Source organism: Kitasatospora sp. NPDC057738 (assembly GCF_042798815.1).
Taxonomy (GTDB): Bacteria; Actinomycetota; Actinomycetes; order Streptomycetales; family Streptomycetaceae; genus Kitasatospora; species Kitasatospora lactacystinica.
This window is the reverse complement of record NZ_JBHVJT010000071.1, coordinates 1-51,792: the sequence shown is the minus strand read 5'-3', so window position 1 is coordinate 51,792 and position 51,792 is coordinate 1. Positions and strand designations below refer to the sequence as shown.

The 51,792-nt window shown below is 76.9% G+C and carries 6 protein-coding genes and 1 pseudogene; 6 read left to right on the top strand and 1 reads right to left on the bottom strand.

Features of this window, described 5'->3' with window-relative positions; translation table 11 throughout:
* The 3 genes and pseudogenes from ACFVGO_RS30870 to ACFVGO_RS30860 form a co-directional block, all read left to right on the top strand.
* Positions 1-6,054 (top strand): SDR family NAD(P)-dependent oxidoreductase (locus ACFVGO_RS30870; protein WP_380635301.1); only part of this gene is annotated, 6,054 nt, incomplete at its 5' end.
* A gap of 42 nt (positions 6,055-6,096) precedes the next feature.
* A pseudogene (locus tag ACFVGO_RS30865) lies at positions 6,097-10,953 on the top strand (type I polyketide synthase); the annotation flags it as partial.
* A 48-nt stretch (positions 10,954-11,001) separates the two neighbouring features.
* A complete protein-coding gene (locus ACFVGO_RS30860; protein ID WP_380635299.1) occupies positions 11,002-25,635 on the top strand; it encodes a type I polyketide synthase in 14,634 nt (4,877 codons plus the stop codon).
* Positions 25,636-25,701: 66 nt separating this feature from the next.
* Here ACFVGO_RS30860 and ACFVGO_RS30855 read toward each other — a convergent pair whose 3' ends face one another.
* Complete coding sequence (locus ACFVGO_RS30855; protein WP_359905265.1) at positions 25,702-26,925, bottom strand: cytochrome P450; 1,224 nt, start codon at positions 26,923-26,925, stop codon at positions 25,702-25,704.
* Between the two features lie 280 nt (positions 26,926-27,205).
* Here ACFVGO_RS30855 and ACFVGO_RS30850 point away from each other — a divergent pair, with 280 nt between their 5' ends.
* The 3 genes from ACFVGO_RS30850 to ACFVGO_RS30840 form a co-directional block, all read left to right on the top strand.
* The gene (locus ACFVGO_RS30850) at positions 27,206-43,624 is read left to right on the top strand and encodes a type I polyketide synthase (protein WP_380635296.1); all 16,419 of its coding nucleotides are present in this window, start codon (positions 27,206-27,208) and stop codon (positions 43,622-43,624) included.
* A gap of 23 nt (positions 43,625-43,647) precedes the next feature.
* A complete protein-coding gene (locus ACFVGO_RS30845) occupies positions 43,648-48,252 on the top strand; it encodes an SDR family NAD(P)-dependent oxidoreductase (RefSeq protein WP_380635303.1) in 4,605 nt (1,534 codons plus the stop codon).
* Between the two features lie 19 nt (positions 48,253-48,271).
* Positions 48,272-51,792 (top strand): type I polyketide synthase (locus ACFVGO_RS30840; RefSeq protein ID WP_380635294.1); only part of this gene is annotated, 3,521 nt, incomplete at its 3' end.

The window sequence follows — 51,792 nt, the reverse complement described above, 5'->3', positions numbered from 1 at the left end:
CGCACGGCCTCCGGCCGGGCCGGCCAGTCGCTGGCGTGGGGCCTGTGGGAGCAGGCCAGTGAGCTGACCGGTCATCTCTCCTCGGCACGCAGCGGCTCGGGACTGCCGACCGCGCAGGCCCTGGCCCTGTTCGACCGGGCGATCACCCTGCCCGTACCGCACCTCCTGCCGGTGACCCTCGACCTCCGGGCGCCCCGGACGGGCGGGATCCCCCCGCTGTTCCGCGCCCTGGTGCGGGCCCCGAGGAGCCGCGCCGCCGAGCGCGGTGCCGGCGGCCGGGCCGCGGTGCTGGAGCAACTGCGGGGCCTGGACGCCGAGCAGCGCCGTGCCCGACTGCTGGACCTGGTGCGGGCCCATGTGGCGACCGTGCTCGGCCACGCCGGGGTGGACGCGGTCGGTGCGAAGCAGGCCTTCAAGGACCTCGGGCTGGACTCGCTGACCGCCGTGGAGCTGCGCAACGGACTGAACGCCGCGACCGGGCTGCGGCTGCCCGCGACCCTGGTCTTCGACTACCCGACCCCGGACGCGCTGGCCGACCACCTCGCAGAGGCGCTGTCCGAGCGGGTGGCGCAGGCCCCCGCCCCGACCGCGCCCGTCCTCGCCGCGAACGCCGACGAGCCGATCGCGATCGTCGGCATGAGCTGCCGCTACCCCGGGGGCGCCAACGACCCCGAGCAGCTGTGGCGGCTGCTGGCCGAGGGCTTCGACGGGGTGACCCCGTTCCCGGCGGACCGCGGCTGGCGGGTCGGGGACGCGTCCTACGCCCCGCGCGGCGGCTTCCTGGACGACGTCGCGGGCTTTGACGCCGAGCTGTTCGGGATCTCGCCGCGCGAGGCCCTGGTGATGGACCCGCAGCAGCGCATCCTGCTGGAGGCCTCCTGGGAGGCCTTCGAGGCCGCCGGCCTGGTCGCCCCGGAGCTGCGCGGCTCCCCGACCGGTGTGTTCGTCGGGGCGTACGCCTCGACCTACGGTGTGGGCGCCCAGCTCCCGCCCGGCGCGGAGGGCTACCTGCTGACCGGGACCTCGATGAGCGTGGTCTCCGGCCGGGTGGCGTACACCTTCGGCCTGGAGGGCCCGGCCGTCACGGTGGACACCGCGTGCTCCTCCTCCCTGGTGGCGATGCACCTGGCGGCGCAGGCGCTGCGGCGCGGGGAGTGCGAGCTGGCGCTGGCCGGCGGCGTGGCCGTCCTGGCCGGTCCGAACATCTTCGCCGAGTTCGACCGGCAGGGCGGACTGGCCTCCGACGGCCGGTGCAAGCCCTTCGCCTCGGCGGCGGACGGCACCACGTGGTCCGAGGGCGTCGGGGTGCTGGTGCTGGAGCGGCTCTCCGACGCGCTGCGCAACGGCCGTGAGATCCACGCGGTGATCCGCGGCAGCGCGGTCAACCAGGACGGCGCCTCCAACGGGCTCACCGCCCCCAACGGGCCGTCCCAGCAGCGGGTGATCCGGCAGGCGCTGGCCGACTCCCGGCTGCTCGCCGCCGAGGTGGACGCGGTCGAGGCGCACGGCACCGGCACCAGCCTGGGCGACCCGATCGAGGCCCAGGCGCTGCTGGCCACCTACGGCCAGGACCGGCCGGCCGACCGGCCGCTGTGGCTGGGCTCGATCAAGTCCAACATCGGCCACACCCAGGCCGCGGCCGGTGTGGCGGGCGTCATCAAGATGGTGCAGGCGATGCGCCGCGGTGTCCTGCCCGCCACCCTGCACGTGGACGAGCCGACCCATCACGTGGACTGGTCGGCCGGGGCGGTCGAGCTGCTGACCGAGGCGCGCCCCTGGCCCGAGGCCGACCGGCCGCGCCGGGCGGGCGTGTCCTCCTTCGGCATCAGCGGCACCAACGCGCACATCATCCTGGAGTCCGCCCCGAGCCCGGCCGGGCCGACCACCACGGGCCACGGCCCGATGGAGCCGATCGGCGCGGGCCGCGGCCCGGCGGGGCCGACGACCACGGGCGAGGGCCCGGTGGTGTGGCCGCTCTCCGGTGGGACCCAGGCCGCCCTGCGTGAGCAGGCGCGCTCCCTGCGCGCCCACCTCGCGGCGGCGCCCGCACCCCAACCGGCCGACGTGGCATGGTCGTTGGCCACCACCCGGGCCGAACTGGAGCACCGGGCCGTCGCCGTCGGACGGGACGGCGCGGACCTGCTGCGCCAGCTCGACCGGCTCGCGGCCGAGGAGGCGGCACCGGCGGCCGCGGGCGGCCCCGGGCGACTCGCCTTCCTCTTCACCGGGCAGGGCGCGCAGCGGGCCGGGATGGGCCGGGGGCTGTACGAGGCCTCCCCGGTGTTCGCGGAGGCGTTCGACGCGGCCTGCGCGGAGCTGGACCGGTGGCTCGACCGGCCGGTCAAGGACGTGGTCTTCGAGGGCGTAGACCTGGACCGGACGATGTGGGCGCAGGCCGGCCTGTTCGCCGTCGAGGTCGCCCTGTACCGCTGGGCGGAGTCCTGCGGCCTGGTCCCGGACTTCCTGCTGGGCCACTCGATCGGCGAGGTGGCCGCCGCCCATGCGGCGGGCGTGTTCTCGCTGGCCGACGCGTGCGCCCTGGTGGCCGCGCGCGGCCGGCTGATGCAGGCGCTGCCCGAGGGCGGCGCGATGCTCGCCGTGCAGGCCGCCGAGGCCGAGGTGCGTTCGGAGATCGGTGACCGGCTGGACGTCGCGGCCGTCAACGGCCCGACCTCGGTGGTGGTTTCGGGTCCGACGGAGGTGGTCGAGGAGTTCGCCGGGCGCTGGGCGGCCGAGGGCCGCCGGACGAGCCGGCTGACCGTCTCGCACGCCTTCCACTCGGCCCTGATGGAGCCGATGCTGGCCGAATTCACCGAGGTGCTGGCCGGGTTGACCTTCAACGAGCCGCGGATCCCGATCGTCTCCAACCTGACCGGCGCGGTGGTCGACCCCGAGGAGATCCGGACGCCCGGGTACTGGGCCCGCCATGTGCGCGGCACCGTCCGGTTCGCCGACGGCATCGCGCACCTCTTCGGCCGGGGCGTCACCCGCCACCTGGAGCTCGGCCCGGACGGCGTGCTCTGCGGCATGGCCCAGCAGTCCGTCACCGAGGGCGTGTTCGTCCCGGCGCTGCGCCGCGGCGAATCCGACGAGGCCGGGACGGCGCTGCGCGCGCTCGGCCGGCTCTGGGCGGCCGGCGTCGAGGTCGACTGGCCGGCCGTGCTGCCGGCCGGACGCCGGGTGCCGCTGCCGACCTACGCCTTCCAGCGGACCAGGTTCTGGCTGGAGCCCGCCACCGGCGTGGGCGACGTGGGCGGCGTCGGCCAGAGCGCGGCGGACCACCCGCTGCTCGGCGCGACGGTCGCGCTGGCCGGCGGGGACGAGGTGCTGCTGACCGGAAGGCTGTCGCTCGCCACCCAGCCCTGGCTGGCGGACCACGCCGTCCTCGGCCGGGTGCTGGTGCCCGGGACGGCGTTCGTGGAGATGGCGCTGCGGGCCGGGGAGCAGGTCGGCTCGATGGTCCTGCGCGAGCTGCTCGTGCAGTCCGCGCTGCCCCTGCCGGCCACCGGCGGGGTGCAGGTCCAGGTGCGGGTGGCCGCCCCGGAGGAGAACGGCGACCGCCGGGTGGAGATCCACGCCCGGCCGGACGAGGGCGAGGCGCCGTGGGTGCGCCACGCGACCGGCGTCCTGGGCGCCGAGGGCGCGGCGCGGGAACACGGCCTCGCGGCGCAGCAGTACGACCTCGCGGCCTGGCCGCCGCCGGGCGCCGAACCACTGGCGCTGGACGGCTTCTACCCGGCCCTCGCCGAGGGCGGGTACGGCTACGGGCCGGCCTTCCAGGGGGTCCGGGCGGCCTGGCGCGAGGGCGCGACGGTCTACGCCGAGGTGGCGCTGCCCGAGGAGGCGGCCGCGGCCGCGCCCGGGTTCGGGCTGCACCCGGCGCTGCTGGACGCGGCGCTGCACGTGATCGGCTTCGTCGAGGCCGGCGGCCCGGTGCCCCGTGTGCCGTTCGCCTGGACCGGCGTCCGGCTGCACGCCACCGGCGCCACGGTGCTGCGCGTCGCGGTCACCCCGACCGAGGACGGCGTGCTGATCCGGACCGCCGACGGGATCGGCGCGCCGGTGGCCTCCGTCGACTCGCTGGTGCTCCGCGAGACCGCCGTCGAACAGCTGCCGGAGACCGGTCGACAGCCCGGTCGGGACTGGCTGTTCGCGGTCGACTGGACGCCCGTGCCGGCCCTGCCGCCGGTGGACGCCTCCGCGTGGTGGGTGCTCGCCGGGGACGGGACGCCGGCCGTGGCCGGGGTGCCGGGCGAGCGGATCGACTCGCTGGCGGGACTGCCCGCCGGGGCGCAGGCGCCCCCGGTGGTGGTGCTGCCCCTCGTGGCCCGTCCCGCCGCCGACACCGACACCGCCGCCGACACCGCCGCCGACACCGTCGGCGACGCGGGTGCCGCGCTCCGGGCGGCCTCCGGGACGCTGGCGACCGTCCAGCAGTGGCTCGCCGACGAGCGGTTCGACTCCTCCCGGCTGGTGGTGCTGACCTCCGGCGCCGTCGACCCGGCCGACCGGGTGCGCGACCTGCCCGGCGCGGCGGTCTGGGGCCTGCTGCGCTCGGCCCAGTCCGAGCACCCGGACCGGTTCGTCCTGGTCGACGCGGAACCCGGGGACGACGCCTGGCACCCGTACGCGACCGGTGCCGAACCGCAGCTGGCGGTCCGGGACGGGCGAGTGCTGGTGCCCCGTCTGGCCCGGGTGGCGGCCGGTGCCGCAGCGCCGGCCGACACCGCGGCGCGCCCCGGCACGGGAGCGCCGGCCGCGCCCGGGGGCACCGTCCTGGTCACCGGCGGCACCGGCGTGCTCGGCGGACTGGTGGCCCGCCACCTGGCCGCGGCGTACGGCGTGCGGCACCTGCTGCTGCTCAGCCGGCGCGGTGCGGACAGCCCCGGAGCCGCCGAACTGACGGCGGAACTGGCCGCACTCGGCGCTCGCGCCGAGGTGGTGGCCTGCGACGCCGCCGACCGCGACGCGCTGGCCCGGGTGCTCGCCGCGATCCCGGCGGAGCGCCCGCTGCGCGGGGTGGTGCACACCGCCGGCGTGCTGGACGACGGCGTGGTCGAGTCGCTGACGCCCGACCGGGTCGCCACCGTGTTCCGCCCCAAGGCCGACGCGGCCGTGCACCTGCACGAGCTGACCGCGGGGACGGACCTGGAGCTGTTCGTGCTGTTCTCCTCGGCGGCCGGCACCTTCGGCTCGCCCGGCCAGGCGAACTACGCGGCGGCCAACTCCTTCCTGGACGCCCTCGCGGCGCGGCGCCGGGCGCTCGGGCTGCCGGGCCTCTCGCTCGCCTGGGGCGTCTGGGCGGAGGCCAGCGCGATGACCGGGCACCTCGGCGACCGGGCCGCCCGGCTCGGCGACGGGCTGACCGCGGAACAGGGCCTCGCGCTCCTGGACGCGGCGCTGGCCACCGACCGCGCCCACCTGGTGCCGGTCCGGCTCGACCTGCCGGCCCGGCCGGGCACCGCCGACAGCGCCGTCCCGGCCCTGCTGCGCGGACTGCTGCCCGGCGGCCCGCGCCGGGCGAGCGCGGCCGCCGACGGCCCCTCGCTGCCGCGGCAGCTGGCCGGCCGCACCCCCGCCGAGCAGGCCCGGATGGTCCTGGACGCCGTCCGGGCGGACGTCGCGCAGGTCCTCGGGCACGCCACGGCGGAGGCCGTCGCGCCCGACCGGGGCTTCGTCGACCTCGGCTTCGACTCGCTCACCGCGGTCGAACTGCGCAACCGGCTGTCCGCCCGGACCGGGCTGCGGCTGCCCGCGACGCTGGTGTTCGACCAGCCGTCGGCCGCCCGGGTCGCCGAGTACCTGACCGGGCGGATCGCCCCGCCGCGCACCTCGGCCGCCTCGCTCACCGACCGGGTGGAGCGGATCGGGGCCGAGCTGGCGGAGGCGGCCGAGGCGGAGCGGATCACGGTGGTCCGGCGCCTCCAGGCGCTGCTGGCCCGCTTCGAGGACGGCGCTCCCGCGGCCGGGTCGCCGGACGTGGTGGCCGGTCTGGACACCGCCACCGACGACGACCTCTTCGACTTCATCGACAAGGAACTGGGCGCCTCGTGACCCTGCTGCCGAACCCCTACCCGACACCCTGTGAGGCCTGACATGGCGGACGAGCAGAAACTGCGCGACTACCTCAAGCGCGTCACGGCCGAACTGCACCAGGCCCGGCAACGGCTGCAGTCCGCCGAGTCGGCCGACCGCCAGCCGATCGCGATCGTCGGCATGGCCTGTCGGCTGCCCGGCGGCGTGGACGGCCCGGACGCGCTCTGGCGGCTGGTGTCCGAGGGCGTGGACGCCGTCTCCGCCTTCCCCGAGGACCGCGGCTGGGACGTCGGCGAGGACGCCGGATTCGCCCGCAGCGGCGGCTTCCTGCACGACGCGGACGGCTTCGACCCGACGCTGTTCGGCATCTCGCCGCGCGAGGCGACCGCCATGGACCCGCAGCACCGGCTGCTGCTGGAGGCCTGCTGGGAGGCGTGCGAGCGCGGCGGCGTCGACCCGTACGCGCTGCGCGGCAGCCGCACCGGGGTGTTCGCCGGGCTGATGTACCGGGACTACGCGGCCCGCATGATCGACATCCCCGAGGGGGTGGACGCCTACCTCGGCATCGGCAACATGAGCAGCGTCGCCACCGGCCGGATCTCCTACACCCTCGGCCTGGAGGGCCCGGCGGTCACCATCGACACCGCCTGCTCCTCCTCGCTGGTCGCCCTGCACCTGGCCTGCCAGTCGCTGCGCTCCGGCGAGACCACGATGGCCTTCGCGGGCGGCGCCACCGTGATGGCCTCCCCGGACACCTTCACCGGTTTCGCCCGGCAGGGCGGGCTCTCCTCGGACGGCCGCTGCAAGTCCTACGGCGCCGGCGCGGACGGCACCGGCTGGGCCGAGGGCGTCGGGATGCTCCTGCTGGAGCGGCTCTCGGACGCCCGGCGGCTCGGCCACCAGGTGCTCGCGGTGGTCCGGGGCAGCGCGGTCAACCAGGACGGCGCCTCCAGCGGCCTGACCGCGCCCAACGGCCCCGCCCAGCAGCGGGTCATCGAGGACGCGCTGGCCAGTGCGCGGCTCACCACGCTGGACGTGGACGTCGTCGAGGGCCACGGCACCGGTACCCGGCTGGGCGACCCGATCGAGATCCAGGCCCTGCTGGCGACCTACGGTCAGGACCGGCCCGAGGACCGGCCGCTGCGGCTGGGCTCGGTGAAGTCCAACCTCGGGCACACCCAGGCCGCCGCCGGCGTGGCGGGCGTGATCAAGATGGTGCAGGCGATGCGCCACGGCACCATGCCGCGCAGCCTGCACGCCGAGCAGCCGACCCCGCAGGTCGACTGGTCGGCCGGCGCGGTGCGGCTGCTGACCGAGGCCGAGCCCTGGCCCGAGCTGGACCGGCCGCGCCGTGCGGGCGTCTCCTCCTTCGGCATCAGCGGCACCAACGCCCACGTCGTCCTGGAGCAGGCCCCGGAGGCCGAGGCCCCGGCCGATCCCGGGCAACCGGCCCCCGGCGTGGTGCCCTGGCTGCTGGCGGCCCGCACCACCGAGGCGCTGCGCGCCCAGGCCGGTCGGCTGCACGCCTTCGTCGCCGACACCGAGCCCGACCCGGTCGACGTCGGCCGCTCGCTGCTCTCCCGGGCGCCGCTGGAGCGGCGCGCCGTCGTGCTCGGCGCCGACCGGGACCGCCTGGCCGACGCGCTCGCCGCGCTGGCCGGGGACCTGCCCGACAAGGCCGTGGTCACCGGGGTGGCGGGGGAGGGCCGCAGCGCCTTCCTGTTCACCGGCCAGGGCGCCCAGCGGACCGGGATGGGCCGCGAGCTGTACGAGGCCTTCCCGGTGTTCCAACGGGCCTTCGACGCGGTCTGCGCCGAGCTGGACCCGCGCCTGGAGCACTCCGTCAAGGACGTGGTGTTCGGCGGGAGCCGGGACCTCCACCAGACGGTCTGGGCCCAGGCCGGGCTGTTCGCGCTGGAGGTCGCCCTCTTCCGGCTGTTCGAGTCCTTCGGCGTGCTGCCGGACTTCCTGCTCGGCCACTCGATCGGCGAGGTGGCGGCGGCGCACTGCGCCGGGGTGCTGACCCTGGCGGACGCCTGCGCCCTGGTCGCCGCGCGCGGCCGGCTGATGCAGGCGCTCCCGGCCGGCGGCGCGATGCTCGCGGTGCAGGCCACCGAGCCCGAGGTGGCGGCGGCCCTCGCGGCCGTCACCGGCACCGCGGACGTGGCCGCGCTCAACAGCCTCGGCTCGGCGGTGGTCTCGGGCACGGCGGACACCATCGACGAACTCGCCGCGCACTGGACGGCCGAGGGCCGCAAGACCAGTCGGCTGACGGTCTCGCACGCCTTCCACTCGGCCCTGATGGAGCCGATGCTGGACGAGTTCCGGGCCGTCCTCGCGACGCTCTCCTTCGCCGAGCCCCGCATCCCGATCGTCTCCACCCTCACCGGCGCGGTGGAGGACGAGCTGCTGCGCACCCCCGACTACTGGGCGCGGCAGGTCCGCGAGACCGTCCGCTTCGCCGACGGCGTCGAATGCCTCAAGGCCCAGGGGGTCGGCCGGTTCGTGGAACTCGGCCCCGACGGCGTGCTCACGGCGATGGCCCGCGAGAGCCTGCCCGGGTCGGCGCTCACCGCGACGGCGCTGCGCAGCAGCTGGCACGACACCGGGGTGTTCGTCACCGCGCTGGCCGACCTGTGGACCCGCGGCACCGCGGTCGACTGGCAGGTGCTCTTCGACGGCCACGGCCGCCGGGTCGAGCTGCCGGTCTACCCCTTCCAGCACGAGAAGTACTGGCTCCACCCGGTGGCCGCGCCGGCCGGCGGGCCCGTCGACCCGGGCCTCTGGGCGGCGCTGGCCGGCGAGGACGCCGACGCGATCGCCGACCGGCTCGACGTGACCGACCCCGGGGTCCGGGCCTCGCTGCGCACCGCGCTGCCGCTGCTGTCCGACTGGCACCGGCGCGATCGCGAGGAGGCCGAGGTCGCGGGCTGGCGCTACCACGTCGGCTGGGAGCCCGTCCCGGACGCCCCGGCCCCCGCCCTCACCGGCGACTGGCTGCTGGTCGTGCCGGCCGCGGCGGCCGACGACGAGCGGGTGCGTGCCCACCGGGACGGCCTGACCCGGCACGGCGCCACGGTGGTGACGGTGCCGGTCGCGGCGGACGCCGCCGACCGGACCGACCTGGCCGTCCGGCTGCGGCAGGCCGTCGGCGACGGGCGGCGGCCCGCCGGAGTGCTCTCCCTGCTGGCGCTGGAGACCGGGCCGCACCCCGAGGTGCCGGCGCTCCCCGGGGGCACGGCCACCACGCTGCTGCTCGTCCAGGCCCTGCTGGACGCCGGGATCGACGGCCCGCTGTGGTGCGTGACCGAGGGCGCGGTGTCCACCGGTGACCACGAGCCGCCCGCCGAGCCGGGCCAGGCGCCGGTCTGGGGCCTGGGCCGGGTCGCCGCCCTGGAGCACCCGCAGCTGTGGGGCGGTCTGATCGACCTCCCCGCCGGGGCCGAGGAGGAGGACTTCGACGCGCTGGCCGGCCTGCTGACCGCCGCCGACGGCGAGGACCAGCTGGCGGTCCGCCCGGAGGGCGTCTTCGCCCGGCGGCTGCTGCCCGCCCCGACGGCCGACCCGGAGGCGCCCGCGTGGCAGCCGCGCGGCACCGTCCTGGTGACCGGCGGCACCGGCGCGCTCGGCGGGCAGGTGGCCCGGTGGCTGGCCGCCGGCGGCGCCGAGCACCTGGTGCTGGTCAGCCGGGGCGGCCGCGGCGCCCCCGGGCTGGCCGGGCTGGAGGCCGAGCTGACGGAGCTCGGCGCCCGGGTCACGGTGGTCGCCTGCGACCTGTCGGACCGCGCGGACGCCGCCCGACTGGTCGCCGAACTCGACGCGATGGAACCGAAGTTGAGGGCCGTCGTGCACGCCTCTGGGGTCAGTGCCTCGGCGCCGCTCGCCGACACCACCTTCGCGGAACTCGACCGGACGGCGGCCGGCAAGGTCGCGGGCGCCCGGCACCTGGACGAACTGCTCGACCAGCGCCGGCTGGACGCGGTCGTGCACTTCTCCTCCATCGCGGGCGTCTGGGGCGTCGGCGAACAGGCCTGCTACGCGGCCGCCAACGCCTACCTCGACGCCCTGGCGCAGCGGCGCGACGCCGAGGGCGTGCGCGCGCTGGCCGTCGCCTGGGGGCCGTGGGACGGCGGCGGCATGGTCGACCAGGCGATCAAGGAGCCGATGCGCCGGCGCGGCATCTCGCTGCTGGCGCCGGAACGGGCGATGCACGCCCTGCAGCGGGCGCTGGACCTGGACACCGGAGCGGTCACCGTCGCCGACATCGCCTGGGAGCAGTTCGTCCCCGCGTTCACCGCGCTGCGGCCCAACCGGTTCTTCGCCGAACTGCCCGAGGTCCGGGCGCTCGCCGCGGTCACCGTCACCGAGGGCGAGGACCGGAACCGGCTCGCCGCCCTGCGCGAGCGGCTGGCCGCCCTCCCGGGCGCCGACCGCGAGCCCGTCCTGCTGGACCTGGTCCGCACCCACGCGGCCGTGGTGCTCGGACACGACGGCCCGGCCGCGATCGACGTCGACCGGCCGTTCCGGGACTTCGGCTTCGACTCGCTGGCCGCCGTCGAACTGCGCAACCGGCTCGGTGAGGCCACCGGCCTGCCGCTGCCCGCCACCGTGGTGTTCGACCACCCGACGCCCGCGGTGCTGGCCGCCCACCTGCTGGGCGAGGCGCTGCCCGACGACGCGGCGGCGGCCCTGCCCTCCACGGCGGAGCTGGACCTGCTCGAAGAGGCGCTGCTGGCCCGGGCGGAGGACGACGTGGACCGGGTCCGGGTGGTCCTGCGGCTGGAGGCGCTGCTCACCCGCCACCGGGGCGCGGGCGGCGGCGACCCGGTCGCCTTCGACGACCTGAGGGACCAGCTCAGCAGGGCCAGCAACGAAGAGCTCTTCGACGTGATCGACCGGGATCTCGGCCTCTCGTGAGCAGGGGTGCGTGGTGGCCGGGGACAATCTTGGAAGGCGGCAGTTTCGATGGCAGATGATGCGCGGCCGATGGCGGACGACGCCCAGCGGCTCCGCGACTACCTCACCCGGGTGGTCGCCGAGCTGCAACACACCCGCCGGCGGGTCCGGGACCTGGAGTCCGCGGCGGGCGAGCCGATCGCCATCGTCGGGATGAGTTGCCGCTACCCGGGCGACGTGCGCTCCCCGGACGACCTGTGGCGGCTGGTCAGCACCGGCCAGGACCCGATCGGTCCGCTGCCCGCGAACCGCGGCTGGGACCTCTCGCTGGCCGACGAGCCGTCCTGGGCGGGCGGATTCGTCGAGGACGCCGGGGAGTTCGACGCGGACCTGTTCGGGATCTCGCCGCGCGAGGCGCTGGCGATGGACCCGCAGCAGCGGCTGCTGCTGGAGACCTCCTGGAAGGCCTTCGAGGACGCCGGGCTCGACCCGCTGTCGCTGCGGGGCTCCAGCACCGGCGTCTTCGTCGGCGTCACCTCGGTCAGCTACGGCCCCGGGATGGACCTGCCGGAGGACGTGGCCGGCCACCTGATGACCGGCACCGCCTCCAGCATCGCCTCCGGCCGGGTGTCGTACACCTTCGGCCTGGAGGGCCCGGCGGTCACCGTGGACACCGCCTGTTCCTCCTCCCTGGTCGCGCTGCACCTGGCCGTCCAGTCGCTGCGCGAGGGCGGCTGCGACCTGGCGCTGGTCGGCGGCGTCACGGTGATGACCACCCCGATGCAGATCGTCGAGTTCGGCCGCCAGGGCGGTCTGGCCTCGGACGGCCGCTGCAAGGCGTTCTCCGACGAGGCCGACGGCGCGGGCTGGTCCGAGGGCATCGGCCTGCTGCTGGTCGAACGGCTCAGCGACGCGCGGCGCCGCGGCCACCAGGTGCTCGCGGTGGTCCGCGGCAGCGCGATCAACCAGGACGGCGCCTCCAACGGCCTCACCGCCCCGAACGGCCCGGCGCAGGAACGGGTGATCCGACGGGCGCTGGCCAACGCCCGGCTGAGCGTCGAGGACGTGGACGCCGTGGAGGGCCACGGCACCGGCACCCGGCTCGGCGACCCGATCGAGGCCCGGGCGCTGCTGGCCACCTACGGGCGCGGCCGCTCCGCCGAACGCCCGCTCTGGCTCGGCTCGATCAAGTCCAACATCGGCCACACCCAGTCCGCCGCCGGGGTGGCGGGCGTGATCAAGATGGTCATGGCGATGCGCGACGGCACCCTGCCGCCCACGCTGCACGCGCGACGGCCCTCCGCCCAGGTCGACTGGTCGCCCGGCACGGTCCGGCTGCTGACCGAGCCGCGGCCGTGGCCGGCCGCCGACCGGCCCCGCCGCTCGGCGGTCTCCTCGTTCGGGATGAGCGGCACCAACGCCCACGTCATCCTGGAGCAGGCCCCGGAGCCCGAGCCCGTCGAGCCCGCCGCCCCCGAGGGCACCGCCCCCGCCGAGGGCACCGGGCCCGCGCTCACCGCCGGCCCGCTGCCGTGGCCGCTGGCCGCGAAGACGGCGGACGGGCTGCGCGGCCAGGCCGTCCGGCTGCGCGACGCCATGACCGCGGACGACGCCCCCCGGCCGGTGGACGTCGCCCGCTCCCTGCTGACCCGGGCCGCGCTGCCCAGCCGCGCCGTGGTGCTCGGCGCGGAGCGCGCGGAACTGCTGGCCGGCCTGCAGGCACTGGCCGACGGGGAGTCGGCGGCCAACCTGGTGCGCGGCGAGGCCGCCGGCGGCACCGGGGTGGTCTTCGTCTTCCCCGGCCAGGGCAGCCAGTGGGCCGCGATGGCCCGTGAACTCCTGGACGCCTCACCGGCGTTCCGGCAGCGGCTGGAGCAGTGCGAGGCGGCGCTCGCGCCGTACGTCCCCTGGTCGCTGTCCGAGGTGCTGGGCGGCGCGCCGGACGCCCCCGACCTGAGCCGGGTGGACGTCGTCCAGCCGGTGCTCTGGGCGGTCATGGTGTCGCTGGCCGAGGCCTGGCGCTCGGTCGGCGTCCGCCCGTCCGCGGTCGTCGGCCACTCCCAGGGCGAGATCGCGGCGGCCTGCGTCGCCGGCGGCCTGACGCTGGAGGACGGCGCCCGGGTCGTGGCGCTGCGCAGCCGGGCGCTCGCCGCCCTCGCGGGCCGCGGCGGCATGGTCTCGCTGCCCGTCGGCCGGGAGCGGGCCACCGAGCTGATCGCCCCCTGGGGCGAGGGCCTCTGCGTGGCGGCGGAGAACGGCCCCGCCTCCACCGTGGTCTCCGGCGAGGCCGGCCCCGTCGAGGAGCTGCTGGCGCTCTGCGAGGCCCGGGAGGTGCGTGCCCGTCGCATCCCGGTGGACTACGCCTCGCACTCCCCGCAGGTCGAGGAGCTGCGCGAGCGCATCCTCGCCGACCTCGCGCCGATCACCCCCGGCTCCAGCGGCATCGCCTTCTACTCGACCGTCACCGGCGCGCCGATCGACACCGCGCGGATGGACGCCGGCTACTGGTACGACAACCTGCGCTCCACCGTCCGCTTCGAGCAGGCCACCCGCGCCCTGCTGGCCGACGGCCGCTCGGTGTTCGTGGAGAGCAGCCCGCACCCGGTGCTCACCATCGGCATCCAGGACACCGCGGACCAGGCAGGCACCCCGGTGACGGTCACCGGCACGCTGCGCCGCGAGGACGGCGGCCCGGACCGCCTCCTGGCGGGCGCCGCCGAGCTGTGGACCGCCGGGGTCGCCGTCGACTGGTCGGCGGCCTTCGCCGGCGGCACGCGCACCGCGCTGCCCACGTACGCCTTCCAGCGCCGCCGCTACTGGCCCGATCCGCTGCCCGCCCCGGCGCGGGCGGCCGGGGGCGGCGACCCCGCCGAGAGCGGGTTCTGGGACGCCGTCGAGCGCGGCGACGCCGAGGAACTGGCCGCCACCCTGCGGCTGGACGAGGCGCCCGGGGTCCTGGACGCGGTGCTGCCCGCGCTGGCCGGCTGGCACCGCGGCCGCCGCCGGGGCGCGACCGTCGACTCCTGGCGCTACCGGGTCACCTGGACCCCGGTCCCCGACCTGCCCGCGCACCCCCGGCTGGGCGGCCGCTGGCTGCTCGCCCTCCCGGAGGGCGGGAACGGCGGGGAGGTCGCCGACCTGCTGCGCTCGGCCGGGGCCGAGGTGGTCGAGCTGACCGTCGCCGCCGACGCCGACCGCACGGAGCTCGCCGAACGGCTGAGCGCCGTCGGCTCCGCCACGGGTGCGGTCTCGCTGCTGGCGGGCGCCGAGGACGCACCGCAGGCCCCGGCCGGGCCGGCCGCGACCGTCACCCTGCTCCAGGCCCTCGGCGACGCCGACCTCGACGCGCCGCTCTGGTCGCTCACCGGCGGCGCGGTGTCGATCGGCCGCGCGGACCCGCTGCGCAGCCCCGTCCAGGCGCTGGCCTGGGGCCTCGGCCGGGTCGCCGCGCTGGAGTACCCGCGCCGCTGGGGCGGTCTGATCGACCTTCCGGCCGTCCTGGACGCCCGGGCCGGAGCCCGGCTGGTGGCGCTGCTCGGCGGCGCCGCCGGGGACGAGGACCAACTCGCCGTGCGCGGCTCCGGGGTGTTCGCCCGCCGCCTGGCCCGCGCCCCGCGCGCGGCCGGGACGACGCTCGAACTGCCCGGCTCGGTGCTGGTCACCGGCGGCACCGGCGCGCTCGGCGCGGTCGTCGCCCGCTGGCTGGCCGGCCGCGGCGTGCCGCACCTGACCCTGCTCGGCCGGCGCGGCACGGCGGCGCCGGGCGTGGCGGACCTGGTCGCGGAGCTGACCGCGCTGGGCACCCGGGTGACCGTGGCCGCCTGCGACCTGACCGACCGGGAGTCGCTGGCCGGCGTGCTGGCGCGGATCCCGGCGGAGTTCCCGCTGGTCGGCGTGGTGCACGCGGCCGGCGTCGGCCAGGCCATGATGCTGGACCGCACCGGCCCGGCGGAGCTGGCCGAGGTGCTCGGCGGCAAGGTCGCCGGCGCGCTGCACCTGGACGAGCTGACCCGCGGCCTGGACCTGCGGATGTTCGTCACCTTCGGTTCGGGCGCCGGGATCTGGGGCAGCGGCGGCCAGGCGGCCTACGCGGCCGCGAACGCCTACCTGGACGCTCTGGTCCTCCGGCGCCGGGCCGAAGGCCTGCCCGGCACCTCGGTCTCCTGGGGCGCCTGGGGCGAGGTGGGCATGGTGTCGACCGACGCCGTCCGCGACCACCTGCGCGAGCGCGGCATGGTGCCGATGGACCCGGACCTGGCGATCGAGGCGCTGGCCGGGGCCGTCGACGCGGGCGAGGACTGCCTGACCGTCGCCGACATCGACTGGCCCCGCTTCGTCGACACCTTCACCGCCACCCGGGTCAGCCCGCTGCTGGCCGACCTCTCCGAGGCGCGGACGGCGGACGAGGAGCCGGCCGGCGAGGACCGGCGCCCGGACCTCGGCCGCCGGCTCGCCCCGCTGCCCGAGGCGCAGCGCCGGCAGATCCTGCTGGACCTGGTCCGCACCGAGGTCGCCGCCGTGCTCAAGCACCCGGACGTCCGGGCCGTCGAGGCCGCGCGGACCTTCAAGGACCTGGGCTTCGAGTCGCTCACGGCGGTCGAGCTGCGCAACCGGCTGAACCGGGAGACCGGCCTGCGGCTGCCCGCGACCATGGTGTTCGACCACCCGACGCCGACCGCCCTGGTGGCCTACCTGGAACGGGAGTTGGACCTCGGAGCCGAGGCGGGCCCGGCCGGCGCCGAGCCGGCGGCGGCCCCGGCCGGCCTGGACGAGCCGATCGCGATCGTCGGCATCGGCTGCCGCTTCCCCGGCGGCGTCCGCTCGCCCGAGGACCTGTGGACCCTGGTGGCCGACGGCGCCGACGCGCTCTCCTCCTTCCCCGTCGACCGCGGCTGGCCGGACCGGGTGCCGGGCGTGGACAGCGCCGTCGGCGGCTTCGTGGACGACGCCACCGAGTTCGACGCCGGGCTGTTCGGCATCTCGCCGCGCGAGGCGCTGGCGATGGACCCGCAGCAGCGGCTGCTGCTGGAGGCGTCCTGGGAGGCCTTCGAGGACGCCGGCATCGATCCGCACGAGGTGCGCGGCAGCCGGACGGGCGTCTTCGCGGGCGCCTCGTCCTCGGGCTACGGCCACGGCCAGCTGCTCGACGGGGTCGAGGGGCACGTGCTGTCCGGCACCGCCAACAGCGTGATCTCGGGCCGCGTCTCCTATGTGTTCGGCCTGGAGGGTCCGGCGGTCACGGTGGACACGGCCTGCTCCTCCTCGCTGGTGGCGCTGCACCTCGCGGTGCAGGCGCTGCGGGTGGGCGAGTGCGGCATGGCGCTGGCCGGCGGCGTCGCCGTGATGGTGAACGCCGGCGCGTTCGGCGAGTTCAACCGGCAGGGCGGCCTGGCCTCGGACGGCCGCTGCAAGGCCTTCGCGGCCGGTGCGGACGGTACGGGCTGGGGCGAGGGCGTCGGCGTGCTGGTGCTGGAGCGGCTGTCGGACGCCCGGCGCAACGGGCACCAGGTGCTCGCGGTGGTCCGGGGGAGCGCCGTCAACCAGGACGGTGCGTCCAACGGGCTCACCGCGCCGAACGGGCCCTCGCAGGAGCGGGTGATCCGTCAGGCGCTGGCCAACGCGGGGCTGTCGGTCTCGGACGTGGACGCCGTCGAGGCGCACGGGACGGGCACCCGGCTCGGGGACCCGATCGAGGCGCAGGCGCTGTTGGCCACCTACGGCCGGGACCGCGACGGTGAGCCGCTCTGGCTGGGCTCGGTGAAGTCCAACCTGGGCCACACCCAGGCCGCCGCCGGTGTGGCGGGCGTGATCAAGGCCGTGCAGGCGATGCGCAACGGTGTGCTGCCGGCGACCCTGCACGTGGACGAGCCGACGCCGCAGGTGGACTGGTCGGCGGGTGCGGTCGAGCTGCTGACCGAGGCCCGGCCGTGGCCGGAGGCCGGTCGCCCGCGCCGGGCGGGTGTCTCCGCCTTCGGGATCAGCGGGACCAACGCCCATGTGGTGCTGGAGCAGGCTCCGGCCGAGGAGCAGCTGCCGGTCGAGGAGGCGACGGGGCCGACGCTGTGGGTGGTGTCGGCGCAGAGCGCCGGGGCGCTGAAGGCCCAGGCGGCGCGGCTGGCCGGGAAGTTGGAGTCCGAGGCGCTTGAGTCCGAGGCGCTGGAGTCCGGGGCGGCTTTGGAGTCCGGGGCGTTGGAGTCCGGGGCCCGTCCGCAGGACGTGGCGTGGTCGCTGGCGACCGGGCGGGCCGGGCTGGCCCACCGTGCGGTGGTGATCGGCGACGGCCGGGCCGCGCTGCTGGACGGCCTGCTCGCGCTGGCGGACGGCCGCCCCTCGGGCGGGGTCGTCAGCGGTGTCGTGGCGGAGGGCCGCACGGCGTTCCTGTTCACGGGGCAGGGCGCGCAGCGGGTCGGCATGGGCCGGGAGTTGTACGAAGCCTTCCCGGTGTTCGCCGGGGCGTTCGACACCGTCTGCGCGGAGTTCGACCTGCTGCTGGACCGGCCGGTCCGGGACGTGGTGTTCGAGGGTGCGGAGGACCTGGACCGGACGGTGTGGGCGCAGGCCGGGCTGTTCGCGGTCGAGGTCGCCTCGTACCGGTTGCTCGAATCCTGGGGCGTGACACCCGACTTCCTGCTCGGCCACTCGATCGGCGAGGTGGCGGCCGCCCAGGTGGCGGGCGTTCTCTCGCTGGCGGACGCGTGCGCCCTGGTGGCGGCACGTGGCCGGCTGATGGACGCGCTGCCGAGCGGCGGGGCGATGCTCGCCGTCCAGGCCGCCGAGGCCGAGATCCGCGACGCGGTCGGCGAGCGGCTGGACGTCGCGGCCGTCAACGGCCCGACCTCCGTGGTGGTTTCGGGTCCGGCCGAGGTGGTGGAGGAGCTCGCGGCCCGTTGGAAGACCGAGGGCCGCAAGATCCGTCGGCTGACGGTCTCGCACGCCTTCCACTCGGCCCTGATGGAGCCGATGCTCGACGAATTCGCCGCCGTCCTCGCGAAGTTGACCTTCACCGAGCCGAGGATCCCGATCGTCTCCACCCTGACCGGCAGCCTCGCCGAGCCGGGCCTGCTCGCCACCCCCGACTACTGGGTGCGCCAGGTCCGCGAGGCCGTCCGCTTCGCCGACGGCGTCGACGTCCTGCACCGCCAGGGCGTCACCCGCTACGTCGAGCTGGGACCGGACTCCGTGCTGTGCGGCCTGGCCGGTCAGACCGTGGGGGAGGCCGTGTTCGCGCCGCTGCTGCGCCCCGGCCGGGACGAGCGGGAGACCGTCCTGCGGGCGCTCGCCGCCCTGTGGGCGGCCGGGGCCGGGCTCGACTGGTCCGCGGTGCTGCCCGCCGGCCGTCGGGTCGCCCTGCCGACGTACGCGTTCCAGCGCGAGCGCTACTGGCCGCGCTCCCTCGACCTGGGGAGCCTCGCGGCCGACCCGGCCGAGACCCGGTTCTGGCAGGCGGTCGAGAACCAGGACCTGGACGGCCTGGCCGAGGCCCTGGAGATCGACCGGGCGCCCGAGGAGCTGGCGTCCGTCCTGCCGGTGCTGTCCTCCTGGCGGCAGCGCCGCCAGGTCGACTCGGTGGTGGACTCCTGGCGCTACGAGGTGGTCTGGAAGCCGCTGACCGGCCTCACGGAGACCCTCCTGTCGGGGCGCTGGCTGCTGGTGACGGCCGAGGGGGCACCCGTGGAGGCCGTCGAAGCGGCACTGCGGGCCGCCGGCGCGGACGTGGTGACGCTGGCCGGCGAGGGCCTCGGCCGGCGGGAACTGGCCGACCGCATCCGCGCGTCGGCCGCCGAGGGCGAGCCGGTGAACGTGCTCTCCCTGCTCGCCGTGGCCGAGCAGCCGCAGGGCCCGGGCTCGTGGGTGTCCTCCGGCGTGGCCGGGACGCTGACGCTGGTCCAGGCACTGGGCGACGCGGGCGTCCGGGCCAGGCTGTGGTCGGCGACCGTCGGTGCGGTGTCGGTGGGCCGGGCGGACCGGTCGGTGAGCCCGGCGCAGGCGCAGATCTGGGGTCTGGGCCGGGTGGCCGCACTGGAACTGCCGGACCTGTGGGGCGGGTTGGTCGACCTTCCGCCGGTGCTGGACGAGCGGGCCGGCCGCCGGCTGGTGGCGGTGCTCGGCGGTGCCGAGGACCAGGTCGCCGTGCGCTCCTCGGGCGTCTACGGGCGCCGGGTGGTGCGGGCCGCGCAGCGGAGCGGCCGCGGCGGCGTTCGGACCCCGTCCGGGACGGTGCTGGTGACCGGTGGTCTGGGTGCGCTGGGTGCGGAGGTGGCGCGTTGGCTGGCCGGGCGCGGGGTGCCGCACCTGGTGCTGACCGGCCGTCGTGGCGATCGGACGCCGGGCGCCGCCGAGCTGGTGGCCGAACTGACCGGTCTGGGTGCCCGGGTGACGGTCGCGGCCTGTGACGTGGCGGACCGCGACGCGGTCGCCGCCGTCCTGGCCGCGGTGCCCGCCGAGCTGCCGCTCACGGGCGTGGTGCACACCGCGGGCGTGGTGGACGACGGCGTGCTGGACGGCGAGACGGTCGAGCGGTTCGAGCCGGTCTTCGCCGGCAAGGTCGGCGGCGCCGAACTGCTGGACGAGCTGACGGCCGGTCCGGAGCTCGATCTGTTCGTGGTCTTCTCCTCGGTTGCGGCGACCTGGGGCAGTGGTGGTCAGGGCGCCTACGCGGCGGCCAACGCCCACCTGGACGCGCTGGTGCTGCGGCGCCGGGCGCGCGGGCTGCGGGGCACGTCGGTGGCCTGGGGCCCGTGGGCCGGTGAGGGCATGGCAGCCCAGGGCGATGCCGCCGAGCAGCTGCGCCGTCGCGGTCTGGCCGTGATGGACCCGGAGTCGGCGGTGTCGGCCCTGGCACGGGCGGTGGACGCGGACGAGGTCTGTGTGACCGTCGCGGACGTGGACTGGCAGCTGTTCGCGCCGGCCTTCACGGCCGTGCGCACCAGCCGGCTGCTGGCGGAGCTGCCGGAGGCCGTCGGCGCGCAGGCGCCGGTGGTCGAGGGCGTGGAGCTCTCCTCGGAGTTCCGGGAGCGGCTGGCGGAGGCCGCGGCCGGGCGCCGGGAGCGGATGCTGGTGGACCTGGTCCGGACCGGTGCGGCCGCCGTCCTCGGGCACGCTTCGATGGAGGCCGTGGACGCCGGTCAGGCGTTCCGCGACCTCGGCTTCGACTCGCTGACGGCGGTGGCCCTGCGCAACCTGCTGGTGAAGGAGACCGGGCTCTCGCTGTCGGCCACGCTGGTGTTCGACTATCCGACGCCGGTGGTGCTGGCGCGGCATCTGGCCGAGGAACTGCTGGAGTCGGTGCCCGAGGCGGTGGCGGAGCAGGCCGGTGCGGCGGTGGCCGTCGCGGACGATCCCGTCGTGATCGTGGGCATGAGCGCCCGCTATCCGGGCGGGGTGCGTTCGGCGGCCGGGCTGTGGGAGCTGGTCGCGGCCGGAGCCGACGGGGTCACCGGCTTCCCGACCGACCGCGGCTGGCCGCTCGAAGCGGTCGGCGCCGCGGCGGCGCGCGGCGGCTTCGTGGAGAGCGTGACGGAGTTCGACGCCGGGCTGTTCGCGATCTCGCCGCGCGAGGCGCTGGCGATGGACCCGCAGCAGCGGATCCTGCTGGAGGCGTCCTGGGAGGCCTTCGAGGACGCCGGGATCGACCCGCGCTCGGTGCGCGGCGAGCAGATCGGCGTCTTCGTCGGAGCCTCCAACTCCGGCTACGGTGCCGCCGGCGGCCTGGAGGAGGTCCAGGGCCATGTGCTGGCCGGGACGGCGAACAGCGTGATCTCCGGCCGGGTGGCGTACGCCTTCGGTCTGGAGGGCCCGGCCGTCACCGTCGACACGGCCTGCTCCTCCTCGCTGGTGGCCCTGCACTGGGCGGCGCAGGCGCTGCGCGAGGGCGACTGCGGGCTCGCGCTGGCCGGCGGTGTCACCGTGCTGGCCACCCCCGGGGTGTTCGGCGAGTTCGACCGCCAGGGCGGCCTGGCCGCCGACGGCCGCTGCAAGGCCTTCGCGGCCGGCGCGGACGGTACGGGCTGGGGCGAGGGCGTCGGTCTTCTGGTGCTGGAGCGGCTCTCGGACGCGCGCCGCAACGGGCACGAGGTGCTGGCGGTGGTCCGGGGCAGCGCGGTCAACCAGGACGGTGCCTCCAACGGCCTGACCGCCCCGAACGGTCCGGCTCAGCAGCGGGTGATCCGGCAGGCGCTGGCGAGTGCCGGGCTGTCGGCCGCCGATGTGGACGCCGTCGAGGCACACGGCACGGGCACCGTGCTGGGCGACCCGATCGAGGCGCAGGCGCTGCTGGCCACCTACGGCCGGGACCGCGACGGCGAGCCGCTCTGGCTGGGCTCGGTGAAGTCCAACATCGGCCACACCCAGGCCGCGGCGGGCGTCGCGGGCGTGATCAAGATGGTGCAGGCGATGCGCCACGGGGTGCTCCCGGCGACCCTGCACGTGGACGAGCCCACCGCCGAGGTGGACTGGTCGGCGGGCGCGGTGGAACTGCTCACCGAGGCGCGCCCCTGGCCCGAGCTGGACCGGCCGCGCCGCTCGGCGGTGTCCTCCTTCGGCATCAGCGGCACCAACGCCCATGTGATCATCGAACGCCCCGAGCCCGGGCCGGTGCCCGCGCCGGTGGCGGGGGCGGGGGCCGGCCTCGGGCCCGTGCCGTGGGCGCTGTCCGCCCGCACCGCCGAGGGGCTGCGCGGTCAGGCCGAACGGCTGCGCGAGCACGTGCGGGAGCACGGGACGGCGGACCTCCGGGACGTCGGCCGCGCCCTGGCCACCACCCGCGCCGCGCTGGAGCACCGGGCGGTCGTCGTCGGCTCCGACCGCGAGGAACTGCTGCGCGGGCTGGCCGCCGTCGTCGACGGCGCGCCGAGCGCGGCCGTGGTCTCCGAGCGAGCGGGCGACGGCCGGGTGGCGTTCCTGTTCACCGGCCAGGGTGCGCAGCGGGCCGGGATGGGACGTGACCTCCACGCCCGCCACCCGGTGTTCGCGGAGGCCTTCGACGCGGTCTGCGCGGAGTTCGACCTGCTGCTGGACCGCTCGGTCAAGGACGTGGTGTTCGAGGGCACCGAGGACCTGGACCGTACGGTGTGGGCGCAGGCCGGGCTGTTCGCGGTCGAGGTGGCGCTGTTCCGGCTGCTCGAATCCTGGGGCGTGGTCCCGGAGTCGATGCTCGGCCACTCGATCGGCGAGATCGCCGCGGCGCACTGCGCCGGGGTGTTCCCGCTGCCGGACGCCTGCGCCCTGGTGGCCGCGCGCGGCCGGCTGATGGAGGCGCTGCCCGAGGGCGGGGCGATGCTGGCGGTCCAGGCCACCGAGGCCGAGGTCCGCGAGGCGATCGGCGGCCGCCTGGACGTCGCGGCCGTCAACGGCCCGGCCGCCGTGGTGGTCTCCGGCCCCGTCGAGGTGGTCGAGGAGTTCGCCGCGCGCTGGTCGGCGGCCGGGGTGAGGACGCGCCGGCTGGCCGTCTCGCACGCCTTCCACTCGGCCCTGATGGAGCCGATGCTGGACGACTTCGCGGCCGTCCTGAAGGGCCTGGCCTTCAGCGAGCCGGGCATCCCGGTGGTCTCCGCCCTGACCGGCGGGATCGCCGGGCCCGGCCTGCTCACCACCCCCGACTACTGGGTGCGCCAGGTCCGCGAGGCGGTCCGCTTCGCCGACGGCGTCGAGACCCTGCACCGCCAGGGCCTGACCCGGTTCGTCGAACTGGGCCCCGACGGCGTGCTGTCCGCGCTGGTGGCCCGGATCGTCCCGGACGCCGTCGGCGTGCCGCTGCTGCGCGAGGGACGGGACCACGTGCCGTCGGCCGTCGGGCGGCTCTGGGCGGCCGGCGTGCCGGTGGACTGGGCGGCCGTGCTGCCCGGTGGCCGGCGGGTCGACCTGCCGACCTACGCCTTCCAGCGGGACCGCTACTGGCCGGAGCCGACGGTGGCGGCGCAGCCCGTCGACCCGGCGGAGGAACGGTTCTGGGAGGCGGTCGAGCGCGAGGACCTCGGCGAGCTGGCCGAGACCCTGGACGCCCGACCGGAGGCCGTCGGGACGGCGCTGACAGCGCTGGCCTCGTGGCGTCGCCGCCGTCGCCAGGACGCCCGCACCGACGCCTGGCGCCACCGGGTGCTGTGGCAGCCGGCCGCCGCGCCGTCCGGCCGGGCCGTGCTGGACGGGACCTGGCTGGTCGTCGCCCCGGAGGGCGAGGAGCTGGCGGCCGAGGCGCAGAGCAGCCTGGTCGCCGCCGGGGCCCGGACGCTGCGGCTGGCCGTCGACGGCGACGCGGGCGATGCGGGCGACGGAACCGACGGAACCGACGGAACCGACGGAACCGACGGAACCGACGGAACCCGCGGGACGGACCGCGCGGCGCTGGCCGCGCGGCTGCGGACCGTGCTCGACGGGGCCGGTGCGCTCGCCGGCGTGCTCGCGGTGCCCGGCGACCGGGTCGCCGAGCTGGCGACGCTCGCCCAGGCCCTGGACGACACCGGCCTGACCGCCCCGCTGTGGGCGGTCACCGCCGGTGCGGTGTCGACCGGCCCGGCGGACCCGCCGGCCGACCCGGGCCAGGCCACCGTCTGGGGCCTCAGCCGCGGCCTCGACCTGGCCGGTCCGGACTGCTGGGGCGGAATCGTCGACCTCCCGGTGCGCCGGGACGCCGCCGCCTGGGACCGCCTCGCGCAGGCGCTCACCGGACCGGAGCAGGAGGCCGCGATCCGCGACGGGCGGGTCTTCGTCCGCCGGCTGGTCCCGGCCCCGGCCGGGGCGGCGGCCGGGCAGGTGCGGTGGCCGGACACCGGCACCGTCCTGGTCACCGGCGGCACCGGCGCGCTCGGCCGGCGGGTCGCCCGCCGGCTGGCCGGCCTGGGCGTGCCGCGCCTGCTGCTGGTCGGCCGGCGCGGTGAGCGGGCGCCCGGCGTCGCCGACCTGCTCGCCGAGCTGCGGGCGGCCGGAACCGAGGCGACGGTGGCGGCCTGCGACGTCGCCGACCGGGCGGCGCTCGCCGGGCTGCTCGCCGCGGTCCCCGCCGAGCACCCGCTCACCGCGGTGGTGCACGCGGCCGGGGTCGGCGACGACACCGCGGCCGACGCGCTCACCCCGGAGCGGATCGCCGAGGTGCTGCGGCCCACCGTGGACGGCGCCCGCCACCTGCACGAGCTGACCTCGGGTCTGGACCTGAGCGCCTTCGTGCTGTTCTCCTCGGTGGCCGGGGTCTGGGGTGCCGCACAGCCCGCCCGGGCGGCGGCCAACGCCTACCTGGACGCGCTGGCCGAGGCCCGCCGGGCCGCCGGCCTGGCGGCCACCTCGATCGCCTGGGGGCCGTGGGCCGCCGCCGACGGGCTGACCGCCGACGCCGCCGGCCTGCTGGCCCGCACCGGGCTGCGGGCGCTGGACCCGGACGCGGCGCTCGACCTGCTCGCCCGTCTGCCCCGGGAGGCCTGCCTCACCGTCGCGGACGTCGACTGGGAGCGCTTCGCCGCCTCGTACACGCTCAGCCGGCCGCGCCGGCTGCTGGACGGGGTCCCGGCCGCACGGCGCACCGCCGGCGCGGCCGACGAGCCGGTGCCGGCGGACGCGGCGGCGCTGCGCGAGCGGCTCGCCGGGCTGCCGGACGAGGAGCGGCACCGGGCCGTGCTCGACCTGGTCCGCGCCCACGCCGCCGGCGTGCTCGGGCACGACGGCGCCGAGGCGGTCGCACCGGAGCGGCCGTTCCTGGAACTGGGCGTCAACTCGCTCAGTGCGATCGAGCTGCGCGACCGGCTCCGGACGGCCGTCGGGGTGCCGCTGGAGAGCACCGTGGTGTTCGACAGCGGGACCGCGGCCGAGCTGGCCCGGCGGGTCCTGGCGGCCCTCGGCGGGTCCGCCGCCGCCGAGCCGCGCGAGCAGACCGGGATCCTGCGCACCCTGTACGCCGAGTCGATGCGGCAGAACAAGCTCCACAAGTACATGGAGTTCCTGTCCGACGCGGCCTCCTACCGGCCGATGTTCGACTCGCCCGAGGAGGTCACCGAGCCGCCCGCGCCGGTCTTCCTGGCGCGCGGGCCGAAGCGGCCGCGGGTGGTCTGCCACACCGGCATGTCGGCGCTGGGCGGCGTGCACGAGTTCGCCCGCTTCGCCGCCTCCTTCAACGGCAGCCACGACGTGATCGCGCTGCCGCTGCCCGGCTACCGGGACGGGGAGCAGCTGCCGGCCGGCCTGGAGGCCTCGCTGGACTGGCAGGCCAGGACACTGGTCGAGGTCGCCGGGGACGCTCCGTTCGTGCTCCTCGGGCACTCCGGCGGCGGGCTGCTCGCCCACGCGCTGACCCGCCGGCTGGAGGCGATGGGCGTGCCGGTGGCCGGCGTGGTGCTGGTGGACACCTATCCGATGGACCGTCCGATGCACCAGGAGTGGCTGTCGGAGCTGACCGAGGGCACCTTCGGGCGTGAGGAGCTGGCCGTGCCGATGACCGACACCCGGCTCACCGCCCAGGCCTGGTACGGCCGGATGTACCTCGGCTTCCGGGCCGAGGAGGTCGCCGCCGCCACCCTGGTGGTCCGGGCCTCCGACCCGATCGGCGAGTGGACCCGGGAGGACGACTGGCGCGCCACCTGGGACCGGCCGCACCGTACGGTCGACGTCCCCGGCAACCACTTCACGGTGATGATGGAACACGGCGCCACGACCGCCGCGGCCGTCCGGGAGTGGCTGGACACCCTGGTCGAGCCCGGTGGTGCGCGGGCCGCCGAAGGGTGACCGGACGCGGAACCGCCCGGGAGCGTCTCGTACGCTCCCGGGCGGTTCCGTCCGCGGGCCGCCGGCTCAGGCCCGGTACGCGACCCGCAGCGGCAGGCGCTTGAGGCCCAGCACGAAGTTGAACCGGGTGTGCCACTCCAGCTCCGTGGAGGCCGGCTCGATCCTCCCGTAGCGCCGCAGCAGCTCGGTGATGGTCAGGCAGACCTCGGTCCGGCCGAGCATCGCGGCGATGCAGTAGTGCGGTCCGGAGCCGAAGGCGAGCGACTTCACGCCCTCGCGGCGCAGGTCCAGGCGGTCCGGGTCGGGGAACCTCGCCGGGTCGCGGTGGGCGGCGCCGAGGATCGCCAGGACGACGTCGCCGGCCGGGATGCGCTGCCCGGAGAGGACGAGGTCGTCGGTCAGGTGCCGCAGGATGACCTGCACCGTGGAGTTGTAGCGGGCCAGCTCCTCGAAGCAGTCGCCCATCATCCCCGGGTTCGCCCGCAGCAGCTCCAGCTGGTCGGGGTTGGTCAGCAGGGCGTGCATGCTGTTGCCGATGACGTTGATCGTGGTCTCGTGCCCGGCGTTGAACAGCAGCAGCACCTGGGCGATCACGTCCTCGTCGCTGAGCCCCTCGCCGTCCTCGTCCTTCGCCATCAGCATGGTCAGGACGTCGTCCCGGGGCTCGGCCCGGCGCAGCTCCATCTGGTGCCGGATGTAGGCGCTGAACTCCGGCTCGGCCTGGTTCATCGCGTCCCGCATCCGCGGGGTGATCAGCGGGTCGATGATGTTGGCGATCGCGTTCGTCCACTTGAGGCACTTGTCCGCGTCCTCGATCGGAATGCCCAGCAGGCCGCAGATCACCGCGACCGGGACGGGGGCGGCGAGCTGCTCGATCAGGTCGACCTCGCCCTCGCCCATGTCGTCGATCAGCCGGTTGACGATGCGCAGGATCTCCGGCTCCAGCCGCTGCACGGCGCGCGGCGTCACCGCCCGGGCGATGATGCGGCGCAGCTTGCGGTGCTCCTCGCCGTGCTTCACCAGCATCCAGCGGCTCAGGCTGCGCATCGCCGGGCTGTCGGGACCGCCGCGCTGCTCCGCGAACGCCGGATCCGTGGTGACGCTGGAGGACGCCTGCGGGGAGCGCAGGAACGCGTCCACGTCGTCGTACCGGCTGAGCGTCCAGAATCCGTACGGCGAATGGTGAATGGGTTCCGTCTCGCGCAGCCGCCGATAGTAGGCGTATCTGTTCCTATGGAGCTGCGGATCGTTGAGGTCGAAGAGAACCCTGGTCCTTTGCCGCTCCACCATGACCCGGCCAATCATCGCGAGGAAATTTTTCCCCCAGGCTCCGGCGGACGGTGATGAGGGGTCAACCCCTATCCTTCCCGGCGGCGTGCTGGTTAAGGGGGAATCCTTGAGGCTAGGGGTGGTTGACGGCGCCGGGCCACGATTAGCCTGCGTCGGGCGGGACCGGTGAATTGGGCGGCTGGTGCACGCGGCGGCGGCGAAAGTCCAGGAATTCCCTCAACGGGCCGGCCGGTCGTCTCCGTCTATTCGTCGCGCCATCCGTGGAAGAGGGTTTCACCAGATGGTTGATAAGGATACGCTTCGCGATTATCTGAAGCGGGTCACCGCCGATCTCCACCGGACCAGGCAACGCCTGGCCGATTTCGAGGCGGCGGACGCCGAACCGCTGGCGATCATCGGGATGAGTTGCCGTTTCCCCGGCGGCGTCCGTTCACCGGAGGACCTCTGGCGGCTGGTGGCCGACGGCGCCGACGCCATCGGCCCCTTCCCGGAGGACCGCGGCTGGGCCCTCGACCACCTCTTCGACGACGACCCGGACCGGGCCGCGACCAGCTACGTGCGCGAGGGCGGCTTCGTCACCGGGGCCACCGAGTTCGACCCCGGGTTCTTCGACATCTCGCCGCGCGAGGCGCTGGCGATGGACCCGCAGCAGCGGCTGCTGCTCCAGGCGTGCTGGGAGGCCGTCGAGCGCGCCCGCCTGGACCCCACCTCGCTGCGCGGCAGCGACACCGGCGTCTTCATCGGCGCCGGCGACCAGAAGTACACCGCGCTGGTCGCCGGGGCGCCGCACGAGGGCGGCGAGGGCTACCTGCTCACCGGCGGCGCCAGCGCCGTCATCTCGGGCCGGGTCTCCTACGCGATGGGCCTGGAGGGCCCCGCGATCACCGTGGACACCGCCTGCTCCTCCTCGCTGGTCGCGCTCCACCTGGCCGCCCGTTCGGTGCGCCAGGGCGAGTGCTCGCTGGCGCTGGTCGGCGGCGTCACCGTCATGGCCACCCCGGGTGTGTTCACCGAGTTCAGCAAGCAGCGCGGGCTGGCCGGGGACGGCCGGTGCAAGTCCTTCGCCGCCGCGGCCGACGGCACCGGCTGGTCCGAGGGCGTCGGCGTGCTCCTGGTGGAGCGGCTCTCCGACGCGCGCCGGCTCGGGCACCCGGTGCTCGCCGTGGTGCGCGGCTCGGCGGCCAACCAGGACGGCGCCTCCAACGGGCTCACCGCCCCCAACGGGCCGTCCCAGCAGCGGGTCGTCATGCAGGCCCTGGCCAGCGCCAAGCTGTCCACCGGGGACGTCGACCTGGTCGAGGCGCACGGCACCGGCACCGAGCTGGGCGACCCGATCGAGGCCCAGGCGCTGCTGGCCACCTACGGCCAGGGCCGGGCGCAGGACCGTCCGCTGTGGCTCGGCTCGGTCAAGTCCAACATCGGGCACGCCCAGGCCGCGGCCGGCGTGGCCAGCGTGATCAAGACCGTGATGGCGCTGCGGCACGGCGTGCTGCCGGCCACCCTGCACGTGGACGGACCGACCCCGCACGTGGACTGGTCGGCCGGCGCGGTGGAACTGCTCACCGAGTCCCGGCCCTGGCCGCGCGGCGCCGAGCCGCGCCGCGCGGGCGTCTCCTCGTTCGGCATCAGCGGCACCAACGCCCACATCATCCTGGAGGAGGCCGACGAGCCCGCGGCCGCGGAGCCCGGGGCGGCGGAGGCCGTGGCAGGCCCGGCCGGCGGGGAACTCCCCTTCGTCCTCGGCGCCAAGAGCGAGGCCGCGCTGCGCGGCCAGGCCGCGCGGCTGCGCGCCCTGCTGACGGCCGACCCGGCGGTGCACCCGGCGGACCTCGGCCGCTCGCTGGCCGTCACCCGCGCCGCGCTGAGCCACCGCGCGGTGGTCGTCGCGGCCGACCGCGCCGGCCTGGAGGCCGGCCTGGCCGCCCTGGAGGACGGCACCGAGAGCGGCCGGGTGGTGCGCGGCACCGCCGCCCGCAGGAGCGGCAAGCTGGCCTTCCTGTTCACCGGCCAGGGCGCCCAGCGCGCCCGGATGGGCGCCGAACTGGCCGCCGCCCAGCCCGTGTTCGCCGAGGCCCTGGCCGAGGTGTGCGAACGGCTGGACCCGCACTTCGACCCGCCGCTGCGCGCCGTGCTCGACGCCGAGCCCGGCAGCGACACCGCCGCGCTGCTCGACCGGACCGCCTACACCCAGGCCGCGCTGTTCGCCGTCGAGGTGGCGCTGTACCGCCTGGCGACCGCCTTCGGCCCGGCCCCCGACTTCCTGCTCGGCCACTCGGTCGGCGAGGTCGCCGCCGCCCACGTCGCGGGCGCGCTCCCGCTGGACGACGCCTGCACCCTGGTCGCCGCGCGCGGCCGGCTGATGCAGGCGATGCCCGAGGGCGGCGCGATGCTCGCCGTCGGCGCGGACGAGGCGCGGGTCCGCGAGGACCTGGCCGCGGTGGCCGACCGGGTCGCCGTCGCCGCCGTCAACGGGCCGGCCTCGACGGTCGTCTCCGGCGACCGCGAAGCGGTCCTGGCGCTCGCCGCCACCTGGCGCGAACGCGGCCTGCGCACCCGCGAGCTGCGGGTCTCGCACGCCTTCCACTCGCCGCACATGGACGGCATGCTGGCGGAGTTCCGCGAGGTCGTCGCGGGGCTCGCGTTCCGGCCGCCGGTGATCCCGGTGGTCTCCAACCTCACCGGCGCCCCCGTCGGCGCCGAGCAGCTGGCCGACCCGGACCACTGGGCCCGGCAGGTCCGCGAGACCGTCCGGTTCGCCGACGGGGTCCGGCACCTGGACGCGCAGGGCGTCACCCGCTACCTCGAACTCGGGCCCGACGGCGTGCTCACCGCCATGGCCCGGGAGAGCCTCGCCCACCGCGAGGACACCGTCTTCCTGGCCCCGCTGCTGCGCCGCGACCGGCCCGAGCCGCTGAGCGTCGCCACCGCGCTGGCCGGCCTGCACGTGCACGGCGGCGCCGTCGACTGGGCCGCCGTCTTCGGTGACGGACGCCTGCTGGACCTGCCGACCTACGCCTTCGAGACCTCGCCGTACTGGCCCAACACCGCCTCCTGGCGCGGCGACGTCACCGCGGCGGGCCTGAGCGCCATCGGCCACCCGATGATCGGCGCCGGGATCTCGCTCGCCGGCGGGGACGAACTGCTGTTCACCGCACGGCTGTCCGCCGACGCCCACCCGTGGCTGGCCGACCACCGGGTGCACGGCCGGGTCGTCGTTCCCGGCACCGCCTTCGTCGAACTCGCCGTCCACGCGGGCGACCAGGTCGGCTGCGGGGACCTCGACGAGCTGGTCCTGGAGGCCCCGCTGGCGCTGCCCGACCGCGGCGCGGTCCAGGTCCAGGTGGCGGTCGGCGCCGCCGGCCCGGACGGCCGCCGCACCGTCACGGTGCACGCCCGGCCCGAGGAGCGGGCCGACGACAACTGGTCGGAGCGGCCCTGGACCCGGCACGCGACCGGCGTGCTGGCCCCCACCGCCGACGGCGCGGCGGCCGAGCCGGCCCCGCAGCAGTGGCCCCCCGCCGACGCCGCCCCGGCCGACGCGGACGCCGTGTACGAGCTGCTGGAGACGGCCGGACTGGCGTACGGCCCGGCCTTCCGCGGCCTGGCCGCCGCCTGGCGCCACGGTGACGCGATCCTGCTGGAGGCCCGGGCCGGAGACCCCGAGGAGGCCCGCCGCTACGGCCTGCACCCGGCGCTGCTGGACGCCGTCCTGCACGCGCTCGCGGTCCGTTCGACGGCCGACGGGGGAGCCGACGGCACCCCGCTCACCGCCGGACTGCCGTTCTCCTGGACCGGGGTCGCCCTGCGCGCCTCCGGCGCCCCCGGCGTCCGGGCCCGGATCACCCCGCTGGGTGAGGACGCGCTCTCCCTGGTCGCCTGGGACGGCGACGGCCGGCCGGTCGTCACCGTCGAGCGCCTCGTGCTGCGCGCGGCCGCCCCCGCCGGTCCGTCCGCCGACCCGGCCGGGCTGTACCGGGTGGACTGGCGGCGCCCGGCCGACGGCGGCACCGAGGTCGCCGTGCCCGCGGACCTCGCGCTGCTGGACGCCGAGGACGCCCTGGCCGCGGCCGTCGACGAGGACGGCCACGTGCCCGGAATCGTGGTGCTGCCATGCCCGGCCGGCTCGGCGCAGGAGGCCGTCGCCCGGGTGCTGACGGTGCTCCAGGACTGGCTGGCCGACGACCGCTTCACGCCCGCCCGCCTGGTGGTGCTCACCCGCGACGCGGTCGCCGCCGCCCCCGGCGACCCGGTCGCCGACCCGGCCGGCGCCGCCGCCTGGGGCCTGGTGCGCACCGCGCAGACCGAGCACCCCGACCGCTTCGTCCTGCTGGACGCCCCCGCCGGGGTGCCGGTGCCGACCGAGGTGCTGACCGCCGCCGTCGCCTGCGGCGAACCCCAACTGGCGCTGCGCGACGGCGAACTCGCCGCCGCCCGCCTGGTCCGCGCGGCCGTGCCCGCCGGCCTGCCGGCCCCGGCCGGAGCCGGGGCCTGGCGGCTGGACACCCGCGACCCGGGCACCCTGGAGGCCCTCGAACTGCTGCCGGTCGACCCGGCCGCCCCGCTGGCCCCCGGCGCGGTGCGGCTCGGCGTGCGCGCGGCGGGCCTGAACTTCCGCGACGTGCTGGGCGCGCTCGGCATGTACCCGGGCGAGGTCGTGCTCGGCGGCGAGGCCGCCGGCGTGGTGCTGGAGGTCGGACCGGACGTCGAGGGCCTGCGCCCGGGCGACCGGGTGTTCGGCCTCTGCCCGGCCGCGTTCGGCCCCGTCGCCGTCACCGACCACCGGCTGCTCGCGCCGATGCCCGCGCACTGGTCCTTCGCCGAGGCCGCGGCCGTCCCGATCGCCTACGCCACCGCCTACTACGGCCTGGTGGACCTGGCCGGCCTGCGGGCCGGCGAGTCGGTGCTGATCCACGCCGCCGCGGGCGGCGTGGGCACCGCCGCCGTCCAGGTCGCCCGACACCTGGGTGCCGAGGTCTACGGCACCGCCAGCCCGGCCAAGTGGGAGGCGGTGCGCGCCCTGGGCGTCGCCGCCGACCGGATCGCCTCCTCCCGGGACACCGGCTTCGCCCGGCGCTTCGCCGAGGCCACCGACGGCCGCGGCATGGACGTGGTGCTGGACGCCCTGGCCGGCGAGTTCGTCGACGCCTCGCTCGACCTGCTGCCGCGCGGCGGCCGCTTCATCGAGATGGGCAAGACCGACGTCCGCGACCCCGGCGAGGTCGCCGCCCGCCACCCCGGCGTGCGCTACCAGGCCTTCGACCTGATCGAGGCCGGCCCCGAGCGGATCGGCGAGATCCTCGCCACCCTGCTGGAGCTGTTCCGCGCCGGCGAGCTGCGGCTGCCGCCGCTGCGCGCCTGGGACGTGCGCACCGCCCCCGAGGCGTTCCGCCACATCGGCCAGGCCCGCCAGATCGGCAAGGTCGTCCTCACCCTGCCGCGCGCCTTCGACCCGGACGGCACCGTCCTGGTCACCGGCGGCACCGGCGGCCTCGGCCGGGTCCTCGCCGAGCACCTGGCGACCGCCCACGGCGTCCGCCACCTCACCCTGCTCAGCCGTACCGGGCCCGCCGCCGAGGGCGCCGCCGCGCTCACCGAGGCGCTGGCCGAACGGGGCGCGCAGGTCGAACTGCTCGCCTGCGACGCCGCCGACCGGGACGCGCTCGCCGCGGTGCTCGCCGGGCTCACCCGCCCGCTGACCGGGGTGTTCCACCTGGCCGGCGTGGTGGACGACGCCGTGGTCACCGGGCTGACCCCGCAGCGCGCCGCCGCCGTCCTGCGCGCCAAGGCGGACGCCGCCGCGCACCTGGACGAGCTGACCCGGCACGCCGACCTGGCGGCCTTCGTGCTCTACTCCTCCGCCGCCGGCACCCTGGGCAGCGCCGGGCAGGCCGGCTACGCCGCCGCCAACGCCTACCTCGACGCCCTCGCCCACCGCCGCCGCGCCGCCGGGCTGCCCGCGCTGTCGCTGGCCTGGGGCGCGTGGCAGGACACCGCCGGCATGACCAGCCGGCTGACCGGGGCCGAGCGCGAGCGCATCGCCCGCTCCGCCTTCCCGCCGCTCTCCGTCGAGCGCGGCCTCGCGGCCCTGGACGCGGCGCTCGCCCTGCCCCACCCGGCGCTGGTCGCCACCGGGCTGGACCAGGCGGCCCTGGCCGCCGGCGCGGGGTCGCTGCCGCCGCTGCTGCGCGAACTCGTCCGCGGCGGCACCCGGCGCGTCTCCGGCGCCGACCCGGCCGCCGCCGGTTCGACCCTCGGCCGCCGGCTGGCCGGACTCGGCGCGGAGGACCGGCTCCGGCTGCTGCTGGAGCAGGTGCGCGGCCAGGCCGCCGCCGTGCTCGGCTTCGCCGGGCCCGAACCGGTCGACCCGAACCGGGCGTTCAAGGAGCTCGGGGTCGACTCGCTGACCGCGGTCGAGCTGCGCAACCGGCTCTCCGCCGTCACCGGGCTGCGGCTGCCGGCCACCCTGGTCTTCGACCACCCGACCCCGGCGCTGCTCGCCGAGGAGCTCGGTCGCGAACTGCTCGGCGCGTCCGAGCCCGAGCCCGCGTCCGGGACCGCCACCGCCGGCCCGGCCCCGGTGGCCGCCACCGGCCCGGCCGACGACCCGCTGGCGATCATCGGCATGAGCTGCCGACTGCCCGGCGGCGCCGACACCCCCGAGGGGCTGTGGCGGATCGTCAGCCAGGGCGTGGACGCCATGACCCCGGTGCCCACCGACCGCGGCTGGGACCTCGGAGCCTTCCCGGAGGGCTTCGCGGACGGCCTCGACGGCGGCTTCGTCGACGGCCTGGCCGACTTCGACCCCGCCTTCTTCGGCATCAGCCCGCGCGAGGCCCTGGCGATGGACCCGCAGCAGCGGCTGCTGCTGGAGACGGCCTGGGAGGCGATCGAGAGCGCCGGGATCGACCCGACCACGCTGCACGGCAGCTCCACCGGCGTCTTCGTCGGAAACGCCACCACCGGCTACAGCGTCGGCGCCACCGAGGTGCCCGAGGGCATCGGCCCGCACCTGATGCTCGGCACCGCCGCCTCCGTCACCTCCGGCCGGGTCGCGTACACCCTCGGCCTGGAGGGCCCGGCGCTGTCCATCGACACCGCCTGCTCCTCCTCGCTGGTGGCGCTGCACACGGCGGGCGAGGCGCTCGGGCGCGGCGACTGCTCGCTCGCGCTGGTCGGCGGCGTGACCCTGATGGTCGTGCCGACCATGTTCGTCGAGGGCACCCAGGGCGGCGCGGTCTCCACCGACGGCCGCTGCAAGGCCTTCGCCGCCGCCGCCGACGGCACCGGCTGGGGCGAGGGCGCCGGCATGCTGCTGGTCGAGCGGCTCTCCGACGCCCGCCGCAACGGCCACCGGGTGCTTGCCCTGGTCCGCGGCACCGCCGTCAACCACGACGGCGCCAGCAACGGGCTGACCGCCCCCAGCGGCCGGGCCCAGCAGAAGGTCATCCGGCAGGCGCTGAGCGCCGCCCGGCTCGCCCCCGGCGACGTCGACGCCATCGAGGCGCACGGCACCGGCACCGAGCTGGGCGACCCGATCGAGGCACGGGCGCTCCAGGCCGTCTACGGCCGGGACCGGGAGGCCGACCGCCCGGTGTGGCTCGGCTCGGTCAAGTCCAACATCGGGCACACCCAGTCCGCGGGCGGCGTCGCCGCCGTGATCAAGATGGTCCAGGCGATGCGGCACGACCTGCTGCCCGCCACCCTGCACGTGGACGAGCCGACCCCGCACGTGGACTGGTCGGCGGGCGCGCTGCGCCTGCTCACCGAGCCGGTGCCGTGGCCGCGGGGCGGTCGCACCCGCCGGGCGGGCGTCTCCTCGTTCGGCATGAGCGGCACCAACGTCCACGTGATCCTGGAGGAGGCGCCGGAGCAGGCCGAGGCCCCGGCGCGGCCGGCCGCCCCGTCCCTGGACGGCGCCCCCACCCCCTGGCTGCTGTCCGCCCGCGGCGAGGCCGCGCTGCGCGCGCAGGCCGCACGGCTGCGCGAACACCTCTCCACCCGGGCGGAGCTGACGGACCGTCAGATCGCCGGAGCGCTGTCGTCCGGCCGCTCCGCCTTCGACCACCGCGCGGTGCTCCTCGCCGACGACCGGGACTCCTTCACCGAGCTGCTGACGGCGCTCGCCGAGGACCGGACGGCCGAGGGCCTGGTGCGCGGCGTCGCCGCCGCCGGGGGCCGCACCGTGTTCGTCTTCCCCGGCCAGGGCACCCAGTGGGCCGGCATGGCCGCCGGTCTGCTGGAGGCCTCCGAGGTCTTCCGCGACTCCGTCCGGGCCTGTGACGCCGCCCTGGCCCAGTACGCCGACTGGTCGGTGGAGGACGTGCTGCGCGGCGCCGAGGACGCCCCGCCGATCGAGCGGATGGACGTCGTCCAGCCCGTGCTGTTCACCATGATGGTGTCGCTGGCCGCGCTCTGGCGCTCGCACGGCATCACCCCCGCCGCCGTGGTCGGGCACTCCCAGGGGGAGATCGCGGCGGCCCACGTCGCGGGCGCGCTCACGCTGTCCGACGCGATGCGGATCGTCGCGCTGCGCAGCCGGCTGCTCCTGGCGCTCGCCGGGCAGGGCGCCATGGCGTCGGTCTCGCTGCCCGAGGACGAGGTGGCCGCCCGGATCGAGGCCTGGCCGGGCGAGCTGCACATCGCCGCCGTCAACGGCCCGCGCTCGATCGTGGTCGCCGGAGACCCGGGAACGGTCGACGGGTTCGTCGAGGCGCTGGCCGCCGAGGACGTGCGGGTGCGCAAGGTCCGGGTCAACGGCGCCGGCCACTCGCCGCAGGTCGAGCCGCTGCGCGAGGCCGTGCTGGAGGCGCTGGCCGGCATCGAGCCGCGGCCCGCCCGGACGGCCTTCTACTCCACCGTGACCGGCGGCGCGCTCGACACCACCGAGCTGGGCACCGCCTACTGGTACCGCAACATGCGCGAGCCCGTCCGGTTCGCCCACGCCGTCCGCTCCCTGCTGGAGGACGGCTACCGCACCTTCGTCGAGTCCAGCCCGCACCCGGTGCTGGGCCCCGGCGTGCAAGAGGCCGCCGAGGAGCTCCCCGGCACCGGCGAGGTGACCGTGGTCGGCACCCTGCGCCGCGACGAGGGCGGCCCGGCCCGGTTCCTGCGCTCGCTCGCCGAGGCGCACGTCCACGGCGCCCGCCCGGACTGGTCCGCGGTCCTCGGCGGCGTCCCGGCCACCGCCGTCGAGCTGCCCACCTACGCGTTCCAGCGGCAGCGCTACTGGCTCGACCTGCCGACGGCGCACGGCGCCGCGGCCGGCGACGCCCTGCGCGACCCGGCCGAGGAGCGGTTCTGGGCGGCGGTCTCCGAGGCCGACCCGGCCGGGCTGGCCGAGGCACTCGGCGTGGACGACCCGGACGCCCGCGCCGCGCTGGCCGCCGCCGCGCCCGCGCTGCCGGTGCTCTCCTCCTGGCGGGCGCGCCGCCGGGACGGCTCCACCATCGACAACTGGCGCTACCGGGTGCGCTGGCGGCGCATCGCCCGCACCGAGGGCGCCGAACTCTCCGGCACCTGGCTGCTGGTCGTCCCGGGCGGCGAGGACGACGGGACCGCCGCGTTCTGCGCGCGGGCGCTCGGCGAGCACGGGGCCCGCGTGGTGACCGTCTCGCCCGCCGCCGACGACCCGTCCGGCGACGGCCTCGGCGAGCGGATCGCCGAGGCGGTGGCCGAGGGGCCGGCCGGCGTGCTCTCCCTGCTGGCCCTGGACGAGGAGACCCACCCGGACCACCCGGTGCTCTCCCGCGGGCTGGCCCGCACCGTCGCCCTGGTCCGGGCCGTGGAGGCGGCCGGCGGCACGGCACCGCTCTGGATCGCCACCCGGGGCGCGGTCTCGGTGGGGGCCGCCGACCCGCTGACCCGCCCGGAGCAGGCCGGCGCCTGGGGCCTCGGCCTGACCGCCGGACTGGAACTCACCGGCCGTCGGATCGGCCTGCTCGACCTGCCCGCCGACCCGGACGACCGCGCCCTCGCCCGGGTGGCCGCCGTGCTCCACGGCGGCTCCGGCGAGGACCAGGTGGCCCTGCGGGCCGCCGGCGTCTTCGGCCGCCGGATGGTCCGGGCCCCGCGCGAGGACGCCGCGGGCACGGACGGCTGGCAGCCCCGCGGCACCGTCCTGGTCACCGGCGGGACGGGCGCCGTCGGCGGCCACGTGGCCCGCTGGCTGGCCCGGGCCGGCGCCGAACGGCTGGTGCTGGCCGGCCGGCGCGGACCGGCCGCCCCCGGCGCCGCGGAGCTGGCCGCGGAGCTGACCGCGCTCGGCGCCGAGGTCCGGATCGAGGCCGTGGACGTCACCGACCGCTCCGCCGTCGCCGCCCTGCTGGCGCGGCTGCCGGAGCTCACCGCCGTCGTGCACGCGGCCGGCGTCGCCCAGAGCACGCCCGTGCTGCACACCGACGTCGCGGAACTGGCCGCCACCCTGGAGGCCAAGGTCGCCGGCGCCGTCCACCTGCACGAACTCGCCGGGGACGACCTGGAGGCCTTCGTCCTGTTCTCCTCCGGCGCGGCCGTCTGGGGCGGCAGCGGCCAGGCCGCCTACGCGGCCGCCAACGCCCGCCTGGACGCGCTCGCCCAGTACCGGCGCTCGCTCGGGCTGCGCGCCACCTCGGTCGCCTGGGGCGGCTGGGCCGGCGGCGGCATGGCCACCGACGAGGCGATGGCCGTCCTCGGCCGGCGGGGCCTGGCCCTGATGGACCCGCAGCTCGCGGTCACCGCGCTCGGCCAGGCGCTCGCCGACGACGAGACCCTGCTGACCGTCGCCGACATCGACTGGGCCGCCTTCGCCCCGGCCTACAGCGCCGCCCGCGAGCGGCCGCTGATCGACGAGATCCCCGAGGCCCGGGAGGCGCTCGCCGACTCCGGGCCGCAGACCGCGGCGCCCGCCGGCGAGGGCGAGTTCGCCCAGCGGCTGGCCGCCCTCCCCGCGGGCGAGCGCGGCCGGGTCGTCCTCGACCTGGTCCGCACCCACACCGCCGCCGTGCTCGGCTACCCCGGACCCGGGGACGTCGAGCCCGCCCGGGCGTTCCGCGAGGTCGGCCTGGACTCGATCATGGCGGTCGAGGTCCGCAACCGGCTGCGCACCGCCACCGGGCTGCGGCTGCCGGCCACCATGGTCTTCGACCACCCGACGCCGGCCGCCGTCGCCGACCACCTGGCCACCCTGCTGCTCGGCGCCCCGGCCACCGCGGCCCCCGCGCCGGAGCACGGCGCGGCGCCCGCGGACGACGACCCGATCGCCATCGTCGGCATCGGCTGCCGCTTCCCCGGCGGCGTCCGCTCCCCGGAGGACCTGTGGGAGCTGGTGCTGGGCCGCCAGGACGCCGTCACCCCGTTCCCCGCCGACCGCGGCTGGGACCTGGACGCGCTCTACCACCCCGACCCGGACCGGCCCGGCACCACCTACGTCCGCGAGGGCGGCTTCCTGGAGGGCGCCGGCCACTTCGACGCCGAGTTCTTCGGCATCAGCCCGCGCGAGGCGATCACCCTGGACCCCCAGCAGCGGGTGCTGCTGGAGGCGGCCTGGGAGGCGCTGGAGCGGGCCCGGATCAACCCGGCGACGATGGCCGGCGCCAAGGCCGGCGTCTACGTCGGCACCTCCTTCCAGGGCTACGGCGTGGACGCGCAGGACGGCATCGCCGCCTCCGAGGGCTTCTTCCTGGCCGGGACGGGCACCGCCGCGGTGTCCGGGCGGCTCGCGTACACGCTCGGCCTGGAGGGCCCGGCGGTCACCGTGGACACCGCCTGCTCCTCCTCGCTGGTGGCGCTGCACCTCGCCTGGCAGGCGGTGCGCAACGGCGAGTGCACGCTGGCCCTGGCCGGCGGCGTCACCGTGCTGCCCACCCCGGTCTCCTTCACCGAGTTCAGCCGCCAGCGCGGACTGGCGCCGGACGGCCGCTGCAAGGCGTTCGCCGCCTCCGCCGACGGCACCAACTGGGGCGAGGGCGTCGGCGTGGTGGTCCTGGAGCGCCTCTCGGAGGCGCGCCGCAACGGCCACCCCGTGCTCGCCCTGTACACCGGCTCGGCGACCAACCAGGACGGCGCCTCCAACGGCCTGACCGCGCCCAACGGGCCGTCCCAGCAGCGGGTCATCCGCCAGGCGCTGGCCAGCGCCGGGGTACGGCCGAGCGACATCGACCTGGTCGAGGCGCACGGCACCGGCACCTCGCTCGGCGACCCGATCGAGGCCCAGGCCGTGATCGCGACGTACGGTCAGGACCGCCCCGAGGACCGGCCGGTCGGGCTCGGCTCGCTGAAGTCCAACATCGGGCACACCCAGTCCGTCTCCGGCGTCGCCGGTGTGATCAAGACCGTGATGGCGCTGCGCGCCGGCGTCCTGCCGCCGACCCTGTTCGCCGAGGAGCCGACCCCGCACGTCGACTGGAGCGCGGGCCGGGTCGAGCTGCTGACCGAGGCCCGCCCCTGGCCGAGCACCGAGGGCCCGCGCCGGGCCGGCGTCTCCTCCTTCGGCGGGACCGGCACGAACGCCCACGCCGTCCTGGAGCAGGCCCCGGAGCCCGAGGAGGAGCCGCGCGCGGAACGCGCGGCCGGCACGCTGCCCTTCGTGCTCTCCGCCCGCGGCCCGCAGGCCCTGCGCGAGCAGGCCGAACGGCTGCTGGCACACCTGGACGCCGAGCCCGCGGCGGACCTCGGCGACCTCGCCTACTCGCTGGCGACCACCCGCACCCCGTTCGCCGAGCGCGCCGTGGTGCTCGCCGCCGACCGGGCCGAGCTGCGCGGCGGCCTCGCCGGGCTGGCCGCGGGGCAGACCCCCGAGGGCACCCCGACCGGCTCGGCCGTGAACGGCCGCACCGTGTTCGTGTTCGCCGGCCAGGGCGCCCAGTGGGCCGGCATGGCCGCCGGGCTGATGGACTCCTCGGAGGTCTTCGCCGAGCACATCGCCGCCTGCGACGAGGCGCTCGCCCCGTACACCGACTGGTCGTTGGTGGACGTGGTGCGCGGCGTCGAGGGCGCGGCCGCGCTGGACCGGGTCGACGTGGTGCAGCCGGCCCTGTGGGCGATGATGGTCTCGCTCGCCGCGGTCTGGCGCTCCTGGGGCGTCGAACCGGACGCGGTGATCGGCCACTCGCAGGGCGAGATCGCGGCCGCCTGCGTGATCGGCGCGCTGTCGCTGGAGGACGCCGCCCGGGTGGTGGCCGTGCGCAGCCGGGCGATCACCGCGCTGTCCGGCAAGGGCGGCATGGTCTCGGTCGCGCTCCCCGCCGCGAAGGCCGGGGAACGGATCGCCCCGTGGGCGGGGCGGATCTCCGTCGCCGCCGTCAACGGGCCCTCCTCCGTGGTGGTCTCGGGCGAGACCGGGGCCCTGGAGGAGTTCTTCGCCGGCTGCGAGGCGGACGGGGTCCGGGTCCGCCGGATCGCGGTCGACTACGCCTCGCACTCGGCCCAGGTCGAGGCCGTCGAGGAGCGGCTGGTCGCGGAACTCGCCGGGATCACCCCGCGTTCCTCCGCGGTCTCCTTCTACTCCACCGCGCTCGGCCGCTGGACGGACTCCGCCGAGCTGGACGCCGGGTACTGGTACCGCAACCTGCGCAACACGGTCGGCTTCGAGCAGGCCGTGCGCGCCGTCGCGGCCGAGGGCTACCGGCACTTCGTCGAGGCCAGCCCGCACCCGATGCACACCGTCGGCATCCAGGAGACCCTGGACGACCTGGACGAGGCCGTCACCGGCGGCGGCGCCGTGGTCGGCTCGCTGCGGCGCGACCAGGGCGGCCTGGACCGGCTGTGGACCTCCGCCGCCGAGGCGCACGTGCGCGGCCTCGCCGTGGACTGGGCGCAGCTGCTCGGCGGCCTCGGCGCCCGCACCGTCGACCTGCCCACCTACGCCTTCCAGAGCAGGCGCTACTGGCTCGGCGGCTCAGGTGCCGGCTCCGGCGCGGCCGAGGCCGCCACGGCCGGGCTCGGCGCCACCGGGCACCCGCTGCTCGGCGCCGCCGCCGACCTCGCCGGGCTGGACGCCGTCCTGATGACCGGCCGGCTCTCCCGCCGCTCCCAGCCCTGGCTGGCCGACCACGCCGTGCTCGGCACCGTCCTGCTGCCCGGTACGGCCTTCGTCGAGATCGCGGTGCAGGCCGGCGCGCAGGTCGGCTGCGGCCACGTCGAGGAGCTCACCCTGGAGACCCCGCTGCTCCTGCCGGAGCACGGCGCGGTACGCCTGCAGGCCGTCGTCCAGGCCCCGGACGCCGCGGGACGCCGGATGCTGACCGTCTACTCCCGGCCGGACGACTGCACGGCCGCCGCCGGCACCGACGGCTGGACCCGGCACGCCACCGCGACCCTGGCCCCGGAGCCGCCCGCCCCGGCGTTCGACCTCGCCCAGTGGCCGCCGCGGGACGCCGAGCCGATCGACCTCGGCGGCTTCTACCAGGAGCTGGAGGCGCGCGGCTACGCGTACGGGCCGACCTTCCAGGGCCTGCGCGCCGCCTGGCGCCGGGACGAGCAGATCTTCGCCGAGGTGTCCCTGCCGGAGCCGGGCCCGGACGCCGAGCGCTTCGGCGTCCACCCGGCGCTGCTGGACGCGGCGCTGCACGGCATCGGCATGCTGCGGGCGCTGCGCGAGTCCGAGCGCGGTGAACGGGCCCGGGCCGAGCTGCCGTTCGCCTGGCGCGGGGTCGGCTGCCACCAGCGGGGCGTCACCTCGCTGCGGGTCCGGCTGGCCTTCGCCGAGGCGGACGGGATCACCCTCCAGGCCGCGGACGACACCGGGCTCGCCGTCGCCTCGGTCGAGGCGCTGGTCTCCCGGCCGGTGCCGGACGGCCTCGGCACCGCCCCGGCCCCCGGACAGTCGCTGTTCCAGGTCGAGTGGACCGGGGCCGCGCCGGCCGGGGACACCCGGCCCGGCCGCCTGCTGCTGGCCGGTGACGACCCGTCCGGGCTCGCCGAGCGGCTCACCGCCGCCGGCGCCCCGCCCGAGCGCCACCGGGACCTGGCCGCGGTGGCGGCGGCGCTCAGCGGCACCGACGAGCCCGCGACCGTCCTGGTCCCGCTCGCCGGCGCCACCGGCGGTGACCCGGCCGAGGCGGTCCGCACCGTCACCCACACGGCGCTGGCGCTGGCCCAGCAGTGGCTCGCCGACGACCGCTTCGGCTCCTCCCGCCTGGTGCTGGTCACCCGGGGCGCCGTCGCGGCCGACCCGGCCGAGGCCCCCGCCGACCTGCCCGCGGCGGCGGCCTGGGGCCTGCTGAAGTCCGCCCAGTCCGAGCACCCCGGCCGGTTCGTGCTGCTCGACGAGGACGGCCACGAGGACACCGCCCCCGCCCTGCTCGCCGCGCTGGGCACCGACGAGCCCCAGGCCGCGCTGCGGTCCGGCGCCGTGCGGGTGCCGAGGCTGGCCCGACTGGCCGTACCGGCCCGGCCGGACACCCCGGTGTTCGACCCGGACGGCACCGTGCTGATCACCGGCGGCACCGGCACCCTGGGCCAGGCGCTGGCCCGGCACCTGGTGACCGAGCACGGCGTCCGGCACCTGGTGCTGGCCGGCCGGCGCGGACCGCAGGCCCCCGGCGCCGCCGAACTGGTCGCCGAACTGGCCGACCTGGGCGCCGAGGCCGAGATCGCGGCCTGCGACGTGGGCGACCGCACGGCGGCGGCCGCGCTGCTGGCCGGCATCCCGGCCGACGCCCCGCTGCGCACCGTCGTGCACGCGGTCGGCGAACTGGACGACGGCGTGCTCGTCGGGCTCGACCCGGCGCGCGTCGACCGGGTCCTGCACGCCAAGGTCGGCGGTGCGCTGCACCTGGCCGAGCTGACCCGCGGCACCGGACTGTCCGGCTTCCACCTCTTCTCCTCGGCGGCCGGCACCTTCGGCGGCGCGGGCCAGGCCAACTACGCCGCGGCCAACGCCTTCCTGGACGCCTTCGCCCAGGCCCGCCGGGCGGAGGGGCTGGACACGGTCTCCTTCGCGTGGGGCCCGTGGGCGCAGCCGACCGGGATGACCGGGAACCTGACCGAACTGGACGTCAACCGGGTGCGCCGGCTCGGCATGACGCCGGTGTCCACCGCGGAGGGCCTGGCGCTGTTCGACGCGGGTCTGGCCGCCGGCACCGCCGTGGTCGTGCCGATCAACCTGGACACCGCCGCGCTGCGGACCCAGGGGCTGCTGCCCCCGCTGCTGCGCGGTCTGATCCCCGCGGCGCCGACGGCGCCCGGGGCGGGCGGTCGGACCGGGGCCGCGGCCCGCGACGCGCACCTGCCCGAGCGGCTGGCCGGCCTCTCCGACCGGGAGCGGCTGGAGGCGCTGCTCGACCTGGTGCGCACCCAGGCCGCCACGGTGCTGGGCCACGACTCGGCGGGCTCGGTCGGTGCCGAGCGGGGCTTCCTGAAGGTCGGCATGGACTCGCTCACCGGCGTCGAGCTGCGCAACCGGCTGGCCCTGGCCACCGGGCTGCGGCTGCCGGCGACGCTGATCTTCGACTACCCCACGCCGCTGGACCTGGCGCGTCACCTCCGGGACGAGCTCGCCCCGGCGCCGACCGCCCCGGCCGCGAGCGCCCTGGACGAGCTGGCCAGGTTCGAGGAAGTCCTGAAGAACGTCGGCACCGACGGCTCCGAGCGGGCCGAGGTCGGCCGACGGCTACGCGAACTGGCCGCCCGATTCGGCGAGTTCGGCACCACCGACAGTGCGGCGAGCCTGGAGACGGCGACCGCGGAGGAGCTGTTCCAGATCCTCGACCAGTCGCAGTGAGATCCGGGGGAGACGACATGAGCGTGACCAGGGAAGAAGAGCTGCTCCGGTACCTGCGCCAGGCCACGGCCGCGTTGCAGGAGGCCCGCCAGGAGCTGCGCGAGGTGCACGAGAAGGCCCGGGAGCCGATCGCGATCGTCGGGATGGCCTGCCGGCTGCCCGGCGGGATCGCCAGCCCGGAGGAGCTGTGGCGGCTGGTCGCCACCGGCGGCGAGGGCCAGTCGGGACTGCCCACCGACCGCGGCTGGAACCTCGCGGCCCTGGGCGGCGACGGTGCGCGGCAGGCCGGCTTCGTGCACGAGGCGGGCTGGTTCGACCCGGCGTTCTTCGGGATCTCGCCGCGTGAGGCGCTGGCGATGGACCCGCAGCAGCGGCTGTTCCTCGAAGCCTCCTGGGAGGCCTTCGAGTACGCCGGACTGGACCCGGAGCGGCTGCGGGGCAGCCGGACCGGGGTGTTCGCCGGGATGATGTACCACGACTACCTCCCCGGCGGGGGCGAGGGCGCCGAGGCCTACCTCGGCACCGCCACCGCGGGCAGCGTGGTCTCCGGCCGGGTGGCCTACGCCCTCGGCCTGGAGGGCCCCGCGGTCACCGTGGACACCGCCTGCTCCTCCTCGCTGGTCGCCCTGCACCTGGCCGTGCAGGCCCTCCGGGGCGGGGAGTGCGACCTGGCGCTGGCCGGCGGGGTGACCGTGATGGCCGCGCCCGAGGTGTTCGGCTCGCTGGGCGGCGGGCAGGGCGTGGCCGCGGACGGCCGCTGCAAGTCCTTCGCCGCCGCCGCCGACGGGATGGGCTGGGCCGAGGGCGCCGGCGTGCTGCTGGTGGAGCGGCTCTCCGACGCCCGGCGGCTCGGCCACGAGGTGCTCGCGGTGGTGCGGGGCAGCGCGGTCAACCAGGACGGCGCCTCCAGCGGGCTGACGGCCCCCAACGGGCCGTCCCAGCAGCGGGTGATCCGGGAGGCCCTGGCCGCCGCCGGACTCTCGCCCGCCGAGGTGGACGCGGTGGAGGCGCACGGCACCGGCACCCGCCTCGGCGACCCGATCGAGGCCCAGGCGCTGCTCGCCACGTACGGCCAGGGCCGGCCCGAGGGCCGTCCGCTGCTGCTCGGATCGGTGAAGTCCAACCTCGGCCACACCCAGGCCGCGGCCGGGGTGGCGGGCGTGATCAAGATGGTGCTGGCGATGCGGCACGGCGTGCTGCCGGCCACCCTGCACGTGGACGAGCCGACCCCGCTGGTGGACTGGTCGGCGGGCGCGGTCGAGCTGCTGACCGAGGCCCGGCCGTGGCCGGAGGCGGACCGGGCGCGCCGGGCGGCGATCTCCTCCTTCGGGGTGAGCGGCACCAACGCCCACGTGGTCATCGAGCAGGGCGAGGCCCTCGTGGCCCCCGAACCGGCGAGCTCCCCGGCCCTCGTGCCCTGGCCGCTCTCGGCCCGGACGGCCGACGGCCTGCGGGCCCAGGCGCGCCGGCTGCGGGCCTTCGTGGCCGCCACGCCGGAGGCCGGACCGGTGGACGTCGGGCGCGGGCTGCTCGCCCGTACCGTCATGGAGCACCGCGCGGTCCTGCTCGGCGGCGACCGCGAGGCGTTCACCGCCGAGCTCGACGCGCTGGCCGCGGGCGACCCGGCCGGCGAGGGCCGGACGGCGTTCCTGTTCACGGGGCAGGGGGCGCAGCGGGTCGGCATGGGCCGGGGGCTGTACGAGGCCTTCCCCGCGTTCGCGGCGGCCTTCGACGCGGTCTGCGCGGAGCTGGACGCGAGGCTCGGGCGGTCGGTGCGGGAGGTCGTCCTCGACGGCGTCGAGGATCTGGACCGGACGGTGTGGGCGCAGGCCGGGCTGTTCGCGGTCGAGGTCGCGTCGTTCCGGCTGCTGGAGTCCTGGGGCGTGGTCCCGGAGTTCCTGCTCGGGCATTCGATCGGTGAGGTGGCGGCGGCGCACTGCGCCGGGGTGTTCTCGCTGGCGGACGCGTGCGCCCTGGTGGCGGCGCGTGGTCGGCTGATGGACGCGCTGCCGAGCGGCGGGGCGATGCTCGCCGTGCAGGCCACCGAGGCCGAGGTGCGGGCGGAGATCGGTGACCGGCTGGACGTGGCGGCCGTCAACGGGCCGCGTTCGGTGGTGGTTTCCGGCCCCGTCGAGGTGGTCGAGGAGTTCGCGGTCGAGTGGGCTTCCCAGGGCCGCAAGACCCGTCGGCTGACCGTCTCGCACGCCTTCCACTCGGCCCTGATGGAGCCGATGCTCGCCGAATTCGCCGCCGTGCTCGGCGGGTTGACCTTCGCCGAGCCGCGCATTCCGCTCGTCTCCAACCTGACCGGCGGGATCGCCGGGCCCGGCCTGCTCACCACCCCCGACTACTGGCTGCGCCACGTCCGGGAGACCGTCCGCTTCGCCGACGGCGTCGACACCCTGGGCGGCCAGGACGTGACCCGCTTCGCCGAGCTCGGCCCCGACGGCGTGCTGTCCGCCCTGGCCCGACAGGCCGACGCCAAGGGCACGTTCGCGCCGCTGCTGCGCCGCGAGCGGGACGAGACGGAGAGCGCCCTGGCCGCGCTCGGCGCGCTCTGGACCGCCGGGACGGCCGTGGACTGGCCGGCCGTCTACGCCGACTGGGGCGGGCACCGGGCGCTGCTGCCCCGGTACGCCTTCGACCGGCAGCACTACTGGGCGCAGCCGCCCGTCGCGCGTCACCCCGCCCGGCCGGAGGAGACGTCCGACGCCTGGCGCTACCGGATCACCTGGAAGCCGGTGCCCACCGCGGCCGTTCCGCCGCTGCTGACCGGCAGCTGGCTGGCGGTGCTGCCCGCCGGGGCGGCGGAGTCCGGCGCCCCGGGGTCCGACCTGGCCGAGGCCTGCCTGTCCGCCGTGGAGCGGGCGGGCGCCCGGGTGGTGCGGACCACGACCGAGCGGCTGGCGGACGACCTCGCCCGGATCGCGGACCCGGCCGGGGTGCTCGCCTTCCCCGGCACGGCCCCGGAAGCCGATCCCGTCGCCGACGCCCTGGACCTGATCGACGCGCTCACCGCCCTGGACCTGCGGGTGCCGCTCTGGTGGGTCACCTCCGGCGCGGTGACCGTGCGCGAGGAGGAGACCGTCCGGCCCGGACACGCCCGGATCTGGGGCCTGGGCCGGGTGGTCGGCCTGGAGCTGCCCGGCCTGTGGGGCGGGCTGGTGGACGTCTGCGGTCCGGCGGGGCCGGTGCTCGGTGACCGGATGGCCGAGGTGCTGTCCGGAACCGAGGACCAGGTCGCCGTCCGGGCCACCGGGACCTTCGCCCGCCGGCTGGTCCCGGCGGGAACCGGGCCGGTGACGGCCGACCCCGCCCCCGCCACCGGCACCGTCCTGGTCACCGGCGGTACCGGAGCGCTGGGCGCCGCCGTGGCGCGCCGGCTGGCCGGGCAGGGCGTCCCCCACCTGGTGCTGGTCTCCCGCCGGGGCCCGACGGCGCCGGGGGCGGCGGAGCTGGTCGCGGAACTGGAGGCGCTGGGCGCCCGGGTGACCGTCGCCGCCTGCGACACGGCGGACCGGGAAGGGATGGCCGGGGTGCTGGCCGCCGTCCCGGCGGAGTTCCCGCTGAGCGGCGTGGTGCACGCGGCCGGCGTCGGCGACCCGACGCCGTTCGGCAGCACCGCGCGCGCCGGGTTCGCGGCGATCGTGGACGGCAAGGCCGAAGGCGCGGTCTGCCTGGACGAGCTGCTGGGGGACACCCCCCTCGACTACTTCGTGCTCTTCTCCTCCGTCGCCGGCGTCTGGGGCAGCGGCGGGCAGTCCGCGTACGCGGTGGCGAACGCCGCGCTGGACGCCCTCGCCGTCGACCGCCGGGCCCGCGGGCTGGCGGCCACCTCCGTGGCCTGGGGCCCGTGGGCGGGCGAGGGCATGGCCGGCGGCGCCGACGCCGAGGAGTTCCTGCGCCGCCGCGGCCTGCGGGCGATGGCCCCGGACCTCGCCCTGGAGGCGATGGACACGGCGATCCGGACCGGCGACGTCTGCGTGACCGTCGCGGACGTGGACTGGCAGGCCTTCGTGCCCGGCTTCACCGCGTACCACCCGCAGCCGCTGATCGAGGACGTCCCCGAGGTGCGGCAGGTCCTCGCCGCGGGTGCCGCCGGCGGCCCGCAGGACGGCACCGCGCTGCGCGAGCGCCTCGCCGGGCTGTCCGGTGAGGACGGCCTCGCCCTGCTGCTGGAGACCGTGCAGCAGCAGGCCGCGCTGGTCCTCGGCCACAGCGCGGCCGGGTCGGTCGTCGCCGACCGGGCCTTCCGCGACCTGGGGTTCGACTCGCTGACCGCGGTCGAACTGCGCGACCGGCTGACCGCGGCCACCGGGCTGGCCCTGCCCGCCACCCTGATCTTCGACCACCCCACCCCGAGGGCGCTGGCCGAGCAGATCACGGCCGAACTGCTCGGCGACGACGCCCTCGACGCCGACGAGGCGGAGCAGGCGCGCCGCGCCCTGCTCACCGTCCCGGTGTCCCGGCTGCGCGAGTCCGGACTGCTGGAGCCGCTGCTGCGGCTCGCCTCGCAGGAGTCCGCGCCCGCCGCCGAGGACGCCGCACCCGTGACCGCCATCGAGTCGATCGACGAGATGGACGGCGAAAGCCTGCTGAGGCTGGCCCTCGGCGAACGTGATTCCTGACCGCAGTACGGAGCTTGCGATGGCCTCTACCCAGGACTATGTCGAAGCGTTGCGAGCTTCCCTCAAGGAGACGGAGAAGCTTCGCGCCCGAAACCGTGAACTGACCGCCGCGGTCAGCGAACCCGTGGCGATCGTGTCGATGGCGTGCCGCTACCCCGGCGACGTCTCCTCGCCGGAGGACCTCTGGCGGCTGGTCGAACGGGCCGGCGACGCGATCGCGCCCTTCCCCGAGCAGCGCGGCTGGAGGGCGGACGGGCTCGGCGCGGACGCCGCGGCGAGCGACCTCGCCGCCCAGGGCGGGTTCCTGGACGGCGCCGAGCGCTTCGACGCCGCGTTCTTCGGGATCTCCCCGCGCGAGGCCCTCGCCATGGACCCCCAGCAGCGGCTGCTGCTGGAGAGCGGCTGGGAGGCCTTCGAACGGGCCGGGATCGCGCCGGACACCGTGCGCGGCACCCGGACCGGGGTGTTCGTCGGCGCGACCTCCTCCGGCTACGGGGTCGGTGCGGCCGACGCCGACCAGGGGTACGTCCTGGCCGGCGGAGCGACCAGCGTGCTCTCCGGCCGGGTGGCGTACGTGTTCGGGCTGGAGGGCCCGGCGGTCACGGTGGACACCGCGTGCTCCTCCTCGCTGGTGGCGCTGCACCTGGCCGTCCAGGCGCTGCGCGCCGGGGAGTGCACGCTGGCGCTGGCCGGCGGGGTGACCGTGCTGACCAACGCGGAGGTCTTCCACGCCTTCAGCGCCCAGCAGGGCCTCGCCTCGGACGGGCGGTGCCGCTCCTTCGGCGCCGGCGCGGACGGCACCGGCTGGGGTGAGGGCGTCGGACTGCTGCTGCTGGAGCGGCTGTCGGACGCGCGCCGCAACGGGCACGAGGTGCTGGCTGTGGTGCGCGGCAGCGCGGTCAACCAGGACGGCGCCTCCAACGGGATGACCGCGCCGAACGGCCCCTCGCAGCGCCGGGTGATCCGGCAGGCGCTGGCCTCCGCGCGGCTCGCCCCTTCCGAGGTGGACGTGGTGGAGGCGCACGGCACCGGCACCCGGCTCGGCGACCCGATCGAGGCCCAGGCGCTGCTGGCGACCTACGGCCGGGACCGCGGCGACGAGCCGTTGTGGCTGGGCTCGATCAAGTCCAACATCGGCCACACCCAGTCGGCGGCCGGTGTCGCGGGCATCATCAAGATGGTGCAGGCGATGCGCCACGGCCTGCTGCCCGCCACCCTGCACGCCGAGCAGCCGACGCCCCACGTGGACTGGTCGGCGGGCGCGGTGGAACTGCTGACCGAGGCCCGGCCCTGGCCGGAGGCGGACCGTCCGCGCCGCGCGGGCGTGTCCTCCTTCGGGATCAGCGGCACCAACGCCCACGTCATCCTGGAGCAGGGCGATCCGCTGCCCGCACCGGAAGCGGTGGAGAACGGCGGCCCGGCGCTCTGGCCGGTGTCCGCGAAGAGCCCGGAGGGGCTGCGCGGACAGGCGGCGAGGCTGGCCGAGTTCGCGGCGACCGGGCCCGACCCGGCGGCCGCGGGGCACGCGCTGGCCGTCACCCGGGCGGCGCTGGAGCACCGCGCGGTGGTCCTCGGGGACTCGGCCGTCGGCCTCGGCGAGGGGCTGGCGGCGCTGGCCGAGGGACGTTCCGCCCAGGACGTGCTGACCGGGGTCTCGACCGAGGGGCGGACGGCGTTCCTGTTCACCGGTCAGGGGGCGCAGCGGGTCGGCATGGGCCGGGGGTTGTACGAGGCGTTCCCGGTGTTCGCGACGGCGTTCGATGCGGTCTGTGCGGAGCTGGACGGGAGGCTCGGGCGGTCGGTGCGCGAGGTCGTCTTCTCGGGTGCGGAGGATCTGGACCGTACGGTGTGGGCGCAGGCCGGGCTGTTCGCGGTCGAGGTGGCGTCGTTCCGGTTGCTGGAGTCCTGGGGCGTGGTCCCGGACGTGCTGCTCGGGCATTCGATCGGTGAGGTGGCGGCGGCGCACTGCGCCGGGGTGTTCTCGCTGGCGGACGCGTGCGCCCTGGTGGCGGCGCGCGGTCGGCTGATGGACGCGCTGCCGAGCGGCGGGGCGATGCTGGCGGTGCAGGCCGCCGAGGCCGAGGTGCGTTCGGAGATCGGTGACCGCCTGGACGTGGCGGCCGTCAACGGCCCGACCTCCCTCGTGGTCTCCGGTCCGGTCGAAACGATCGAGGAGTACGCCGCGCGCTGGAAGGCCGAGGGTCGCAAGATCCGCCGGCTGACGGTCTCGCACGCCTTCCACTCGGCCCTGATGGAGCCGATGATCACCGAATTCGCCTCCGTGCTGGCGGAGTTGACCTTCGCCGAGCCGCGCGTTCCGATCGTCTCCAACCTGACCGGCGGGATCGCCGAACCCGGCCTGCTCACCACCCCCGACTACTGGCTGCGCCAGGTCCGGGAGGCCGTCCGCTTCGCCGACGGCGTCGACGCCCTGGGCCGACGGGGCGTCACCCGCTTCGCCGAGCTCGGCCCCGACGGCGTGCTGTGCGGGATGGCCCAGCACGCCGGCGCCGAGGGCGCCTTCGCGCCGCTGCTGCGCGGCGCAGGCCACGACGGCGTGCGCACCTTCCACGCCGCCGTCGGCGCGCTCTGGACGGCGGGTGCCGCCGTGGACTGGCCGGCGGCCTTCGCGGGCCGTGGCGAGGGGCGGGTCGCGCTGCCCACGTACGCCTTCCAGCACCAGTCCTACTGGGCCCGTCCCGCCGCTCCTCCCGCCGCCGCGGCCGAGGGAGTGGAGGGCACCGCCGAGGGCCGGTTCTGGGCCGCCGTCGAGCGCGAGGACGTGGCCGAACTGACCGGCGCCCTCGGCGTGGACGCGGACCAGGGGGAGCTGCGGGCCGTGCTGCCCGCGCTGTCCTCCTTCCGGCGCCGCCGCCGGGACGAGGCCGTCATCGACTCCTGGCGCTACCGGGTCCGCTGGAAGCCGCTCGCCGACGCGCCCGCCGCGGGCACGCTCACCGGCACCTGGCTGGTCGTCGCGACCCCGGGGGACACCGACGCCCAGCGGCTGCTGGCCGCCGCCGGTGCCGACGTGGTCCTGCTGGAGTTCGACCCCGGGGCCACCCGGGCCTCCCTGGCCGCCCGGCTGCGCGAGCTCGCGGCCGCCCCGGCCGGCGTGGTCGCCTGCCCGGCCCGACACCCCGAGCCGGTCCCGGCGGCCGTCGCGCTGATCCAGGCGCTCGGCGACGCGGGCATCGACGCCCCGCTCTGGCTGGCCACCCGGGGCGGGGTGTCGGTGGGCCGCTCCGACGGTCCGTCCGACCCGGTGGCGGCGCAGCTCTGGGGCCTCGGCCGGGCCGCCGCCCTGGAGCTGCCGGAACGCTGGGGCGGGCTGGTCGACCTGCCGCCCGCCGAGGACGCCAGGACGGCCGCCCGGCTGGCCGCCGTCCTGACCGGCACCGAGGACCAGGTCGCCGTCCGGGGCGCCGGCACGTACGTCCGCCGCCTGGTGCGGGCCGCCCGACCGGACGGTGCCGAACCGCTCGGGACGCCCTCGGGCACGGTGCTGGTGACCGGTGGCACCGGGGCGCTGGGTGCGGA

What these genes read in the sequence shown, in the direction of transcription:
- ACFVGO_RS30860 (WP_380635299.1), top strand. Translation starts at nt 11,002, where the DNA reads ATGGCAGATGATGCGCGGCCGATGGCGGACGACGCCCAGCGGCTCCGC.
- ACFVGO_RS30855 (WP_359905265.1), bottom strand. Translation starts at nt 26,925, where the DNA reads ATGGTGGAGCGGCAAAGGACCAGGGTTCTCTTCGACCTCAACGATCCG.
- ACFVGO_RS30850 (WP_380635296.1), top strand. Translation starts at nt 27,206, where the DNA reads ATGGTTGATAAGGATACGCTTCGCGATTATCTGAAGCGGGTCACCGCC.